Annotated in this window: 46 protein-coding genes and 1 tRNA gene (1 of these 47 only partly in view); 26 read left to right on the top strand and 21 right to left on the bottom strand. The window is 69.9% G+C overall.

What is annotated here, in order from left to right; genetic code table 11:
- The 4 genes in view from ABZ441_RS27040 to ABZ441_RS27025 are tightly spaced (at most 47 nt apart) and all read left to right on the top strand, a layout consistent with a single transcriptional unit that may run on beyond the window.
- On the top strand, positions 1-553 hold the 3' portion of the coding sequence (locus tag ABZ441_RS27040) for an ABC transporter ATP-binding protein (protein WP_358978781.1). The gene continues 374 nt to the left of window position 1, outside the view; only the last 553 of its 927 coding nucleotides appear in the window; the start codon falls outside the window, past its left edge; its stop codon occupies positions 551-553.
- The gene (locus tag ABZ441_RS27035; protein ID WP_358978778.1) at positions 550-1,362 is read left to right on the top strand and encodes an ABC transporter permease; all 813 of its coding nucleotides are present in this window, start codon (positions 550-552) and stop codon (positions 1,360-1,362) included. The genes ABZ441_RS27040 and ABZ441_RS27035 overlap by 4 nt, the downstream gene beginning before the upstream one ends.
- Before the next feature lie 47 nt (positions 1,363-1,409).
- Entirely contained in the window at positions 1,410-2,627 is a 1,218-nt protein-coding gene (locus ABZ441_RS27030; protein WP_358978776.1) for a histidine kinase, read from the top strand.
- Positions 2,624-3,229 carry a response regulator transcription factor gene (locus ABZ441_RS27025; protein ID WP_358978774.1) on the top strand — a complete coding sequence of 202 codons (606 nt, stop codon included), beginning with the start codon at positions 2,624-2,626 and terminating at the stop codon, positions 3,227-3,229. Before ABZ441_RS27030 ends, ABZ441_RS27025 begins: the two co-directional genes overlap by 4 nt.
- Before the next feature lie 82 nt (positions 3,230-3,311).
- Here the strand turns inward: ABZ441_RS27025 and ABZ441_RS27020 are convergent, their stop codons facing one another.
- From ABZ441_RS27020 to ABZ441_RS27005, 4 genes are all read right to left on the bottom strand, one after another.
- Positions 3,312-3,563: a hypothetical protein gene (locus ABZ441_RS27020; RefSeq protein ID WP_358978772.1), complete on the bottom strand. Its 252-nt coding sequence runs from the start codon at positions 3,561-3,563 to the stop codon at positions 3,312-3,314.
- Positions 3,563-3,736 (bottom strand): hypothetical protein, encoded by a 174-nt coding sequence (locus tag ABZ441_RS27015; protein WP_358978770.1) that lies wholly within the window; start codon positions 3,734-3,736, stop codon positions 3,563-3,565. Before ABZ441_RS27015 ends, ABZ441_RS27020 begins: the two co-directional genes overlap by 1 nt.
- A gap of 171 nt (positions 3,737-3,907) precedes the next feature.
- On the bottom strand, positions 3,908-4,771 hold the full coding sequence (locus ABZ441_RS27010) for a M55 family metallopeptidase (RefSeq protein ID WP_358978768.1): 864 nt from the start codon (positions 4,769-4,771) through the stop codon (positions 3,908-3,910).
- Between the two features lie 60 nt (positions 4,772-4,831).
- The gene (locus tag ABZ441_RS27005; protein ID WP_358978766.1) at positions 4,832-5,293 is read right to left on the bottom strand and encodes an ATP-binding protein; all 462 of its coding nucleotides are present in this window, start codon (positions 5,291-5,293) and stop codon (positions 4,832-4,834) included.
- Between the two features lie 198 nt (positions 5,294-5,491).
- Here ABZ441_RS27005 and ABZ441_RS27000 point away from each other — a divergent pair, with 198 nt between their 5' ends.
- Together ABZ441_RS27000 and ABZ441_RS26995 are read left to right on the top strand one after the other, a co-directional pair.
- Positions 5,492-6,349 (top strand): helix-turn-helix transcriptional regulator, encoded by an 858-nt coding sequence (locus tag ABZ441_RS27000; RefSeq protein WP_358978764.1) that lies wholly within the window; start codon positions 5,492-5,494, stop codon positions 6,347-6,349.
- On the top strand, positions 6,346-6,552 hold the full coding sequence (locus tag ABZ441_RS26995; RefSeq protein WP_358978762.1) for a DUF397 domain-containing protein: 207 nt from the start codon (positions 6,346-6,348) through the stop codon (positions 6,550-6,552). The genes ABZ441_RS27000 and ABZ441_RS26995 overlap by 4 nt, the downstream gene beginning before the upstream one ends.
- Positions 6,553-6,715: 163 nt before the next feature.
- On the opposite strand, the gene ABZ441_RS26990 is transcribed toward ABZ441_RS26995, so the two are convergent.
- Genes ABZ441_RS26990 through ABZ441_RS26975 form a run of 4 tightly spaced genes read right to left on the bottom strand, consistent with a single transcriptional unit; the run spans position 6,716 to position 18,184 of the window.
- Positions 6,716-8,581, bottom strand: coding sequence for a DUF1998 domain-containing protein (locus ABZ441_RS26990; protein WP_358978760.1), 1,866 nt, complete (start codon positions 8,579-8,581; stop codon positions 6,716-6,718).
- Positions 8,578-11,832, bottom strand: a complete 3,255-nt coding sequence (locus tag ABZ441_RS26985) for a helicase-related protein (protein WP_358978757.1) — start codon at positions 11,830-11,832, stop codon at positions 8,578-8,580. The genes ABZ441_RS26990 and ABZ441_RS26985 overlap by 4 nt, the downstream gene beginning before the upstream one ends.
- Positions 11,829-13,727, bottom strand: a complete 1,899-nt coding sequence (locus ABZ441_RS26980; protein ID WP_358978755.1) for a UvrD-helicase domain-containing protein — start codon at positions 13,725-13,727, stop codon at positions 11,829-11,831. The genes ABZ441_RS26985 and ABZ441_RS26980 overlap by 4 nt, the downstream gene beginning before the upstream one ends.
- On the bottom strand, positions 13,724-18,184 hold the full coding sequence (locus tag ABZ441_RS26975; protein ID WP_358978753.1) for a DEAD/DEAH box helicase: 4,461 nt from the start codon (positions 18,182-18,184) through the stop codon (positions 13,724-13,726). The genes ABZ441_RS26980 and ABZ441_RS26975 overlap by 4 nt, the downstream gene beginning before the upstream one ends.
- 81 nt (positions 18,185-18,265) lie before the next feature.
- Between ABZ441_RS26975 and ABZ441_RS26970 the strand changes: the two genes are divergently transcribed.
- Positions 18,266-18,460: a hypothetical protein gene (locus ABZ441_RS26970; RefSeq protein WP_358978751.1), complete on the top strand. Its 195-nt coding sequence runs from the start codon at positions 18,266-18,268 to the stop codon at positions 18,458-18,460.
- Between the two features lie 157 nt (positions 18,461-18,617).
- Here ABZ441_RS26970 and ABZ441_RS26965 read toward each other — a convergent pair whose 3' ends face one another.
- Complete coding sequence (locus ABZ441_RS26965) at positions 18,618-18,824, bottom strand: hypothetical protein (protein WP_358978749.1); 207 nt, start codon at positions 18,822-18,824, stop codon at positions 18,618-18,620.
- 426 nt (positions 18,825-19,250) lie between these two features.
- Here ABZ441_RS26965 and ABZ441_RS26960 point away from each other — a divergent pair, with 426 nt between their 5' ends.
- The 3 genes from ABZ441_RS26960 to ABZ441_RS26950 are packed head-to-tail and all read left to right on the top strand — an operon-like array spanning position 19,251 to position 23,263.
- Complete coding sequence (locus ABZ441_RS26960) at positions 19,251-21,389, top strand: helix-turn-helix transcriptional regulator (protein WP_358978827.1); 2,139 nt, start codon at positions 19,251-19,253, stop codon at positions 21,387-21,389.
- Positions 21,390-21,392: 3 nt separating this feature from the next.
- Entirely contained in the window at positions 21,393-22,388 is a 996-nt protein-coding gene (locus ABZ441_RS26955) for a hypothetical protein (RefSeq protein ID WP_358978747.1), read from the top strand.
- Complete coding sequence (locus tag ABZ441_RS26950; RefSeq protein ID WP_030875066.1) at positions 22,385-23,263, top strand: DUF6339 family protein; 879 nt, start codon at positions 22,385-22,387, stop codon at positions 23,261-23,263. The genes ABZ441_RS26955 and ABZ441_RS26950 overlap by 4 nt, the downstream gene beginning before the upstream one ends.
- Positions 23,264-23,275: 12 nt before the next feature.
- Here the strand turns inward: ABZ441_RS26950 and ABZ441_RS26945 are convergent, their stop codons facing one another.
- The 6 genes from ABZ441_RS26945 to ABZ441_RS26920 all read right to left on the bottom strand — a co-directional run bounded on the left by ABZ441_RS26945 (position 23,276) and on the right by ABZ441_RS26920 (position 31,904).
- Entirely contained in the window at positions 23,276-24,817 is a 1,542-nt protein-coding gene (locus ABZ441_RS26945; RefSeq protein WP_358978744.1) for a DNA cytosine methyltransferase, read from the bottom strand.
- Complete coding sequence (locus ABZ441_RS26940; protein ID WP_358978742.1) at positions 24,814-25,845, bottom strand: DNA cytosine methyltransferase; 1,032 nt, start codon at positions 25,843-25,845, stop codon at positions 24,814-24,816. Before ABZ441_RS26940 ends, ABZ441_RS26945 begins: the two co-directional genes overlap by 4 nt.
- Positions 25,838-26,332 (bottom strand): very short patch repair endonuclease, encoded by a 495-nt coding sequence (locus ABZ441_RS26935; RefSeq protein WP_358978740.1) that lies wholly within the window; start codon positions 26,330-26,332, stop codon positions 25,838-25,840. The genes ABZ441_RS26940 and ABZ441_RS26935 overlap by 8 nt, the downstream gene beginning before the upstream one ends.
- A 14-nt stretch (positions 26,333-26,346) precedes the next feature.
- Entirely contained in the window at positions 26,347-29,265 is a 2,919-nt protein-coding gene (locus ABZ441_RS26930; protein ID WP_358978739.1) for a Z1 domain-containing protein, read from the bottom strand.
- Positions 29,266-29,314: 49 nt separating this feature from the next.
- The gene (locus ABZ441_RS26925) at positions 29,315-30,844 is read right to left on the bottom strand and encodes an ATP-binding protein (RefSeq protein ID WP_358978736.1); all 1,530 of its coding nucleotides are present in this window, start codon (positions 30,842-30,844) and stop codon (positions 29,315-29,317) included.
- Between the two features lie 148 nt (positions 30,845-30,992).
- Positions 30,993-31,904 carry a TetR/AcrR family transcriptional regulator C-terminal domain-containing protein gene (locus tag ABZ441_RS26920; protein ID WP_358978734.1) on the bottom strand — a complete coding sequence of 304 codons (912 nt, stop codon included), beginning with the start codon at positions 31,902-31,904 and terminating at the stop codon, positions 30,993-30,995.
- 116 nt (positions 31,905-32,020) lie between these two features.
- Here ABZ441_RS26920 and ABZ441_RS26915 point away from each other — a divergent pair, with 116 nt between their 5' ends.
- The gene (locus ABZ441_RS26915) at positions 32,021-33,586 is read left to right on the top strand and encodes an MFS transporter (RefSeq protein ID WP_358978723.1); all 1,566 of its coding nucleotides are present in this window, start codon (positions 32,021-32,023) and stop codon (positions 33,584-33,586) included.
- 79 nt (positions 33,587-33,665) lie between these two features.
- Here the strand turns inward: ABZ441_RS26915 and ABZ441_RS26910 are convergent, their stop codons facing one another.
- Positions 33,666-34,226: an SMI1/KNR4 family protein gene (locus tag ABZ441_RS26910; RefSeq protein WP_358978722.1), complete on the bottom strand. Its 561-nt coding sequence runs from the start codon at positions 34,224-34,226 to the stop codon at positions 33,666-33,668.
- Between the two features lie 240 nt (positions 34,227-34,466).
- Between ABZ441_RS26910 and ABZ441_RS26905 the strand changes: the two genes are divergently transcribed.
- Positions 34,467-36,791, top strand: coding sequence for a SpoIIE family protein phosphatase (locus ABZ441_RS26905; RefSeq protein WP_358978718.1), 2,325 nt, complete (start codon positions 34,467-34,469; stop codon positions 36,789-36,791).
- Positions 36,792-36,800: 9 nt separating this feature from the next.
- Here ABZ441_RS26905 and ABZ441_RS26900 read toward each other — a convergent pair whose 3' ends face one another.
- Positions 36,801-37,025 (bottom strand): DUF4287 domain-containing protein, encoded by a 225-nt coding sequence (locus ABZ441_RS26900; RefSeq protein WP_358978716.1) that lies wholly within the window; start codon positions 37,023-37,025, stop codon positions 36,801-36,803.
- 238 nt (positions 37,026-37,263) lie between these two features.
- Here ABZ441_RS26900 and ABZ441_RS26895 point away from each other — a divergent pair, with 238 nt between their 5' ends.
- The 3 genes from ABZ441_RS26895 to ABZ441_RS26885 are packed head-to-tail and all read left to right on the top strand — an operon-like array spanning position 37,264 to position 41,938.
- On the top strand, positions 37,264-37,779 hold the full coding sequence (locus ABZ441_RS26895; RefSeq protein ID WP_358978714.1) for a hypothetical protein: 516 nt from the start codon (positions 37,264-37,266) through the stop codon (positions 37,777-37,779).
- A 5-nt stretch (positions 37,780-37,784) separates the two neighbouring features.
- Positions 37,785-40,514: a substrate-binding domain-containing protein gene (locus tag ABZ441_RS26890; RefSeq protein ID WP_358978712.1), complete on the top strand. Its 2,730-nt coding sequence runs from the start codon at positions 37,785-37,787 to the stop codon at positions 40,512-40,514.
- Positions 40,511-41,938: an extracellular solute-binding protein gene (locus tag ABZ441_RS26885; protein WP_358978710.1), complete on the top strand. Its 1,428-nt coding sequence runs from the start codon at positions 40,511-40,513 to the stop codon at positions 41,936-41,938. Before ABZ441_RS26890 ends, ABZ441_RS26885 begins: the two co-directional genes overlap by 4 nt.
- Before the next feature lie 17 nt (positions 41,939-41,955).
- Here the strand turns inward: ABZ441_RS26885 and ABZ441_RS26880 are convergent, their stop codons facing one another.
- Positions 41,956-42,963, bottom strand: a complete 1,008-nt coding sequence (locus ABZ441_RS26880) for an SEC-C domain-containing protein (RefSeq protein WP_205020135.1) — start codon at positions 42,961-42,963, stop codon at positions 41,956-41,958.
- 281 nt (positions 42,964-43,244) lie between these two features.
- Between ABZ441_RS26880 and ABZ441_RS26875 the strand changes: the two genes are divergently transcribed.
- From ABZ441_RS26875 to ABZ441_RS26865, 3 genes are all read left to right on the top strand, one after another.
- Positions 43,245-43,565: a DUF6412 domain-containing protein gene (locus ABZ441_RS26875; protein WP_358978825.1), complete on the top strand. Its 321-nt coding sequence runs from the start codon at positions 43,245-43,247 to the stop codon at positions 43,563-43,565.
- Between the two features lie 86 nt (positions 43,566-43,651).
- Positions 43,652-44,422 (top strand): YidC/Oxa1 family membrane protein insertase, encoded by a 771-nt coding sequence (locus tag ABZ441_RS26870; RefSeq protein ID WP_358978707.1) that lies wholly within the window; start codon positions 43,652-43,654, stop codon positions 44,420-44,422.
- Positions 44,423-44,569: 147 nt separating this feature from the next.
- Entirely contained in the window at positions 44,570-45,430 is an 861-nt protein-coding gene (locus ABZ441_RS26865; RefSeq protein WP_358978705.1) for a fumarylacetoacetate hydrolase family protein, read from the top strand.
- Positions 45,431-45,511: 81 nt separating this feature from the next.
- Here the strand turns inward: ABZ441_RS26865 and ABZ441_RS26860 are convergent, their stop codons facing one another.
- Entirely contained in the window at positions 45,512-45,991 is a 480-nt protein-coding gene (locus ABZ441_RS26860; protein WP_358978703.1) for a heme-degrading domain-containing protein, read from the bottom strand.
- Positions 45,988-47,094, bottom strand: coding sequence for a Gfo/Idh/MocA family oxidoreductase (locus ABZ441_RS26855; RefSeq protein ID WP_358978701.1), 1,107 nt, complete (start codon positions 47,092-47,094; stop codon positions 45,988-45,990). Before ABZ441_RS26855 ends, ABZ441_RS26860 begins: the two co-directional genes overlap by 4 nt.
- A 109-nt stretch (positions 47,095-47,203) precedes the next feature.
- On the opposite strand from ABZ441_RS26855, the gene ABZ441_RS26850 reads away from it, so the two are divergent.
- The 5 genes from ABZ441_RS26850 to ABZ441_RS26830 all read left to right on the top strand — a co-directional run bounded on the left by ABZ441_RS26850 (position 47,204) and on the right by ABZ441_RS26830 (position 51,654).
- Positions 47,204-48,349 carry an ROK family transcriptional regulator gene (locus ABZ441_RS26850; RefSeq protein ID WP_358978822.1) on the top strand — a complete coding sequence of 382 codons (1,146 nt, stop codon included), beginning with the start codon at positions 47,204-47,206 and terminating at the stop codon, positions 48,347-48,349.
- A gap of 189 nt (positions 48,350-48,538) precedes the next feature.
- Positions 48,539-49,414, top strand: a complete 876-nt coding sequence (locus ABZ441_RS26845; protein WP_358978699.1) for a hypothetical protein — start codon at positions 48,539-48,541, stop codon at positions 49,412-49,414.
- A gap of 142 nt (positions 49,415-49,556) precedes the next feature.
- Complete coding sequence (locus ABZ441_RS26840) at positions 49,557-50,351, top strand: HAD-IIA family hydrolase (protein ID WP_205020142.1); 795 nt, start codon at positions 49,557-49,559, stop codon at positions 50,349-50,351.
- Positions 50,352-50,417: 66 nt separating this feature from the next.
- Positions 50,418-50,981, top strand: coding sequence for a hypothetical protein (locus ABZ441_RS26835; protein ID WP_358978696.1), 564 nt, complete (start codon positions 50,418-50,420; stop codon positions 50,979-50,981).
- Between the two features lies 1 nt (position 50,982).
- Positions 50,983-51,654 carry a class F sortase gene (locus ABZ441_RS26830; RefSeq protein WP_358978694.1) on the top strand — a complete coding sequence of 224 codons (672 nt, stop codon included), beginning with the start codon at positions 50,983-50,985 and terminating at the stop codon, positions 51,652-51,654.
- Positions 51,655-52,089: 435 nt separating this feature from the next.
- Here the strand turns inward: ABZ441_RS26830 and ABZ441_RS26825 are convergent.
- Positions 52,090-52,163, bottom strand: a tRNA-Lys gene (locus ABZ441_RS26825).
- 169 nt (positions 52,164-52,332) lie between these two features.
- On the opposite strand from ABZ441_RS26825, the gene ABZ441_RS26820 reads away from it, so the two are divergent.
- The 3 genes from ABZ441_RS26820 (at position 52,333) to ABZ441_RS26810 (ending at position 56,568) form a co-directional block, all read left to right on the top strand.
- On the top strand, positions 52,333-53,619 hold the full coding sequence (locus ABZ441_RS26820; protein ID WP_358978692.1) for a peptidoglycan-binding protein: 1,287 nt from the start codon (positions 52,333-52,335) through the stop codon (positions 53,617-53,619).
- Positions 53,620-53,656: 37 nt separating this feature from the next.
- Positions 53,657-55,810 carry an SPFH domain-containing protein gene (locus tag ABZ441_RS26815; protein WP_358978689.1) on the top strand — a complete coding sequence of 718 codons (2,154 nt, stop codon included), beginning with the start codon at positions 53,657-53,659 and terminating at the stop codon, positions 55,808-55,810.
- 167 nt (positions 55,811-55,977) lie between these two features.
- The gene (locus ABZ441_RS26810) at positions 55,978-56,568 is read left to right on the top strand and encodes a lytic polysaccharide monooxygenase auxiliary activity family 9 protein (protein WP_358978687.1); all 591 of its coding nucleotides are present in this window, start codon (positions 55,978-55,980) and stop codon (positions 56,566-56,568) included.
- Positions 56,569-56,688: the final 120 nt, after the last annotated feature.

Genomic DNA, 56,688 nt, shown 5'->3' with positions numbered 1-56,688 from the left:
CGTGCGGGTCAAGCAGCTCTCCGGCGGCGAGCGCCGGCGCCTCGACCTCTCGCTGGCCCTGCTCGGACGCCCCGAGGTGCTGTTCCTCGACGAGCCGACGACAGGCCTGGACGCGCAGTCCCGCCGGGACACCTGGGAACTGATCCGCGAGCTGAAGCGCCAGGGCACGACCGTGCTCCTCACCACGCACTACCTGGAGGAGGCCGAACAGCTCGCCGACCGGCTGGCGATCATGCACCAGGGGCTGATCGCCACCACCGGGCGCGTGGCCGACGTGGTGGCCGAACGGCCCGCCCGGATCAGCTTCCGGCTGCCCCAGGACCACCTCCTCGGTGAGCTCCCCCCGCTTCCGGCCATGGGCGTGACCCGGCACGAGACCGTGGGCGGGACGGTCTGCCTGGAGACCAGGGACCTCCAGCGCACGGCCACCGAACTGCTCACCTGGGCCCACCGCACCGGCGTCACGCTGCACGGCCTCGACGCCCGGTCCGCATCACTGGAAGAGGCCTTCATGGAGATCGCCAAGGGCCTGGACCACGAGGAGACACGATGACGACGACCGCGCCCTCCCGCCCCGTGGACACCGCCCCGCCCGTGCGACGCGGTTCCGTGTCCCGCATGGTCTCCCTCGGCCGCGCCGAACTGACCCTGTTGCTGCGCAGCAGGGCGGCGCTGATCACCGCGCTCCTCGTACCGGCCATCACCACCTTCTCGATGCGCGGCCTGGTCAACGGCCTGGACCTGGACGGCACCGGCCTGTCGATCGCCACCGTCCTCCTGCCCGGCTCGCTCGGCCTGGCGCTGATCTTCTCCGTGTACACGAACCTCGTCGGCGTGTACGTCACCCGCCGCGAGAGCCTCGTGCTCAAGCGGCTGCGCACGGGCGAGGTGCGCGACTGGGAGATCTTCGCCGGCGGAGCACTCCCCGCCCTGCTGCTGGCATACGTACAGTGCGCGCTGCTGGTCATCGGCCTGACGGTCGTCCTGGACGCACCCGCGCCGGCGGCCCCGCACCTGATGGTCCTCGGACTCCTCACCGGCGGCGCGATGCTCGTGGCCGCGAGCGCGCTGACCGCCGCGGTCACCCGGACGGCGGAGAGCGCGCAGCTGACGTTCCTGCCGTTCTGGCTGCTGAGCATGGCCGGCTCCGGGATGTTCGTACCGCGCGAGGTACTGCCCGGCGTGGTGGGCGACATCAGTGCCTGGCTGCCCTTCTCACCGGTGATGGACCTCCTGCGGGGCGGCTGGACGGGCGATCTCGGCGCCGCGGACCAGAGCCGCGCACTGCTCCTCGCCCTGGCCTGGACGGGACTGGCCGCCCTCGGCATCCGGCGGTGGTTCCGCTGGGGTCCGCGCGGCTGACCCCGCCCACGTGGTGCGACGGCCGCCGGACGGGGAAGTCGGAGATCATGAGCGTGAGCGTGGAGGACTTGGTGGAACGGCTCGGCGGCCGTGACGGCCCCGAGCGGTACCGCCGGTACGCGGTGGGCAGCGTCGGATTTCTCGCCCTCACCGAGGTGGGCCTCTGGACGATCTGGATGTTCCAGTCGGACGGCGACGCCCCCGTACTGGCGACCGTGGGCGTGCTGGGCGCGGTGCACGCCGTCGTCCAGTTCATGCTGTGGCGCTCCGCCCTGCGCCACTACCTGACCGCCGGCCCACGGCCCACTCTGCTCGTCGCGGGGTACACGTCCCTGACCGTGATCATGGCCGCTGCGGGATGCGTACTGCTGTCGTCCGGACGCATCGACGACGGCGACCTGACGTCCTACATGGTGTGGCTGCTGATGTTCTGGGCCGGACCGCCCGCCCTCGCCCTGTCGCCCCGCCGGGGAGCGGCCCTGGTGGCGGTCGTCGCCGTCGCCGGCCTGGTGGGGGCAGGCGCTGCGGGGCTGCCCGGCCCGTCCCTGGTTCTCGCCGTCAGCGCCAGCGTCTTCATGGTGCCGTTCATGGCCGCCGCGTCCAGGGCGTCCGGCTGGAGCGTCCGACTGATCGAGCAACTGGCCGCCGCACGCGAGACGCAGTCCCGCCTGGCGGTCGCCGAGGAGCGCCTGCGCTTCGGCCGCGACCTGCACGACGTACTGGGCCGCAACCTCGCCGTCGTGGCGCTCAAGAGCGAACTCGCCGCACAACTGGCGCGGCGCGGACTGCCCGAGGCGGAGGAGCACATGGTGGAAGTGCAGCGCATCGCGCGGGAGTCCCAGCGCGAGATCCGGTCGGTGGTACGCGGCTACCGCACCGCCGACCTCCACACCGAACTCGTCGGAGCGCGCTCCGTCCTGGAGGCCGCGGGCATCGACTGCCGCATCGAGTACGGCCCTGCGGACCGCCTGCCCCCCGACGTGCAGTCCGCCCTCGGCTGGGTGGTGCGGGAGGGCACGACGAACGTCCTGCGCCACGCCCAGGCCGCGACCCGCTGCACGATGGCACTGCGTACCGCGGGCCCGACCACGGCCCTGCTGGTGATGGAGAACGACGGCGCGCCGGACACCCCGTCCGGCGGCGGCACGGGCCTGTCGGGGCTGCGGGAACGCCTGACAGGCCCGGGTGGCACGCTGACCACCGAACAACAGCCCGGCGGCATCTTCCGCCTCACCGCACGCATCCCCTGGGAAGAAGACGCATGATCACGGTCCTGCTCGCGGACGACGAGCACCTCATCCGCGGCGCGCTCGCCTCGCTCCTCACCCTGGAGGACGACATCACCGTCGTCGCGCAGGCCGGAACCGGAGACGAAGCACTGGCCATGGCCGTCGCGCACCGCCCCGACGTCGCCGTGCTCGACCTCCAGATGCCCGGCCTCGACGGCATCGCGGTCGCCACGCGACTGCGCGAATCCGTACCCGGCTGCGCCTCGATGATCGTCACCAGCCACGCCCGGGCAGGAGCCCTGAAACGCGCCCTGAGCGTGGGGGTGCGCGGCTTCGTGCCCAAGACGGTGTCGGCACACGAACTGGCGCAGATCATCCGCACGGTGCACACCGGCGGCCGCTACGTCGACCAGGAACTCGCTGCCGACGCCATCGCCGCCGGCGAATCACCCCTGACACCCCGGGAGGCGGAACTCCTCTCGTACGCCGAGGACGGCGCCCCGGTCGCGGACATCGCGGCCCGCGCCCTGCTGTCCAGCGGAACGGTCCGCAACTACCTCTCGTCCGCCGCGATGAAGCTGGGCGCGGAGAACCGGCATGTGGCGGCACGTATGGCGCGGGAGCGGGGGTGGCTGTGACGGGGCGTCCGGGTGCCGGGGAGATGCGGAACGGCGCGCTCTCCCTCGGTCGCCGAGGCGGGTGGACAAGGGAGCCGGCGGCTCAACGCGAGGGGTGAACCGGCAGGCCGGTGAGCCTGGGCCGGGCATCCGGACGCCCGTAGGTCAGTACCTTCGTCAGCACGTCGCACAGGTCACCGATGACCTCGGCCGACAGGTCGAGCCGCACCTCGATCTCCGCCTCGTCCAGCTCCAGTTCGTCCAGACAACCGGGATCCAGCGTGACCGTGAGCAGGCTGCCGGCCAGAGCCACCTCCCGGACGCAGCCATAGGCCGTGCACTGGTCCGGGGTCATCACGCAAAGGTGTCGAGCCCGAGCGCGACGTCCTGCGGGGAGGGCTCACCGACAGGGCGCGTGAACAGCAGGAAGAACCCTTCCTCGTCCTCGTACTCCGCCAGGCCCGCCTGCATTTCGCCATCGACGTCGACCTCGGCCGCCACCGCACGGGCCGTGAACCTGTATGTCATAGGCCGGTTCTACCAGGAGCCCCGGACGACGCCCCCACCGCCCGCCGGGCATCCGGCGGGCACCCGGCGGGCGGGCAACGCACACCGCGACAGGGCCGGGCCGGGCCGGGGCCACCCGGGCCGGCCCGGCAGGCTTCCTGCCCGGTTGCTCTCACGTTGCGGGAACCCGTGCTAGCCGGGCTTGATCGAGGCGAGCTGGACGAGCAGGAGCACCAGGCGGTGCGCCTCGGCGAAGTCGGCGGCGGCGAACACGACCGTCCGACCGCCCTCGGCGCGCGAGACGCCCGGCACGAGCAGCGCCAGGTCGACGGAGAAGGGGCTGAGCATGTCCACTTCGACAGTGAGAGGCCCGTCGAGAACCAGTGGCGGGATGTGAGCGCGACGCCCGACGGCCTCGGCCGCGGCGGCGCGGAGCCGTTCCCGGGCCTCCTCCGGGTGCAGGGTGACAGCGGCAGACCCCGCGATGGCCTCCTTGACGGCGACGCCGACCGCGGAGTGAACCAGCTCCTCGAACTCGGCACAGGCGACGTCGTCACCGCTGAGCATCACGACGGGCACGCCGAAGTGCCCGGCCAGGGCACCGTTGAGGCCGATCTCCCCGAGGGAACGCCCATCCACCCGCACATCGAGCACCTCACCGCTCATGGTGTGCGCGATCACGCCCGGCCCCGCACCGGCACGTGCGTGATAGCCGATCAACAGAACGGCGTCGATGTCACCGTCGAGCCCGGCGACCATGCCCAGCGGCCTCGGCTTCCCCCGCACCAGCCGCGCCCTCCGGTCCATCTGCTCCGACAGCAGATTGCGGAACGGCCCGTGCGCGTCGGCGACCAGGACGTCGGCCGCGGGCTCGGCATCCAGGACACCGGCGACGACGGCATTGGCCTCAGCGGTCATCAACGCCCGGCCGCGTTCGTAGTCGTAGCGGTCGGGATTGACCTCGGAGGTGTGGACGATCCCCGAGACGCCCTCCATGTCCACGGAGACGAGCACCTTCGGGGGCTTCGATTCCTTCGTTTTCTTCGGTGCCTTCATGGAAGGGGGAGCCTACGGGCAGAGGCCCCATGAGGGCGCGGCATGCGGCCGGCCGTCTGCCTACAGGCACGAGAGGCCCGGTGACGGCTCCGTCGACAGCACACACTCCGCCCAGACGGTCTTGCCAGGTCCGATGCGCCCGCTGACGCCCCAGCGGGTGGCGAGGGCATCGACGATGACCAGCCCGCGGCCGTGCTCCACGTCTGGGGCGGGCGTGACGAGGGCGGGCTCCGCGGGATGGGTGTCGGACACCTCGATACGGACCACGCTCCGGTGGGTTTCGTACGTCAGCAGCAGGGCGAAGTCCCGTCCAGGCACACATCCGTGCAACGCCGCATTGGCGGTGAGCTCGGCCACGACGATCGTTGCCCTGTCGTGGTCGTCCGTGCCGTGCGGATGGCCCCACTCGACGAGCTGAAGCGAGGCGAGCAGGCGCGCGAGGCGGGCTCCGCGGCGGGTGGCGGAGAAGCGCTGGTTGAACATCTGGACGCCGACGACGGGGCGGCTGTGAGGGGCTGGCATGGGGTCCAGCCTGGAGGGGGGCGCAGCCCGGCGGCAGACACGCAGGCCATACAGAACGGCTTGTACGGGTGACCGAACTGGACTGGGCTGCTCACCATGCGTAACCATTCGTCTGGTCGGGCGCGCGACGGACGGTTCGCTGCGCGCGACGTGGAACGGGGCGCGCGGGCGGACCCGGCACAGGAGAGGCGGCCATGAATGGCTTCGGGCAATGTCGGTGTGGGCGGCGGGGGACACTGCGGCGAGCCGGAGTCGTCGGACAGCCTCAAGACGTTCGGGGCCGTGCTCAAGGCGCTGCGCGACGAGGTCCACCTGACACAGGAGCAGTTCGCACCTCGGGTGCAGTACTCGGCGGCTTACATCGCCAAGATCGAACAGGGCAAACGATTCCCGCCGAGGGACCTGCTGGACCGCTCGGAGGAGGTGCTGGGGCCAGCGGCGGCGCGGGTGTTGGCGGCGGCGGCCAAGAGCCTGACACGGAAGGTCGGGCTGGCGTCGTGGTTCCTGCAGTGGGCGGCTGCCGAGGAGGACGCGACCTCGCTGTATGCCTACGAGTGCCGGGTCATTCCTGGCCTGCTGCAGCCCGAGCCGTACATCCACGCTCTCTTTGAACGGCACCTGCCGCCACTCACCGAGGAGCAGTCCGAACGGCAGGTGGCTGCGCGGCTGGCTCGACAGCAACTGCTCATCGACCGTCCGAACACCTCGTTCAGCTTCATCATCGAACAAGCGCTGCTGGAGCGGCGTTTGGGCGGCGCCGCGGTCATGACGGCCCTTCTTGACCACCTGCTCCTCGTGGGGCGGTACCGCAACGTGGAAATCCAGGTGATGCCCCTCGTCCAGGAGGACCACGCGGGATTCGAGGGGGAGATGTACCTCGCGGAAACCGCTGATCATCGCTGGGCCGGCTACGTCGAGGGGCACGGCACCAGCATGCTCATCAGCGATGCCAAAGCGGCAAGTCACATGCTTCAGCGCTATGGCAAGATGCGTTCACAAGCCCTGAGCCATCAGGACACGATGAGCCTGCTGGAACAGATGCGAGGAGAGCGATGAGCACCGTGGAACTGACCTGGTTCAAGAGCAGTTACAGCGGCGGTGGTGGTGACAACTGCGTCGAGATCGCTGTTTGCGCCGAGGCTGTATTGGTCCGGGACTCGAAGGACACACAGCGACAGGCGCTGACGATCTCACCTCGCGCATGGTCGGCCTTCACGGGGCTCGCTGCGCACTCGCGGGCCCAGGCAGCCTGCGGCTGACCGGCCGCGTCGCCCTCGTGGCTCGCTGCTGCGACTCGGACGACCTGCTGGACCGAGCATCGATGCACTGTGAGGCGAGGGCATCGTGTCCTGCCCCCGAAGTCGCGGCTCGGGTGGCCGGCGGCTCATCGAACGAATGCCGACCACCCCTCACGTCGTGCTGTCAGTGCCCCAGTGCCTCACCGAAGAATCCGACGGAAGGATCTTCCGGCGTCCCGATCAGAAGTGCGCGGTCCAGGAGAGAGTTGTTGTGCTCGCAACTCGTTTCGGGAAGCATCACGCATGCATGGCAGGCAGCGAGGTTGGCCCCGCCGGTGCCGGACACCCCCGTCTCCATGCAGAGCGGATCGGAGGAACACCACTCCGCGCGACGGATGGCCGAGCGCACCGTGCGTTCCAGGAGTGCCGGTTCTCCCTGTGCTACGACACCACCGAGGCTGCCCGCCGAATCACTTGTCGCTGTATAGATCAGTACCCCGGCCATGTTGTCGGCGGCATACAGACGCTCACGCAAGGACGCGGCCGGGTAGCCCGCCTCCAGACTCCATTCGTCGATGAGGACGTGTGCGAGAGTGTGCAGCAGCACCATGCGTGGAGTGACAGGGGAAGGAACTGCTTGGCTCCCCTCGCCGGCCCGCTGATCGAGCATCCTTTGGTGCGCGGTGCGCATCCACTCCACCCGGGCGGCCACTGCCGGGGCCTTCTCCCAGGCGCCGATTCGGTCTTCGTCCAGTCGCAGGAAGACTCCTTCGCCGCGCACTTCCATGGCCGGGAGCCATCGCACGGAAGACTCGAAAAGAGGCATCTCTTTCGATTCGATCGCGGAATCGGGATCGGCGAGTCTGGTGAATGCTTTCAGGGCACGCACCTCGCGGAGCTTTTTGACCAGCATCGGGCCTGTGACCCCGAGCGGGGCGAGCACGCTGTGATCACCTGACGGGGTCTCGCAGATGAACTGTTCGTCGTGGGAGTGTGCGCTCTCGTCGTTCCCCGAGCGAAGGCGTTCGTACTCCTTGTTGCGAAGGGCGCTGTAACGGCGGTCGAAGGTGGAGGGTGTTTCCTGGTCGGGATCCTCCTCACGTTCCGCGTCGAGCAGAGTCATGACCTCGTCCAGGGAGAGGGGCCACTTCTCGTCGAAGATCGCATCGAGGTAGCCCTCGACGGCCGCGCGACTCTTGTGCTTCCGAAGTTTTTCCCAGTGCTCAGCGAGCGGATCGGCACGGCCGTCGCTCCACGGTGGGATGGAGAGCGCCGACTTCAGCACTGGCTGCCACACGGCGGAGGAACCGCGCTGAAGCGTGCGCAGGGGGCGACCGCAGTCCTCGGCGGGGGCGGACGCCCCGAGCCACGGCCGGGTTCCTCGACACGTGAGGCCGAGATCCTTCAGCGCGTTCCTGCGGAAGGAGCCCTCCATCGAGACCTCGGTCGCCTTCCCGCAGGTGCACGAGATGATGATCGAGCGGAGCGAGGCCGTACGCCCGGACGAGCGCAGCCGGAGTTTCCCGCCGCATTGTCCGACGGCCGTCATCCCCCGCTCGGTCGAGCGGTGGACCCACTGCCAGTACGGAAACTCGCCGAGGTGTCCGGTTTCGCACGCGACGACGAAACGGGAGGGGACGAGGTCGACCTCGCACGTACTGCAAACGCTCCGTCCCTCAGGCGGGTTGAAGTCACGATGGCGTTGGAGTTCGGTGCACTCGGGACAGGAGTGCATCAAGGGGAAGCGTCGGACCCGCATACCGTCCTTGCTGTCGTCGTCGGACGCCGGCGGCAGTCGGAAATAGCCGACGTCCAGCAGGCGGGCCAGACGCCGTTCGTGAATTCGCGGGGCCTCGTCGGTTTTCCAACCGTTCTCCGCGCCGTCGAGGCCCGAGACTATGAAGGACTCGTGGTCGACGGCGATGAGCGATCCGACACCGTAGGTGGTGATGGCCTGAGCGCGGCGAACCGTACCTCGCCGGGGCAGGTTGTGGGCGGGCGTTCCGCCCTTCGCGGTAGTAGGGCGCCGACGGGCGGGGGGCGGGGTCATCGGGTTCCCTCCAGGAACAGGGCAGACTCGGCGTCGACGTCGCGCAGGCTCCACAGCGTGGACCACGCCTCGACGTCCTCGGACTCGTCGTCGTAAGACTTCAGGAGCGAGGGGGCACTCTTGCCCCGTCGAGGTTCGAAGAGCAGGCCGGTGTGATAGTCGGCCTCCTGGCACCACCAGCCGACGAACTCGTCGAAAGCTCGGGACACTGCGTCGGCCTCCTCCCGGGTGACCGCGCGGACGCGGCGCATGAGGATGTCCTTGACCTCACCCCGGAGAACGTCCTCGTACCGCTCTACCTGGGCGGCGCTGTCGTTCGGTCGTGCGGCCGGGATCAAGATGCGTGCGAGGGCGACGATCACGGCGTGCAGACCCCGCTCGCGAGCGCGTGCGGAGAAAGGGGTGACGGAGGTGGACTCGACCTCTCGGTAGAGAGCCGAGTGGAAATGCTGGAAACCCTCGTAGTGTGAACGGTCGCGAGCGCGGGTGGCATTGAGCATGACGGTGACCAGACCAGGGTGTGCCCGACCGACACGACTGGTCGCCTGGATGTACTCGGCCGTGGTCTGCGGCTGTCCCATCACGGCCATGAGCCCGAGACGATCCACGTCCACCCCCACCGCGATCATGTTGGTGGCCAGCAGGACGTCCACGGTGTCCTCGTCGGGCAACTTCTTCTCGATGCCCTTGAGTCGGGTCGGGATCTCGCTGGCGTCGACCCGACTCGTCAGTTCCGAGTAGTTGGTGACCGAGCGGAGCGGTGTCTGCTCACGATCGGCGAGCAGCTCCAGATAGGCCACCACGTCGTCGTGCACCTGGAGTTCAGCCGCGGAGAGCAATCGGAGACTGTTGAAGTATCCGACGAGGCTCCAGTACGCGTCGCGCACCTCGTCCTTGGTGTCCGCGTGCTTCGCCCGGTGCAACAGCGTGGCGTACGTGCGGATCAACAGAGTGGACTGACTGGTACCAGGGGCCAGGAGACCGACGTACCGACGGCTCGCCTTCTCCTCGCGGGGCGTCTCCACGGCGAACCAGGAGTCGCGGGCGTCCAGGCCGGCGGGTGGGAACTGCCGTACCACGCGGTCGAAGAGATGCCGACCCTGGTCGGCGGCGCGACGAATGGTCGCCGTGGAGGCGATCACCTTGGGGCGGTCGGCGAGAGCGTCCACGGCGGTCTCGTAGAGGCCGGTGAGTGTGCCGAGCGGTCCGGAGATCAGGTGGAGCTCGTCCTGGACGATCAGTTCCGGGGGTGGGGTGCGGTCACTCGGGTCGTCGAGATTGAAGAGGGCGGCGGTCTCCGGACGCCACGGCATCGAGGCGAACTTGTCGACTGTGGCGATCACCAACGTCGGCCGTGCGTCGTACACCGCATCGTCGATCAGGTGGACGGGCAGGCCATCAGCGAAGTCACAGTCCGCGCCGGGGCAGCGGACGTACATCCGCTTGGCGTCCTCGTCGACCTCGTAGTTCCGCGCGTCGAGACGAGTCCCGCACCAGGGGCAGGCGTGCAGCTGGACGGGATTCTCCTTGGCGAGACGCTTACCCAAAGACTTGCGAAGTTCGGTGAGCTTCTCGTCTGCCACGGCGAGTTTGTTCGGAGTGGCCGAACGTCCCACCCACATGCCGACGGAGAACTCCTCTTCGCCCAGCTCGGATGTGCGCAACCGCAGCCGCTCCATGGCACAGAGCAGGATCGCTGCGCGCTCGAACTGCTGAAGGGTGAGCAGTCGCAGTGTGTAGCGCATGAGGACGGTGACACCACCGCCGTCCTCGCCCTTACGGATGCGACGCAGGAACGACGTGAGGGCGATCAGACCGAGGTAGGCCTCCGTCTTGCCACCGCCGGTAGGGAACCACAGCAGGTCGGCGACCTCGCGGTCATTGTGCTCGCGGTCGTCGATGCCGGCCAGGCAGAGCAGCACGAACGCGATCTGGAAAGGGCGCCAACAGCCGGCCGCCAGGTCGGGGGCGCCGACGCGTCCGTTCTTGACCCAGGCACTGCGGGCACGCTGCTCCGCCATGGCGCGGTTGGCCAGCCGAAACGCCTTCATCAGATCGGGCTTGGTCCGCAACAGCTCGATCCCCTCGCGGATCCGTCCGAGTGCTTCACCGCAGGCTTTCACCTGAGCCTGTGCAGCCTGCTCGTGGTTGCTACCCGTCAATACCTCCGCCTCGCTCGCCTTGCGCATGATCCACCGCTCGTACCCTGCGGCGAGTTCTTTCAGCGCGGCCAGGATGTCGGCGTCGGACTTCTCCGCCAGTCCCAGCATGGACAGGGCCGAACTGTCGATCTCCGGGTTGGAGTCGGTGAGCAGCACCTCCACGGACGGCACGAACTCGCTGCGGATCTCGGTGACGGCTGCCTCTCCCGCGTCGGTCACGCCGATCGGCGACGGGGTCCAGTCCCACTCCGCGGAGCAGCCGTGGCCAACGGCGAAGGTCGGCGCGTGGCGGTGCAGCAGCCGGCTTGTGGCGATCTCCGGATCGTGGGCGGCCGACGAGGCTGAACGCTCGACGAATACTGTGGAGCCGTCGGCGGCCCTCACCTTTAGACCGCACTGGAACAGGGAGAAGGCGTCCTGGAGATCCCATTTGCCGATCCTGTGCTCGTTGACCAAGGTCACCGTGATCGTGACCTTGCCGGTGGCTGGGTCGAGGCGTCGGACGTTGACGCGCAGGTCGACCCCTCGGTGCAGGGTCTCCCGCTTGTCGCTGTCGGGCGTGGTGACATCGACCGAGTGGTCAGGAAGTTCGAGGTCCACGCGACGCCAGTGTTCATGCTGGTCCGAGGTGGTGCGAGCCTCGGCGCGACGTGGCTCGACCGGATTACCGTCCGCGTCGGTGGGCTGGTACACGGCGGCGCGTGTCGAGACCACGATCGTGTCGCTTATGGTCGGGTCCACCGCGAAGGTCAGACCCATCGAGGACGGCCGGCGGTCCCCGGCCCTGCCGAGATCCTGCTCGGTGACGGACTCCTCGGCGTCGTCGCGGGTCAGCAGCGGGGCGGCATCCAGGCCGTCCTGCTCGGCGGCCTCCTCCTTCTGCCGCTCCTCCGCGGCCTTGTCCGAAGCCCGCGGGTACAGCACCCCGGTCAGGTAACGGTCGATCGGCGCGTCCTGGGTGAGCACCTCGGCCCTGTCCTCCGGTGTGGCGTTCTCGGCTGGGCCGAGGAGCTCACGGCGGAGACCCATCAGGATTTCCTCGTCCCGCACCCGGTAGTGCTCGGAGTGTCGGCCTGCCACGTGCATCATGCTTCGAGCTCCTTGTCGTTGTCGGCCCGGTGGAACCTTCCGATGCCGGTAATCCTGGGGATGATCCAGACACCTCGGTCGCCCAGTCCGGCGTTGGATCCCGCAGCGGTGCTGCCCGTCACGCTCTCCAGAGTGTCGATTCGCGTGCCGTGTATCTCGTCGGGCCACCAGGGGTCCCACGTCCTGCTCACCTTCTGCACCTGGTACAACGCCTCCCGGAACTGCCGTGAGGCCTCACCGATCTCCCGTCCGTGGTGCAGCAGGGTGTACGGCGGGCTCTGCGCCTCACCCATCGGCATGTCGTGGTCCCTGCGCAGCACCACCGGTTGCCCGGGGCCGACCCGTTCCAACAGATAGGTCTGGGTGGCGGCGGCGTCCCCGAACTTGGAGGGCGGGTCGTCCCGGCACACATCACCCGCCTCGGCGATGACGCCGAATCGGGCGTAGGAGCGCCAGCCACCGATGTAGCGTCGGCCCGCACCCCGCTTGCCCGCCCGCCTGAACTGCGGCAGCTGGGGTGGCGCCATGTAGTACAGGTCGTGGCGGGTGCGCGTCATCGCCACGTAGAGTGCGCGAGCCTCGGCGGGAAGGTCCAGCTCGTCCTTGTGGCGCTTGTGCAGTTCCGCGACGGTCGGCGGAGTCAGCATGATCACCCTGTCGAACTCCAGGCCCTTGGCCCGGTGCACGGTGGAGACGACGATCCGAGCGGTCTCCGGGTCGGCCGCCTCGTCGGGGAACCGCCCGTCGGCGACCGCACGACGCAGCCGGCTCAGGTCGATCACGTTCCGTCCGGGGCCGCGAGCGACCCGACGCAAAGTGGTCCACAAGGCCGCGGTGTTCGGTTCGTACGGGAGGGGGATCTCCGCGAGCAGCGAGCGGAACCTGTCCTCGGTGAGGACAGCCACTTCCGTGCGTCGTAGCAACTCGGCGACCCAGTGGGGCACCGGCCGTTCCTCGAGTGGACGCCGCAACCGGTGCTCGACGTCGTGGGCATGCAGCAACTCGGAGACCATGAGGGCCTCTCGGTTGTCACGGGTGAGGATGGCGCAGGTATCGGTGGAGTCCCGCAGGCCGGCCAGGGTGAACTCGTTGTCGAGGCTGCCCATGGCGTTCACCGGGTCGAGGAGCAGCTCGCGCAGCTCCTCGTAGAGCGTGCCTGCTTCGTCCGGGTCGGTGAGCTGCTGGAGGCGCGGTCCGTATGCAAGGGCGACCCGAGCCTCCGGCGTGGTGGCGCGGAAGTTCTCGGTCAGCCGCAGCTGGACCAGGTCGTCGGGGTACGAGCAGCGCAGCCAGTCGAAGAACCGGTTCATCTCGTCGACGCGTTCGCGAGGGTCCGCGATCTGGAAGCCGTAGACGGACTGAGCGGCGTCCCCGACGACGGTGAAGCCGCAGCTGTCCTGGTAACGGTCGAGCAGAGCCTCCACGAGCTCACGGCGTGGGCCCAACAAGTCCTGCACTTCGTCGATCACGACATGGGCGGGCGGGTCGGCGTCACCGATCTCCAACGCCCCCTTCTCTATCGCCTCGGTCGCGGCCTTGATCCGCTCGTCGAAGCCGGCCCATTCGCCGTCCGGGTACGCCTGACGGAGCACTCCGTACGCCCACGCGTCGAAGGTCTGGGCCCGGACCCGGCGGGCCCGCTCACCGTGTCGGGCGATCCGCTCGCGCAGCTCGCGTGCGGCGGCCCTGGAGAAGGTGAGCACGAGGATCTCCGAGGCATCCAACGCCTCCTCCTGGTGGTCGTGATCGCACAACCGGTCGAGCCTCCGCACCAGTGTGTGAGTCTTCCCCGCCCCTGCTCCGGCGGTGACCAGGAGCCGCGTACTCCAAGGTTGCTCCACCACGGCCCGCTGCTCATCGGTGAGCGAAGGACTGTCCTGGTAGACGTCGGTCACTTGTGGCTCCAGAGGTGCTCGAACTGGACGAAGGCGAGTTTGTTGTCGAAGTTGTCGATGTTGTCGCTCACGTTGAGGATCAAGCAGGTGGGCTTGCCACCGTTCTTCGGTCCGCGCAGGCCACGACCGATCATCTGCTGGTAGACATTGGTGCTGTAGACCGGGCGCGCCACGACCACGACACGAGTGGCGGGCGCGTCGAAACCCTGTGTCAGGACGCCGTAATTGGTCAGGACACGGATCCTCCCCTCGCGGAAGTCCTCGATGCGGCGGCGTCGGTCCTGGGCGCTGGTTGTCGAGTCGACGGCAGCGGCGGTGATCCCTCGGTCGTTGAACAGGGCCGCCAGGTAGTTGGCGTGATCAACAGAGGTGGCGAAGAGCAGCGTGGGCCAGTCCTTCGGAAGGCCTGCGACCTCGTCGACGATGCGACGACTTCGCGCGTGGTCCTCAGCGAGCCGCTGCTCGGCGGAACGTGAGAGCGTGGCCATACGCTCGGCCTGTTCCCTCTCGTCCCGTGTCAGTGCGATGCTTCCGCCCTTCAGGACGCGGTGTTCCACCTGTGCGAGCATTTCCCACTTCTGAAGGTCCCCGTAAGGATCGCCGGAGGGGAAGACCCCTTCGTCGAGGCGCCTGCCGCCGAATCGGTTGACCAGGCGACGGGTCTCCTCCTCATTGGTGTTGCGGAACGGGGTTGCGGTCAGACCGAGCAGATGCCGCCGGGTCTCGTACTGGGTGAGCCCCAGCTTTCCCAGGATGCCGGTGTATCGAGGAGAGATCGCGGTGTGGGCTTCGTCCACGATCACCAGTGCTGCTTCCCGCAGCCACCGGTACTGGTCGGTGTCCAGGCACCGTTCCAGTTTGGCGTCCGTGGCGACGACCAGATGCGGGTGCTCTTCGACGTTCCCGACCTCATTGGCGCCCCACAGCCGACTGAGGGCGAGCGGACGTTCAGCGCCTACCTTGGCCCATACGAACTTCCAGCTCTGGATGGCTTGTTCGCACAGTTCCTCGGTCTGCGCGATCCAAAGCAGAGGTCCCTGTAGATCACCCACCCGCTTCACCCAGCGGATCGCGGCCTCCGCGGTGACGCGCGTCTTGCCGGCGCCGGTGGGCAGAGACAGCATGGCGCGCTGCGGAGCCAGCCGGTCGAGCAACGTGGTGATGTTGCGGACCAGGTCCTCCTGGTAGCTATGAAGCCGAGGGAAGTCCCGCGGGCCGTCGACCGTCTCGGAAGCGGGCGGTGACGGAGTCCGGGATCCGGCGAATGCCATGGGTAGTCCGAGACCTGACACAAAGGTCACAGCAGCGGATGAACCCGTATAGCCCAGCGGCGCGTTGGGGAATCTGGCCTGGATGTCCCGGGCGTGGTGGTGGAGCACCCTGTCGCCCCGCGCGTTGAAAGCCATCTGCGCCACCCGGTGCCCTGAGGGCTCCGTACCGCGGGTCGCCACCAGCTCAGCTTCCATCAACCCTTCCGGGAGACCGGACCGCAGTGCCTCCGGACCGATCAGCAGCTCGATCTTGGTGACCACGTCGTCCGCGTCATGCACGGTTTTCAGCGCCGCCTTGGTCTTGCTGTCCCGCGCCATCCGTTCCTGGGTCTCCAGCACCAGCCGGCAGCCCGTCGCGCCCAGTCCGAGTCTCAACTCGCGGTCGATCAGGCGGAGCATCTGCTCGGGTTCCAGAGGGACGCGAACTTTGACCGTGGTGCCTTGGTGCACCGCGTCCAACGGGCGGGTCCTGGCGGCGTTCGATGTCCGTGTCACCTCTTCGAGTTCCTTGCACCGTTGCACCAGGCTGTTCCGGTTGCCACTGTTCAGGCGCTGACGCAGGGCCGGATACAGCTCCACGAGCGGGACCGGGTCCCCATCCGGAACCTCGCGGGTCTCCCGGGTGATGGCGTCGGCATAGCGCTTCATGCCCCACTTCTCGATCATCAACTCGGCGTCCTGGGGAGACGTCACGAGTAGGGCGGGGAGCTGTTCCGCTCGCAGTGCCCGGTACTCGGTAGGTCCGACCGCGACAGTGATCTCCTCGTCGGGGCGGGTGTCCCAGGAGTCACCGACCCTGCAGCGGGTCAGGACTCCCTCGGGGAAGTCCGCACCGAATCGGGTGAGCATCACATAGGTGTTACCGACGAAGAGGTCGTCCTCGCTTCGCGTCACCTCGGAGAGGAGACTCTCCCAGCGCTCGGCGGGGACGTCGTCGACCGTGGTGGGAAGGTGCAGCTTACGAGCCTTCTCGGGGGAGATGTCGGCGACCGGCAGCACGTCGCGGTATGCGGCGAGCTGGGGCCCCACCGCTTCGCCCAGCGGCTTGATGCCCTGGGAGGTGGAGACGGTCCCGTACTTCCTGAGCATCCAGCGGATCGGAGACATCACGGCCTGCCGAGTGTTCGACTGCGCACCGATCTGACGCGTCCAGTTGTCCAGAATGGCGTCGTCCGGCAGCGCCTTCAGGAAGGCAGCACGGGACTCCTCCGAGAGTGATCGGAAGAGATGTAGCGGGCCACCGATCGCGGAGCCCTCCACTTTCATGCGGTTGAGGGCAGGACGGGGAGCCCGCTGATCCAGGCTTCGCAGATAGGACGCGTGGACCGCTTCCCGGTACTCCTCGAACCAGTCCTCGCCCTCCGGACGCACCGAGCTCGACGGACGCTCACGCAGGCCGATCTCTCGAAAGAAGACGAGGTCGTCGGAGTGATACCCCGCGTCGACGGCGATGCTCGGATCGCGTTCCCCGTCGACCACCGCACCGGGCAGCATGCAGTCGCGCACCGGGCGGAACCTACCGTCCGCCGTCCGCACACGAAGGGTCTCGCGGGCGTTCGGTACATGCTTGAGCACCGTGTGGGTCAGCCGTCGTCCACCGGCCTGGCGGAACAGGTCCCAGAAGCGCTCCCATTCGGCATTTCCGTAGCGCGCGAATCCCTGGTCGAGCACGCTGATGAACCGGCCCTCGACATCGGCCTCGCGGACGCCGAGGAGGTTGAGCGCGGAGGCGAGTTCAGGGTCCCGTGAGATCTCGGCGACCACGTATACCAGGGACTCGCGCAGCCCGTCCTCGTCGGCCCGGCGGAACACCCGACCGGGGACAGGAGGGACGAGGCCGTGATCCTCGGTGAGCACGATCCTCGCCTTGCGGGCCTCCTCGACGTAGGACGACCCGGCCTTGACCATGTCGGCGAGGATGCGGATGGCAGTCGCGGATGCCTCAGTGGTACCGCACTCGACCAGCGCCTCCAACCAGGAGCGCACGTCGGATCGCTCGTGACCGGCCGCGTTGAGAATGTGTTCGACCTTGCCGGAGCGCAGCGTGTCGACCTCGGCCTTCGGGTGCAGCCAATTCGACGGACGGCCGGGCGTCTTGTGCCACATCCGTGTCCAGTTCGCGTGCCGGTCCTTGTCGAGCCGCGGCGGGACGCGCAGCTCGGTCGGGACGCGCAACACGCCGTCCTGGTCCGGCAGCGAGGGACGGCGGGCTGCCCGTTGCCAGATCTCCCTGGTCAGGAACTCGTCGGCCCAGCTGATGGCTTCCTTGACACGGCCGGGCAGCAGCGGGAGGTATGCGGCAGGGTCCTCGGCGGGAGCCAGTCCAGGCAGGGAGTCGATCACCAACGTCGCGGAGACTCTGATCATCTCTTCGTTGAACGCGGAGGAGTCGAGCAGGTTCTGTCGGTCCTCATTGGTTTTCCACGCCCCGTTGAGGATGCCACTCAGGGACATCTCGTACTTGGTGGGGAAGAAGGACCAGAAGCGGCCCCGCCCGCGCGCCTGCGAACTGACGTGGAGTCCCGTCTTCGAGTCTTTCTCCAGCGCGGGTACAGCCCAGGCCAGGTCCAGGGTGAGACGGTCATGCAGTTCACCGGCGTCGGCCCGGGCGGCTGGACCTGGCTCGTGTGAGGCGGAGAACACCCGCCACCCGGTGCTGACCGCCCGTCTTCCTGTCCTCTCCTCCATCACCGAGTGCAGGTTCTCGGACCGCTCGGCGGTGAGCACGCGGCTGACGGCGGGCCGAGGCCGACGGTCTTCGAGGACGACTTTTGCCACGTGAGGGGACAGAAGCTGGAACCCCAGCGGAAACTCCTCACGAGCTGCTCCTGCGGCCGTCCGTCCGCCGTGCATGTCCAGTGCCAACTTGCCGCCGGCTCCTGGGAGCAGCGGTAGCCGGACGACGGTGGTGGCCCAGCCGAGCAACTCGTCGAGGACGGAGTCCTCTGCACGTTCGGCTGCGGAGTCGAGGGGGCGCGCCATGCGCAGCACCGGGGCCTCGAACTGCTCGCCCAGTCGCTCCCGCACGCCGGGGACTGATCGGATCTTCCGCAGCGACCATTCGCGGTCGAAACCGAATGAGCCGGTGTGGCTGAAGAATTGAGGGGCGTCGGTGACCACCAGGACGGACTTCACCCCCACTCCGAAACGACCGATCTGACCGCCGCGCTTGCGCGACGTGCTCATACGGAGAATGGTCTCGGCGCCCTCGGGAGTGACCGGGGAACCCTCGTTCGCGCAGTACAGGTGAGTATCGGTCAGAATCACATGAACGGTACCGCCCGGGTCATCTGCTATCTCGTCAGCCGCATTCTGCACGAGTTCGAAGAGCTGGCGGTCGCCGTATCCACCCTGGGTGATGCGACGTTCGCCGTTGGCGTGCTCGGGAATGAGACCGGGATCGACTTCATAGGTCTGCAGAACGCGAGAGGACTGTTCGAGGACGGCGCGAATGACCGGTGAAGAGAATTCTGACACTGCTTTCACCACTCCTGCGGTGGACGATTTGACGGGATACACATGGAAGAGGCGAGCAATACTCGACAATGCCTCTGAACTGCTGCTATGTGGCGTGGCATCCTTGCGTGCCTACCGACTCCGGAAGTTTTGCCGTGCAGGGTCACTTGTGTTCGGGATCGGCTACTGCTGTATCGGTGCCGGGGAACCCATGGAAATCATCGACCGTCATTCCTGCCGCGTGGAGAACCTGTTTTCTTTCTGTTTCGGTGCGCGCTAACGCCAGCAGGAGCTGGACGGAGTGAAGTTCGCGCTGAGAATGAGGTTGAAAGTTGTACGGTGATTCTGTCTCATCAGGAGGGGCTTTCATGAGGTGTTGCGTCCTCCGGTTCGCCTCAGAGTCCAAATACGGTCAGCTCGTAGGGTGGGTGCAAAAAGACATAGCTCACCTGCGATTACAAAGGAGTTCCCGAGTGAAGCGGGGGTCCCGCCGCCATGGACGCTATCAGGGTTCACTCGATCGGGCTACGTGTATTTCCCGCCGGATATCCGGAGTGGACTATTCCCCTTGCCTGTATTTTGCAAAAGAAATTTGCAGCCCTGGGGGGGGTGTCACGCGGTATCGCGCGAGGTCTACCTGTGTGTCATTTCGGACATATTTCACGAACATGGCCATCCTCTACCTGGGGGGCGCCCCGCAGGTGAGTCAAACGTTGGTTGACGAGTCTGTCGGCGTCAAATTAGCCTGTCCATGACCGCGGATACAACGGCAGGAAGGCAGGGCGTGGGAGACCGCATGGAGGCCGGCGAGGAGTTCGGGCCTTGGTTGGGCCGGCAACTCAAGATCGCAAACAAGAGTCAGGCGGAGCTGGCGCAGGAACTGAACCTGACGCGGGCGGCCGTCTCGGCTTGGATCACCAAACGTTCGGTGCCCCGTCCCACCGTCATGGCGCAGATCGCCAGGGCGCTCGGCACGGACCTGGGCACGGTGCACACCCGTACCACCGACACGCAGGCAGGTCTTCCCGTGACCTGGTATCACCGGCCTGGTTACCAGGACGGTGGACGCGACGGCGGTAACGCCGCGGCCTTCGCCTTCGACGCGGACGTACAGGTACTGGCTCGCGAAACCTGCCAGAACAGTCTCGACGAACGACTCCCCGAGAACGGTCGCCCGGTGCGGGTCCGATACACCATCCACGAACTCACCGGAGAGAAGTTGGAGGCGTTCCGAGCTGCCGTCCTCTGGGACGAACTGCGCCCTCACTACTCCGCGGTCTCCGAGTCCGCCGCCGATCAAAAAGTCGGCCGCGTCGTGGACGCCGGGGTTCGCGACATGTTCGAGAAGGGGCGTCTGATCCTTCTGCGGGTCGACGACTACAACGCCTCCGGCCTCACCGGCGACGACTACGACGACGGCAAGTTCGCGGCCGTGGTCCGCCGGCAGTTGGAAAGCCTCAAGTCGGGCCGGGGCGCGGGTGGCTCCTACGGACTCGGTAAAGCGACGCTCTGGGCGACCAGCGCGCTGGGCATGGTGCTGATCAACTCCACGCTCTCCGTCCCCCACGAGGGTCGCACCGAGCGTCGCGTCATCGGGCGGCTGGAACTGCCGTGGCGTTCCGTCGACGGTGTCGCTTGGGCCGGCCCCGCCTGGCTGGGACGCCCCGACCCCGAGACGCACAACGCGGAGGTGGTCCGCTCCTGGTGGGCGGACAAGGAGACGGTCGAGCGTCTCCATCTCACCCGTGACAGCGACGAGCCGGGCACGTCCTTCCTCATTGTCGGCGCACACGACGTGGCGAGCCTGGACCAGGGCAAGTCGGACGCCGACGAGGACGAGGACGACAACGACGGGACCCATGACATCCGTGTCATGCACCGACGTCTGGTCGAGGCGCTCAGCCGGGATTTCTGGGCGGCCATGACCGGAGGTGGAAGTAAACTCCCGCTCCTGGAGACCTCGGTGTGCACGATGCGCAACGGTGACGTCGTCATCGAGGAGGAGAAGGTCGACCCCACCGAGACCCAGCCTTCGAGAACCCGGGCGCTGCGCGCCTTCTACGAGGGCACGACTGTGGACCGGCTCACCGAGTCCGGGCAGGTGGCTCTGCGCACTGTTCCGCTCCGGCTCCCGCTTGCCGGAGGGCGTCGTGGCACGCTCGGCACGCACGAAGCAGTTCTTCTGGTCACAGAGGCCGAGGACAAGGACGGCCCGCCGAACCACGTCCACTCATTGCGTGGCAACCGGATGACCATCAAGAAGTCCGGGGTCTTCGGGCTGCCGTTGGGCGTCACCCAATTTCAAGGCGTGTTGCTGTTGGGTCAGGCCGCGGGGGAGTCGGCCCCGTTCGCCGAGGACGCCGAGGAGTTCCTACGGGCCGCCGAGCCTCCTGAGCACGACCGCTGGGGGCAGACGGAGGAGCTGACCCTCCGCTGGTCGCACAGCGCGCACCATCGCATCACCAGATTGACCACCGAGGTCAATGCCGCGGTGAAGGACCTGGTCGTCCGGCAGAAGCGCCCGGGGTCCCAGGAGAGCGCCAAACTGCGCAAGAAGCTCACCGTCCCCCGCAGGGGTGCCGTGCCCAAGCGCACACTCGGGGGGCCGGCCGTTCCTGTCCTGGACGAACTGGACGCCGAGATCGGTGAGAACCGTGAGTGGCGGGTCACTGCCGAGGTAAAACTGCCGCGCCACGACGAGCTGCCTGCGATGACACCGGTGGTGTTGGTCGACGTCCGTTCGGGCAGCGGTCCCAGGCTCGAGTGGGCCGAACTTGTAGCAGTGGAGGGCTGTGAAGTCATGGACGGCACGCTCCACTTCGTTCCGGGAGCCCGCAAAGCCGTTTTCCGGGGCTCCACCGATCCCACCAGTCATCCGGTCCGTACCGAACTCACGCGGCTGGTTCTCGAACTCCGTGCCGGCACAGGGGAGTGAGGCATGAAGTTCTATCCCTACAAGCGGCTCAACCGTCCGATCACTCTGCGGGTGACCTCGGCCTCCCTCAAACTGCCCGACGGCAGCCGTGATCGCCTAGACACTTCTGCGTTCTCGACTCCTCAGCGGACCGTGGCCCTGGGGGTGGCGCAACACGAGGACTGGGTGTCGGCCCGAATCGGCCTGTCCGCGACCCTGCCGCCCGGGGCCACCGACTCCGACGCGCCGTGGAGTGATCTTCTGGTCCTGGCAGTAGTCACCGACGGCGACACCAACGCGCGCACAACTTCCAGCCTGCGTCAGGAGGCGCCGGACAGCAAGGAATGGTTCGGTGAGATCGAGATTCTCCGCGACCACCATGTGGGACGGGCTGAGCTGGCCGTCCACGCAGTGGCCACGGTCGATGGCGTGCGAGGTAGAGCGATCACCGAGACGGACATCAACTGGACGGTTGATGTCACTGCCGAGGAGCCGCTCGGCGGCCTGCGTCTCGACGTCAAGCAGGCAAGTTTCTCCAAGAGCGCGCGGGAATGGCTGCGTCCCTACACCGAAGCGCCTTGGGTGGTCGACGCCTCGGGCCGGCTTCCCCTGGTGATGGTGAACACCGACGTGGAGGGGTTTGCAGATCTTCTCGGCGGCGAGACCGGGGGGATGGAGAACAAGGTCCACGAGTTGCTGGTCTCCCAGATGGCCACCGATGTGTGGACGGCCGTGTTCCACAGTGCCGTCGGCGACTTGGAGGTCGAGCCCGACGGCTCGCCCGTATTCCCGGTCGATTGGCGCGGGGAGGTGCTGCGGGAAATGCTTCCTGACGTGGTGCCGGGCCTGAGCGCCGAGGAGTCACTCCGTCAGGTCCACCGTCGTCGGACCAGCGACACGGGATGGGCGGAGCTTCAGACCCGCGTCCACTACGCCGCAGTGCGCCGTGCCGGTGCGCGTCAGGCGCTCGCCCATGTACTGCGCGCGCTCCAACAGAGCAACAGGGAGGACACTCCGTGATCGAGAAGCCGTACCACCTTCCTCAACGACTCGGACTGCTCTCCGCGACAGCTGCAGACCCCTTCCTCACCGAGGACCTCCTCAAAGGCATCCAAGGACACGGAGGCGTCGACCTCGCCAAGGTCGTCGAACCCCTTCCGGAGGACGACGTCCGCTGGCTCGCGGAGCCGGTCAGGGAACTCATCGACGACGCGCTGCACCAGTTCAAGGACAACCGTACGAACGCCGACGGCTGGCTGGCACCTCGTCTGCATGCCGCTCTGCGACTCACCCGGCGGGAAGCAGCCGACAGGAGGATCTGGAACCACCTCGCCCTCGCCGTCGCCCCGGACTACGTGGCGTGGCGACACGCTCCCTCGGTCGCGTCGGGGCGGTCCGAGGCCCGCATCAACCCGGCACGATTCAAGGGATCCCCGGACCGGCAGTGCTTTTCCCGGCTGTGGTGGGCAGCGGAAATGTTCCGTAACGGAGCCGATTACCGGCCGGTTGTCACAGCTTGCGCCAACCAGGACCTGATCCACTACGCACTGCGCGTGGAACTGGTCGACCACCGCCCCACCGCGCAGGCTCTGGTCAAGGTCATGGAACGAGGCATCGTAGGCACCGGTCGTGGGATCAACGGACTGATCACGGCGATCAACACTGCCGGTGCCACCTTGGTCTATGACGCGTTGGCCCCGGACGAGCCACGTGATCCCGAGGCGCTCCGCCAGTGGGTCGCGGAGGCCGAGTCGGCTTCCCCCGTGCCGCGGCACGACCTGCCGATCGGACCCGACGAGGAGCCCGTACCGGAGACATCGGTGACCGCGCTCACCGAGTACTTCACGGAGCTCTTCGAGACGGCTCCCGTCAGGGACCGCGTACCTCAGGCATGAACGGGAGAGGGGTCACCTGCCGGTGAGCGGGTGGCCCTCCCACTCTCCGTGTTTGCGCACCACCACCGGCTCGCCGGGCTGCCAGTTCTCCAGATCGACGATGGCCCGTTCCATTCTGGCGCGGGCCTCCTCGTCGCTCAGTTCCGGTTCGAGGACATGCCGCAGCACGTGCAGGGCGAGCCGAGGTGGTACTGCGTTGCCGATCTGCTGGGGCTGGTCCTTGCCGTTCCACGGGTATGCGACGGGGAAGGTCTGGAGTACTCCGGCCTCGGCGAAGGTGAAGCGGCCCGAGCCGCCAGGAAGGTCCGTGACCGTGCCCTTGTGGACCAGACGGTTCCGAGACACCTTTCCGGTGATCGTCGCGGATGGCGCATCGTGGTCGCGTGTGCCGCGCGCGCCGGGGTCGCCGCCTGTTCCGTAGTTCGAGACGACGGTGAAGGCGGGGCGATCAGGCAGATCGGGCGCGATGTTCCGCGCCTTCTTGAGAGCTGTCTCCATGGACACCCAAGCTTCTTTCGGCGCCCCGTCGAGGCTTTCGCCACCGATGTCCCAGGGAAGTGTGTCCCTCGGGTCCGTCACCGTCGTCGACCCGTCGGCAACGGTCCGAGGCCGGTAGCGCTCGTGGGTCTCGGCCACCTCGGGGATGTCGGTCTCGCCGATCCGGGCCATGAGCACGGCGCGCTTGCGGGTCTGCGGGACCCCGAACGCCTCTGTGTGCAACAGCTGCGTCCGGGTCCGGTAGCCCAGGGTGGCGAGCACCTCGGTGTACTTCTCCCATACCGGCATCACGGCGGGAACCTGCTCCAGTACGACGGCTTCGTAGGGCTCCAGCCCGGGGCGTCGGCTCCGCTCGATCACCCACCACAACGGTTGGAGCACCAGTCCGGTCCGTTCGTCGCCCAGCTCCTCGAGCCGGTCCCTGAGGCCGTTCAGTCGGGTGCCCAGGGCGCTGTAGTCCTCGAACAGGTGCTTGAGATTTGTATCCTCGAGATCAAGTTCTTTCGAAGCCCTGAGTGCCTTCAGGATGAGCTTGATCTCTTTGGTGGAGCTGCCGCGTTCCTGGAGGCTCTTCTTGATCGCCTTGCGTTCCACGGAACGCAAGGACTCGACCTCGCGCTTCTCGGCCTGAATCTTCTCCGCTCGGACAGCTTTCTCCGCCAGCTCATCGGAGATGTCCCGCCAGGTGCGAGCGATGTCCTCCCAGTCCGCTCCGTCTGCGCGCACGACAGTGTGCAGGCGCTCGATGTACCGCAGGACGTTGTCCAGCGCCCTGCGACCGGCGCCGTGCCCGGCCACGGTGAAGGTCTGACAAGGGGGTCCCCCCGTCAATACCTGAGCGTGCGGGAAGAGTGCCGCGCTGTACTCCCTCACGTCGCCGTGGAAGGTGTCCATTCCAGCGGCTGCGCGGGTCTCGCACGCGTCCTTGTCCCACTCGATACCGGTGATCCGGTATCCCAGGACGTCGGCCGCCACATCCAGTCCCCCGGGCCCCGCGAACAGGTCGAGGATGCGGATAACCGCAGGTGAGGCGGACGTGGTCTTGGCATGGCTCATGTACGTGAAGTGTAGCCGGCGATCTGGTGTGCCATGGTCGGCCTGCTGGGACCGGGTGACCGCAGCGCCGTCGCGATCGCCTCCCCCAGCGCCCTGCCGACCGGCGGAGGGGTTGCGTGGCCGATCTGCCGGTACCGAGCCGTCTTATGGCCCGTGATTGTCCACCCGGGCGGGAACGACTGAAGGACGGCAGCCTGATCCACTGTCATTTTCGGCATCTCGGCCATGTCGTTCGAGCGCGGCCAGACGTAGTCGGGCCCTGGTACCTCGTCGGCGAATGCGTTGCCGTTCAGCCCCATACGAGCGAAGGCCCTCTTCGTGCCTGTCGGTCCGACATCCGGCCCGCCCCGGTTGTCCGAGCCCCCGACCAGGGTCGGTGCCACGTCCGACGCCTGGTCCGCCCAGGCGCCGGCCTCCGGCCAGCCTCGCGCGCCCATCGAGCGGCGCAGCGCACTGCCGAGCGAGATGCGCTCGCTCGTCGTCGGCACGGGCGGGACGAAGGCGTTGAACCACGGCTCTTTGATCGCCACGAGGACACCCTGCATCCGATCCTGCGGCACCCCGAAATCCGCAGCGTTCATTACAAGCCAGCAGGACCGGTAGCCGAGGTGCGTCAGTTCCTCCTCGATGAACTCCCGTGTGTCCGCATAGGCGGGCGAGTCGCCGAGAGCGGGCAGGTTCTCCAGCAACAGGGCGCGCGGCTGGATCGCGTGCAGGAGAAGGACTGCCGCCTCGACCAGCCGCAGTTCCGGTTCACTGTCCGCACGTCCGGTCGCGGCAGCGGACTTCACGCGGGGCAGGCCCGCCGAGAGTAGATCGACGTCGAGGCTCTCCGGATGATCGTCAGGGAGGAAGTCGAGCAGGTCCTCGCACAGAACTTTCCAATGCGGCCGGTTGTGCCGGATCGTTTCGCACGCCTGAGCCTTGTTGTCCAGCAGGAGCACCGGTGAGAATCCCGCGCTCTCCAGTCCGGATGCCAATCCGCCCGCGCCGGAGCAAACATCCACGAACGCCAGTCGGTCAGTCAACCGTTCCCCCTTGGTCGATAGTCGGTTGTTCTCCGGCGCCTTCCGTCCGGGACGGGCGTTCCGGCTGCTCGCGTCCTGCCTGGTCCACCACGACGCGTACCGCCTCCGCGACCTCCTCGGCCGGGGTGTGCTCCCAGAACCTGAGTACGGTCCAGCCTTGCGAGGCGAGGTGCTCAGTGGTCTCCGTGTCACGCGTCATGTTCCGGTCCAGCTTCTGTCTCCACCACTCTGCGTTCGACTTCGGTTGCGTCGCGTGCTCAGGGCAGCCGTGCCAGAAGCATCCGTCGATCATCACTGCCACCTTGGCCCGGTTGAAGGCGATGTCGATGGTTCGCCGGGACATTCCCGGCACTCGCTCGTTGATCCGGTAGCGGTAGCCCGCGCCGTGCAGCAGCTTCCGCACCGCCACCTCGGGGGCGGTGTCGCGGCGTGCTTGGCGGCTCATGCGGGCCGATACGCCGGGTGAGGACGGTTTGGCGGTGCTCATCACTGCCAAGTTTCCTATGCTCCGGCCTCTTCGCGATCGATGACGGCGGAATTGCCCCTGCTTGAGTCGAAGGCGCGGAAGCGCACCAGACTTCGGCGTCCGGAGTCCGTTGAGGCCGGGGCGACCAGGCAGAAGGCCATGACCACCGTCGCAGGATCTATTGCACCGTCGGAGGAGAGCCGAGGTTCGCTCTCCACCAGTGGATAGAGGATCAGCACGCCCCGTCGGTCCCGTGCGAGCGATTCGACCAGAGGGTCTTGGGAATCCTTCAGGGCGCCGGCCACCCGGAGGGCGACTCCGCGGTGCTTGGGTTCGCTGATCGCGCCGAAGAGATCACCACGGCGTCGAGTACGGCTCGCCAGTGAGAGGGGACGTGAGCCGATAATGCTCGCCTCGATCCGGGCCGCCGATGTCTGCTGCGGGACGATCACCAGCCAGTCGTCGATGCTCTCGCCGGCACTGCCCTCCGAGGCGAGGGATTCCAGGTGCGGCGAGAACTGGGCGGGGGTGGACCACTTCAGATCGCACAGGATGCCGAGTAGCGCGGCGTGGTCGATCGTGCCGAGAACGGCCTCGTAACTGTCGTCCCGGCCGTGGGACGAGCACCGCAGCGTGACGGTAACAGGATCCAGCGCTTCGAGAACGGCACGCCATGCCTCCGCGTTGTGCCGCAATTCCGCCGCACCCGTCGGATACGCCGTAGGTTCCACCCACTGCCCCGGCGACCGGATCTCCACCAGCTCCGCGTTGAACATCTTGTTCCGGGCCGCCGGCTTGAGCCAGGACAGGTGCTGCGAGACCAGCGGCGGGATCTGGGCCGGGGTGACCTGCGGCTTGCCGTCCACCAGGGTGGCGTAGCGGGTGAGCTGGGCCCGGAAGGTCTCCTCGTCGCGGCAGATCGCCTCGAAGGCTTCGTAGAGGTCGACGGTCTTCTTCTTGCCCATCGGTACCTCGCGGCCGATGTAGAGGCGCACCAGGTCGCGGTAGCCGGGGCGGAAGCCGAACCAGCGGCCCATCTGCATCAAGGTGTCGGCCTGCTGGGCGAGGCGGCGGTAGTACGTGACCGTGAGGCCCTCGATGGTGAAGCCACGGGAGAGCTTCGTGCCCCCCACCAGGATCTTCCACACGTGCGGGGTCCGGTCGAAGTCGAGCTCGGCCTGTTCGTAGTCGCGTTCGGTGGCGCCGTTGACGATGATCACCGGTTCGCCGCCCGAGTTGATCAGCTGGCGCGCCCGGGAGACGTACGGCTTCAGATCGTCGTACGACGCGGGGGCCGGGAGACCGTCGTCCGCGAAGCGCTGGAAATCGGTGGCCAGCAGGGTGGCGAGGCGTGCGTGGCCCTCCTGGCCCGTGTATGCCGACCGGTGCCACATCGAGTTGATTCGCAGGGCGAGGGCCGCGTGTTCCCGCTGCTGCACGGATTCGTGGACCAGCATCGTGTGGTGGCGGAACGGCCCCTCGGGCACGTCGCGGTCAGCCCGGTACAGCTTCAGCGCTCCCGTGAGGACGAAGGCGTCCAGTGCTTCCTGGAGGCGGTCTCCGCTGTCGTCGTAGATGCCGCGTACGTACGTCTCCTCGGCCGTCCCGTCGGACTCCAGATCGTGGAAGTCCTGCACGCCCATGTAGCCGGTTGGCCTGGGGAGCGAGATCAGGAAGTCCCTGGGGAAGATGTCCTCCTCGTCGCCGGGGTCGACGAAGACGTTGGCGAAGGGCGTCGCCGTGTAGCCGACGTACTGGGCGCGCGGAAGCAGGCCGAGGAGCTGTGTGATCTGGCCGTTGATGGCCTTCCGGGCGACCTTGCCGTCCTCCCACTTCTTGGGGTCCGTCGTGTTCACCGACGCCTGGTCGGATTCGTCGTCGATAATCAGCGCCGGGACTTCAGAGAGCATCGGACCGATCTTCTTCAGGTCCTTGATGAGCTTGGCCAGGACCGAGGAGTTCTTCTTCACCACCATCACGCGTGCGGCTGCGCGATGCAGGTTGTCCGGGCAGTACAGAGGCTGGGTGTGGTCCTGCTTGTCGATTTCGAGGGCCCGGATGCCGGTTTCCAGGCTCTTGTAGTCGTTGTCCCGCGTCGTGAGGCGCTCGATGTCGAACGAGCCCAGCGTCGACGGGCGACCGCCATGGCTGACGAACTTCGCCGGCCAGTCCTCGTCGTCCTGGTAGTCGATGCCGATGAGCGCGTCCGTGTCCGCCGGGTCGGTGCCGCGCAGGATGTTCTCGCGGCCGATCAGTTCCATGTCGAGGCGACGCTGGGTCTGGCCCCGCAGGAGGTTCAAGGTGCCGCCGAGAATGATGACCAGGCGGTATCCCGCGTCGATGGCCTTCGCCGTTACACCCGTGAAGTTGGCCGTCTTGCCTGACTGCACGTATCCGACGACCAGGCCCCGGGACCCGTACGCCTCGGTGCGGGTCGGATCGGAAAGGCGCTCGACCACGGCGTGGCTGGCTTCGTCCAGGCTCGACACGGCCGCGTCCGACCAGCCCTTGCGGCGCAGAGTCTGCTCGTAGGAGTTCCAGTAGAAGGCGCGTGCCGCCGCGGTGTCCTTCGAGTACCAGGACGTGAACTCCTTGCTGATGACCGTGGCCCCGGGCTCCTTGAACACCGGGACAGCTTCGTCCAGGGCCTTGCGCAGGTCCTCACCGAAGCCGAGGCGGTCATAGGTGTCGGTGCGCCTGGCGTCCGTCCGCGGCGGGGCATCGGACCAGTTGGACTGCTCCGCCAGGTCCCAGGCGGTCAGAGTGCGGTGCCACAGCGTGACGAGTTCGTCCCCCGGCCCGGCCGCGACGATCCGGTCCCGGAAGTGCCCGAGGTCGATGTCGGCCGGTTCCTCCGACTCCGAGTGCGCGAGGGCCAGCCTCGCGAATGCCTTCGGTCCCCGACGCATGGCCGCGAGGACGTCCCCGTGCAGGTTGGACAGATGGTCGGTCATGGCGAGACGGCTTTCTCAGAGGTGTGACAGGAGCGGATCGCGGCAGGGCTCAGCGGGTCATTTCGCACCGTGCCGCTGTCACCAGGACGCTGTTCCACAGAGCGATCTTGTCGGCTCGCGTGGCGCGGACCCGGGATTTCTGGAAGATCTCCTCCACCATCAGATAGAGCATGCTCTTGACGACCGGAGCGTCGTTGAGCCCGCCTCTGCGGTCACCGTTGAACGCCGTCCGGTACAGCTTGTTGAGCCTGATCTCACGCACGTCGCGATCGAGTTCGAAGAACAGTTCAGGTGCCAGGGACGCCCAGCGGAAGGTGATCGGTTCTTCCCTCTCCAGTTCCGGCAGTTCGTCCCGCAGAGTCCGTCGCAGTTTCGGGTCGAGCCCCTTGCCGGCGGGGATGACCGCGTCGCGAGTCACTTCGGTGACGCGCTTGGCGGCCTCCCGGTACGTCGTCTGCGCCTCCTGGACGTACTCACCGAACGTGTGGCCCGTCGCGTCCGCCGCCTTCTCCAGCCCTCGGGCGAAGGCCGGGGTGACTGTCACGCCGTCCTTCTTGACCGTCAGGCTGAAGACGTCGTTCGCCTCGGCCGGGAGATCGATCGCGATACGGGCCAGCGCGAGATGCCCCTCCGGGCTGCGGGTGCTGTTCCAGCCGCCCGCCTGGACGAGACGGTCGTTGCGGTAGATGTAGAAGCCCTGCCGCTCGGCGAGCGGGCCGATTCCGCGGAAGCTGACCAGCGGAGACTTCGGCTGCCAGATGTGCGCGGTCAGTGCCACATCGCCGACGCCCTCGACGGGAGCGGTGTACGTACGCGGGTAGCCCGCCCGTCCGGGAAGGCGGTAGCCGAACGGGTCGATCGGTTCCACACCCCGGTGGTCCAGCTCCTCCTTGGTCGTGACGTCCTCGACCACGATGTCGACGTTGAACGCGTCATCGGACAGGAAGCGGTGCAGATGGAGTCCGAGATGGGTCTCCAGCTTCTCGATGGCGTCGTCGAGATAGCGGTCGGCCTGCCCGGCGGTGATCGTGTCGAAGGCCCGGACCTTGTCCCAGCGGACGATCGTGCCGTGCCATTCGATCAGGCCGTCGTACCGGTCGACGAGGTCCCGGCAGTAGCCGGGATCCACGATGTCGCAGGTGAAGTCGGCCTGGGCGCGTGCCGTCAGCCAGCGGCGGCCGGTGGACGGGCTGCGCTTGGTGCGGCTGATCACGGTCAGGGACTCGGCGTGCGAGAGAGAAGCTGCCTTCAGACCCGCGCCGAAGTGTCCCAGGGCATTGTCGCCGTACTTTTGCCGGCCGCCCACCGTCATCGCAGTGTCGAGCGCCTCGTCGTTCATGCCCTGTCCGTCGTCGACGACCAGGAGACTGACCAGCCGGTCCTCGTCCCGCAGGAAGCTGATGACGACGTTGCGCGCGCCCGCGTCGATGGAGTTGTCGACGAGGTCCGCGATCGCAGCCTCGAAGCCGTAGCCTTGGTGCGCCAGCGACTCGACGTAACGGGCGGCGGGAGGCAGCCGCTTGCTGCCGGTCGTCGGGATCTCGTACTGCCAGTCCGAGGACGGCTGGTAGGGCGGCATGGGTTTCCTCGCACAGACGGAACGGGACCTGTGGGGGATGGACGGCCCGTAGCTAGTTGTTGAATGTGATCGTATTGCAAAGGTGCGACATAGGGGAATCCCCGGTGAATTCGGCCAACGGCTGATATTGGACGCGCGATTCAGGGCCTCACGCCGGTTTCGCCCCCTCCACCAGCCCCTCCACCCCGTCCAGCACCCGCGCCAGTCCGAACTCGAACAGGGTGCCCAGCTCCAGCTCGAAGTCGTCGGTGCCGAAGAACGTGGACAGGACCGGGTAGGCCGCGGTCGCCTGGATCGCGTCCATGCGGGGTTCCATCGACGTCATCCACTCCTCCGCCGTCATTCCGCTGTCCTGTCGCGCCTGGGCCTCCAGTTCGGCGGCCATCGCGATGCCCTGGGCGTAGGCCAGCACCGTGAGGTGGACGTGCAGCATCTGCTCCGGGGTGAGGTCGAGGCCGGTCAGGGTGGCCAGGACCCGTTCCGTGTACTGCATCGCGTTCGGGGAGGCCATCGGGCGGGTGAGGCCGGCCATGGCCCGTGCCAGCCAGGGGTGTTGTGCGTACTGTCTCCACAGCCAGCGTGCCTCCCGTTCCAGCCGCGGGCGCCAGCCCGTGGGCCGGGGGCCGGTCGGGCCGCTGCCGAACACCGACTCCGACATCAGCCGGACGAGCTCGCCCTTGCTCGGAACGTGTCGGTAGAGCGCCATGGTGGACGTGCCGAACTCCGTCGCGATACGCCGCATCGAGAGCGCCGCGAGGCCCTCCGCGTCCACGAGTTCGATCGCCGTACGGATCACACGCTCGCGGCTCAGCTGCCGGCCGGGAGCCGGGGCGGGTTTCCGGCCGCTCTCCGCGACCACCGTGCCGATACCGGGCACCGCCTGCACCAGCCCTTCCTGGTTCAGCGCCCCGAGGGCCTTCGTCGCGGTGGCCATCGCGACGCCCCACTCCTGTGTGATGCGGCGGGTGGAGGGGACCGCGTCGCCCGGGCCGAGCTCACCCGAGGCGATGCGGCGGCGGATCTCCCCGGCGATGCGGAGGTAGGGCGGTTCGGTCGTCATGGCGATCACCGTACTAGTGCACCTGTCGTTGCCGCAGCCCTTTCGTCACGGGGTTCTCGCGGGTGCACTAGGTTGCTGTTTGCGGTGTACGTGTCCGGCCCGCTTCCGTGCTTCGTATGGAGAACACACCCGGTCCCCGTGCGGGCCGCAAGGAATGGACGGCCCTCGGCGTCCTGATGCTGCCGCTGCTCCTCGTCTCGATGGACGTGTCCATCCTCTACTTCGCGATCCCGTACATCAGTCAGGACCTGGAGCCCAGTGCCACACAGCAGTTGTGGATCCTGGACATGTACGGCTTCGTGCTCGCCGGCCTGCTCATCGTCATGGGCGCCCTCGGCGACCGCATCGGGCGGCGCACGCTGCTCCTGGCGGGAGCGGCCGTCTTCGGGGCGGCATCGGTGGCCGCCGCGTACGCGCACTCCGCCGAAGTGCTCATCGCCGTACGTGCGTTGCTCGGCCTGGGCGGTGCCGCGCTGATGCCCTCGACCCTCGCCCTGATCCGCAACCTCTTCCATGACGCGAAGCAGCGCGGAAAGGCGGTGACCATCTGGACGGGCGTCATGACGGCAGGTATCTCGCTGGGGCCCGTCGTCAGCGGGCTGCTGCTCGAACACTTCTGGTGGGGCTCGGTGTTCCTCGTCGCCCTGCCCGCCATGGTGCTGCTGCTCGTGCTGGTGCCGTTCCTGGTGCCGGAGACCGCGACCGTCGCCCGTGGCCGCTTCGACGTGCTCAGCGCCGTGCTCTCCCTCGGCTCCCTCCTCGCCGTCATCTACGGCATCAAGGAATGGGCCCGGCACGGTTACGAATCGCTGCCCGCGCTCTGCATCGGCGTAGGGCTTCTGCTCGGCGTGGTCTTCGTACGCCGTCAGAGGCGCCTCGCCCACCCGATGATCGACCTCGGCCTGATCGGCCGACGCGCCTTCGGCGGTCCGGTGCTCGCCGACCTGCTCGCCATGTTCGCCACGGTGGGCATGGCCGTCTTCTTCACCCAGTACCTGCAGTCCGTGCTCGGTCAGAGCCCGCTCACCGCCGCGCTGTGGAGCCTGGTGCCGGCGGCGGGCGTGGCCCTCATGGCACCGACCGGCGCCGCGCTCGCCCAGCGGATCGACCGTGCGTACGTCATGGGGGGCGGCTTCTTCGTCGCCGCCTGCGGATTCCTCTGGATGGCGCAGCTGCGCACCGACTCACCCCTGTGGGTCGCCCTCGTCGGCGCGGCGGTGTACGCGGGCGGGCTGGTCGCCGCCATGACCCTCGCCAACGAGACCGCGCTGGGCGCGGCACCTCCGGAGCGCGCCGGATCGGCGGCGGCCGTGCTGGAGTCGGGGCAGGAACTGGGCGGCGCCCTGGGCATGGCGATCCTGGGCTCCGTCGGCGCCGCCGTCTACAGCCGGGACATGGCGGACGCCCTGCCCCCGGGAACGCCGCATGCCGACGCGGTGCGCGAGACCCTGGGCGGCGCGTCCGCCGTCGCGGAAGGACTGCCGTCCGCGACCGCGGACGCCCTGCTGACGGCCGCGCGGGACGCCTTCACCCACGGGCTGGGCATCGCCGCGATCGGCGCGGCCGTGGTCATGGTCTGTGCCGGGGTCTTCTCGATCGCGCTCCTGCGGGGTGTGGCCGGGCGGGCGCCCTCCGCACCCCCGTCCCCGGACCCCCACCGGCCCCCGGCGCCGGTCGGCTGATCCACCGGCCCCCGGCGCCGGGGTGTCGAGCCGTCGGCCCGGCGCCGGCCGGCCGGTCCGCGCGCCTCCGCCCGCCGGCTCAGCGGGCCAGCGCCTCGATGCCTTCGTCGAACGCGGGGAACTCCGCCCGGGTCCCGGTGACGATCTCCTCCGCCGTCCGGCGCGGGGTCGTCGCGTGCCGTTCGGCGATGCCGGTCAGGCGCCGGTCGGGCCGGGACTCGAACGCGTCGGCCAGCGCGGCCTCCATCGGTCCGTAGCCGTCGGCCAGAACCCACAGGAAGTCGGAGAGGCTGCCCGCCACCACGCCGCACTCGCCCTCCGACCCCAGGAACACCACCGGCTGGTCGGCGAGGGGCGCGCCCGGCCGGGCGCGCCAGATCATGGCCCGGCCCCCCGCGCCGTCCTGGCCGAAGACGAGGTACGCGCCGCCGTCGACCTCGCCGTTGCCCGTCCAGGCGCGGAAGAGCTCGGTGGTCCACTCGGCGGACTCGAAGTCCGTGCACAGCTCGAAGTCGATGCGGTAGTCCCCCTCGTCACGGGCCTCACCCGTGACGTCGTGGCCGTAGTAGAAGTCCACCTCCGCCACCTCGGCCAGGGCTGCGGGAAAAGCGCGGTCGGCCGTCTCGGCTGTGTCGCTCACCGGCACAGGCTATGCGGCCCCTCCGACAGCCGGCCGCCGCTCCGGCGGCGGACCGGGAGGCGCCCCCTCGCCCCGGAGCTGCCGGCAGCCGCGCCCACGGCACACCGGCCCGCCACCCACGGCCCGACGCCCGCTCCGGTCGCGAGCGGCGGACGGGGGGCCGATGCTGGAATGCGTACGTGTCCGCGTGCGCGGAGGCTCGGTCGCGGGTCTCGTGAGGGGGGCGAAGGAGCTGGGCTCATGGCTGATGCGCCCCTGATGGTCGTGGACGGCGCCGGAGTGGTCACCGGGTGGAGCCGGGCGGCCGAGCGGCGCTTCGGGCCCGCCACCGCCGATGCGCTGGGCCTGCGGCTGATGGACGTACTGGCGAACGACAACCGGCGGGCGGGCCGGGGCGAGGGGATGCCTCCCGGGCTTCGCCTGGAGCCGCTCGCGGGAGACGGCTGGGCCGTCTGGTCGACCGAGGCGGGCGCCGGGCATGGCACGGACGGCGACGTCGTCGAGGCGGCGTTGCTGAACGTGATGTTCACGCAGGCGCGCGTACGGGTCCACGTGCTCGACCCCGAACTGCGCATCCTGCGGATCAACGACCCCCCGACGGACCCCCACACCGAGCCCGACCCGGCCGAGACCGAGCGGCTGCGCGGACGGCCCTTCCGCGAGGTGTGCGCGTTCGACGAACCGGACCGGGTGGAGTTGTTCATACGGGAGGTCCTGCGCACCGGCGCACCCGGCGTCGAGCGGCTCTTCCGCACCGCCGCCGGTGACGTGCCCGGCAGGCGTCGCGCCCTCTCCCTGACGGCGTTCCGGCTCCAGGAGGGGCACGGGGTGCGACAGAGCGACGACGGCAGGGTGCTGGGGGTCGCCGTCTCCATGGTGGACGTGAGCGCGGAGATCAGGCGCCGGGGCCGGGACGCGGCCCTCGCGGCGGTCCGCGACAACGTGGGCCGCACGCTGGACGTCGACGCGACCTGCCGTGACCTCGTGGATGCGCTGGTGCCCGGCTACGCCGACGTCGGCGTGGTCGAGGTCGTCGACGCGGTCCTGCGCGGTGAGACCCCCGAGCCAGGCCCGCTCGACCTGGACGTACCGCTGCGGCGCGCCGCGTACGGCGGCAGCAACCGGGCCGCCCACCCGGTCGGGGACATCCGGGCGGTGGTCCCCGGGACCCCCTACCAGCGGGCCCTCTCCGATCGGCGGATCCGCGTCCTCCCACTGGCGGACGCCGCGTGGGCGGACGCGGACGCGGCACGTGTGGGGGCCATCCGGCACGTCGGCGCGCACACCCTGCTGGTGGCCCCGCTGACGGTGCGCGGGGCCGTCCTCGGGCTGGTGAGCCTCTACCGGTGCGGTGACTCCGAGCCCTTCGACGAGGGGGACGTTCCCGTGGTCGCGGCGATGGCGTCCCGTGCCGCACTCGGCATCGACAACGCCCGCCGCTACGTCCACGAGTTCACCATCGCCAGTGCCCTCCAGCGGCGGCTGCTGCCGCAGCACACCGCGCCCCAGCCCGCCGTCGAGGCGGACCACCTGCTGCTGCCCGGCGGGGACGCCGGCCACTGGTTCGACACGATCGCCCTGTCCGGGGCACGCACGGCCTTCGCCATCGGGGAGGTGGCCGAGCGCGGCATCCACGCGGCCACCACCATGGGGCAGCTGCGGACCGTCGTCCACGCTCTGGCCGCCCTCGACCTGGAGCCCGACGAGCTCGTCGCGCGGCTGTACGACACGGCGGCACGACTGGCCGCTGAACGCGCCCAGCTGCCGCACAGCGACCCCCTGCACAAGGAACCACTGGCCGCTACCTGCGCCTACGCGGTGTACGACCCGTTCACCGAGACGTGCGTCATCGCATCGGCGGGCCATCCCGCCCCCCTCGTTGTCGAACCGGACGGCGCGGCCTTCGTGGTCGGCCTGCCCGTGGGGCCACCGCTGGGGACCGCGGACCGGGCTCCCGTCGCGGCGGTGTCCGTCCCGCTCATGGAGGGCAGCCTGATCGTGCTCCACAGCAACGCGCTGCGGGGCCACGCCCAGCCCACCTCGGGTGCCCTGCGCCAGGCGCTCATGCCGACGAACCGGCCGATGCGGGACCTGTGCGACGCGGTCGCCCACGCCCTGCCCGACAGCCCTGAACTCCGGGGTGCCGCCCTGCTGCTGGCCCGGACGCACGCCATGCCCCAGGACCGGTACGCCGCCTGGGAACTGCCCTACGACAAGACGGCCCCGGCCACCGCCCGCCGACTCACGTCCAAGACGCTGGCGGAATGGCACCTGGAGGGCGACACCGGTGACGCGACCGAGCTGATCGTCAGCGAGCTGGTGACCAACGCCGTGCGCTACGGCAGTCCGCCGCTGAAGCTGCGCCTCATCCTCGACCGGGGGCTGACCTGCGAGATCCGGGACGGCAGCACCACCGCCCCGTACATGAAGTACGCGGGAGTGGTCGACGAGGGTGGGCGGGGGCTCTTCATCATCTCCCAGCTGGCCTCGCTGTGGGGCACCCGGTTCGCCGCGGAGGGCAAGACCGTCTGGTCGGAGCAGGCGATCTCCGGGGAGAAGGCCTGAGCGCGGGTCCTACTCGCCCCCCTTCGTCTCCTTGTCCTCGGCGAGCGTGTGCGCGACCAGGGCGTTGGCGTGGCCGTGGCCCAGACCGTGTTCGGTCTTCAGCCAGGAGACGATCTCCATGTGCCCGGTCAGCGGTGAGGAGCGGATGAGGCCCTTCCACTCCGAGATCGGGCGGCCGTGCTTCTTCTCGATCGAGGGGAAGTAGCTCGCGGGGCCCTTCGCAGCTTCCGTCATGTCCGTATGTCCCGTCCGTCGGTGAGTCCGTCGTGGTGGGCCCACGGGTGGCCGTGGGGCTCTCGGACTGTATGACTCCCGGCAGCCGCAGAAGTGATCGGTGGGTGTGCGACAGCTCGCAGGGGAAGCGGTGTAAAGAGGTGACCGGCGTCAACTGGCGTGAAATACTTGCGCGTTCAGTGGCCCAGCCCGCTCCGGGGCGAGGGTGACGGTGTCTGCGTGGCTGATGGGGGCGGGTATGGCGGACGGGACGAACACGGGCGTGCGGGAGCAGGGGCAGGGGAAGACCGAGTTACGGATCAGCCTCGGCGGGACGCACACGCGGCGCGACGACCTCGAAGCCCTGCACACCTGGCTCGAGAACGCGTCGGTCCTCGAAGGCGCCCTGGAGCGGGGCGACCTCACGCTGGAGCGCGCGGACTCGTACACGCAGACCGAGACGATGAGCGGGGAGCTGATCCAGGACATCATCCTCGTCGTGTCCGTGGAGGTGGCGCGCTCCGTGTCGGAGAACGTGTGGCGGTCCGTGGAGACGTGGCTGCGCAACCGGCGCCGGTTCGCCGACCCGGAGGAGACGCCGCGCGTCACCCTCGACGGGCCGGCCCAGGGGCCGGGCTCCGACCTGAGCCGTGACACCGACACCGATCCCGGCGCCGGACCGGACACGGGCCGGGCCACGGGTCCCGACGCCGGGCCACCCGAGCCCGGTGGGCGCAATCCGACGCGTGGTGGCGACGAGCCCGGAGAGGTCTAGCAGCTGTGCCGCCGTACGACGCGCGCGGCGAGGGGAACAGGGCGAAGCGGCACAGAGCGGTGCTCATCGGGGTGGAGCGTTACAAAGGCGCTCGCAACGACCTTCCGGCTGTTGCCACGAACCTCCGCCTCATGCGCGATGCCCTGACAGCCCGACACAGCGGAGTGCTCGGCCCGGAGGATCTCGTCGTGATACCCGCGGACGGCGGCTCGGCGGCCGCCGTCGATCCGCTCCGGGTGCGTGAGGCGCTGACCGCCGCCCGTGACGAGGTGACGGGGCTGCTGGTCGTCTACTTCGCCGGACACGGCATCGTGCGCCCCGACGGCAGCGACCTCAACCTGATGTTCACCGACTCGCGGGTGACCACGGACCGGAACCACCCGTTCGTGGACACACTGTCCTGGCGCGACGACATCATGCCCGAGCTGCGCTACGCCCGCGCCGACTGGGTCGTCGTCATCCTGGACTGCTGCTTCGCCGGCAACGCCCTCGGTGCTTTCAACCCCCTCGGCGGACAGAACTTCGCCCTGCTCACCGCTGCGGCGCCGGGCGTGGAGATCCCGCCCGGCGATCCGGGCACCGGCACGGAGTTCACGGCCGCCCTGCACCGTCTGCTGACCGAGGGCGTGGGGGAGCCGGTCACCTTCACCCGGATCGTCACCGGGATACGCGTCGCGATGGCACCGCTCAAGGCCGTCGACGGGCATCCATGGTTCCCGGACGAGCGGCGCCATGGAGACGACGTGGTGCTCGCACTGGCGGCGGGCGAGGGCGAGGGCCACAAGCCGAACAAACTGCGGACGCTGATAGGGAAGTTGGTGGCGCGGCTGTCCGCCGCGGTGTCCCCGCGCCGTCTGCTCCACGCCTTGGCCCGCCGTATGACGCGTACGGCCGCCCTCGCCCTCGCCGGTGTCGTCGCGCTGGCCGGGCTCGGCGCGTGGTACCTCCTGGGCCCGCCCCCCGGCGGCTGCGGATCGCCCCTGGAGCTGCGCGTGCTCACGGACCCCGACCTGCGGCCCACCGTCCAGAAGGCCGCCGACGCCTACCCCAAGCGGGACGGCGACCGCTGCCGGACCGTCAGCATCAACGTGTACGACGCCAAGGCCACCGACGCCGTGGCGGCCTTCCGGTCCTCCTCGCTCTGGCAGGAGCCGCCGGCCTCCTGTCCGTCCTCGGGCGACTGCCTGCGGCCCCAGCGGAACGTGGGCGCCCAACCGGACATCTGGATCCCGGCTGCCGGCAGCGCGTGGCAGCGGGCCACGGCCGGCGGGTCGGGCGGCGGTACCGCCTCCGCCGCGGCCGGGTCGGAAAAGCCCGGCGCGGAGGAGCCCGGCGCGGAGGAGCCTGCCGCGGAGGAGTCCGCCGCGGAGGTGGGCAAGAGCGTCGTGGACCTCGACCGGCTGGGTTCCGTCGCCTACACGCCGATGGTCCTCGGCGTGCCGGACACCATGCGCCTGCCGCAGTCCCTGCAGACCGACGACCCGCTCGACACGATCGTGTCCGCCCTCAAGGACGCCCAGGAGGTCGTGATCCTGCGTCCCGACCCCGAGGGCACCGAAGGCGCCCTCCTGGCGACCGGTGCGCTCTACGCCGCCTCCGGCTCCGGGCGCGAGTCCGCGGTCGAACAGGACATCGCCAAGGCCCTGCGGCCCATGCCCTCCACCGCGCGGGAGCTGATGTGCGCGCTGGCCGACGGTCAGCCCGACGACGTGGAGGACCGGGCGGCGGTCCTCGTGCCGGAGCAGACCCTGGCGCTGTTCAACCTGTCGGCGGGGGTGGCCGGCCGCCCCGACTGCGCGACGGAGGCGCTGAAGCACCGTGTGGCCCACTACCCCTCCGACGTGCCGATGCTGGACCTTCCGTTCGTCCGGGTCACATGGGCCGGGGCGGACCGGGACGCCGACGTGCGCAAGGCGGCCGTCGAGGACTTCTACCAGTGGCTGGTCACGGACCCGGACGCGCAGAAGCGCTTCACGGACGACGGTTTCCGCGGGGTCGGCAAGGGTGCGCCGGCCCCGCCCGAGGACGACTCCGTGCTGCGGTCCGAGGACAACACGACGGCCGTGCGCGAGCAGATCCCGGCAACCGGCGAGGGCGCCGACACGGCCGCGTCGTTGAGTGACACCCTGAGCCGCTACCGGGGGGCGCTCGGCGCCGGCCGGGTCCTGTACCTCCTCGACAACTCGACCTCGACCGAGGCGAAGCGGGTCTGGGGCGGCACCGGTGGTGCCAAGGAACTGGTCGCCCGCTCGATGACCTCCCTGGGCGCGAAGGACTCGTTCGGGGTCCGGACCACGGCCGTCGACAACGGAGAATCGGCCGTGGATCTCGTGAAGTTCGGGCAGAGCAGCAGGGCAGCGGCGCAGAGGACGGTCGTCGGTGCGAAGACCGCCGCCTTCGACGCCCGCATCGCGGCGGGCCTGAGCGAGGGGCTCAAGACCCTGCGCGACGACCTCGGCCACACGGAACAGCCGCGGCTCCTCGTCCTGGTCACCGACGGCGAGGACCTCGAGGCCGTCACGGCTGAGGAGCAGAAGGAACTGGTCGAGGAGGCGGGCAGGGCGCCGCTCGTGAGGATCGTGACGGTCGCGCTGCGGAACGGCGCATGCACGCCCGGCCGGTTCGGCGACCGGCTCGCCGGGGCGAGCGGCGGACGCTGTCTGGACCCCGGCGACGACGTCGCGGCCGAACTGGCGGCGGAGGTCGCCAGGACCGGGACGGGGGACGCGGAATGACCCACTGCGCCCGTCACACCGGCCGCCGCCGGGCCGGTAGCGCCGTGACCCTCGGCTGCCTGCTCGCGCTCCTCTCCGCCGCCTGCACGGGAGGGCCCGAGGACACCCAGCAGTCCGGCCAGGAGAAGGCCCCGGGCCCCATCGTCGTCGCCAGCGGGCTCGACGTCACCGGCTCCGGAAGCGTGCGGCAGCAACTCATCGAGGAGTGGAACCGCCTGCACGCCGGGTCGAAGGCGCTGCAGGCCAAGCTCGTCGAGCTGCCCGGCGGCGCCGACCAGCAGCGCAGCCAGCTCCTCGGCGCCCTGCAGTCCGGCAGCGCCCGTTACGACGTGGTGAACCTCGACATCACCTGGATCCCCGAGTTCGCCGAGGCCGGACTCATCAGCCCGATGCCGGTCGCGGAGACCGGAGCCGCCGACGACGCCGACTTCATCCGCAGAGTCCACGACACCACCGTCTGGAAGAACCGGTCCTACGCCCGGCCGTTCAACACCGACGTCGGACTCCTCTACTACCGGCCCGACCTGCTGACGGGTGCCGACATCGAGGTGGACAGGCAGCCCAACGCCAACTGGACGTGGGACCAGCTCTACTCCTCCGTCAACACCCTCGGACTGAACCCCGTCCGGCGCGACGACCTGGCGGGCTGGACCACACAGCTGAAGCAGTACGAGGGGCTGACCGTCAACACCGTCGAGGCGTTCGCCGACGCGGGTGTCGAGCTCACCGACGGCGAAGGGAAGTACAGCTCCAGCGCCGGCGAGCTGAAGGAGGGGCTCGACGAGCTCCTGGACCGCGTCGACCAGGGCCGCGTCCAGCCCGCCGCGACCACCTCCGACGAGACGGCCTCCCTCGCCGACTTCGCCGAGGGCCGCGCCGTCTTCCTGCGGCACTGGCCCTACGCCTACGGAGCCCTGGACAGCCTGATGGGCTCGAAACCGTATGCGGTGAACCGGCTGCCGGGGAAGGCCGTGCTCGGCGGGCAGAACCTCGCCGTCACCGCCGGCTCCGCCCACGCCGACGGCGCACGCGCGCTCATCACCTTCCTGACCTCACGGGAGAGCGAGCGCTGCCTGCTCGACGCGGGCTTCGCGGCGACCCGGGCCTCCGTGTACGGCAGCACCGCGAAGCCGTGCTGGCCCCGTGTCGCCGCCGCGCTCCGGCCCGCCGGTGACGCGCCGAAGACGGCCAAGGGGGAGGACGCGGCGGAGGGACAGGGGCCGAAGGCTCGTGCCGTGTACATCCGCATCCTGGGCGCGGCGCTGACCGAAGCGGTGCAGCGGCCGCGCACCCCGTACTACGGCGCGTTCACCCAGGTGCTGCAGTCCCATGTGTACGCGCTGCTGACGGCGAAGCGGCCCGACACCGCAGAAGCCGCAGAGAAGCTCGACGCGGCGCTGCGGGAGGTGTTCGCGGGGCGGTGACCGGAGCGGGCCGCCCCTCAGGCCGCCCCGTGGCACTCGCGGTACGAACGCCCCGAGCCGCACCAGCACGCCGCGCTGCGCGCCGGGGGCCACGGGACGGCGCGGCCGCGGGCCGCCAGCGTCGTGGCGTACTGGGGGAGCAGGTCGGGGTCGGACGGGGACGCGGCCTCCGACGCGGCGAACGCCTCGTAGGAGGGGACCGTGCCCGTCACGATGCCGAGATTCGGCGTACCCGTGGCATGCAGATCCCGCAACGCCGCCTCGAGCCGCGCCAGGTGGTCCTCGTGCGAGACGTACTCCTGGGCCAGCTCCGGGTAGGCGCTGAGGAGCTCGCGCAGCTCGTCCCCGGGCCAGTGCAGCACCGCGACGGGGAACGGGCGGGACAACGCACTGCGGTAGGTGCCCAGCTCGGCGCGGAGCCGGTTGATCTCCGCCCGCAGCTCGCCCGGGTCCGAGGAGCCGAGGGCCCACAGGCGCTTGGGGTCGTGCAGCTCGTCGAGGGGGACGGCGGCCGTGTGCAGCGCGTCGGTCAGCTCGTCCCACGCGTCATGGGCGACACCCATCAGCCTGCGCACCCGGTGCCGCCCGACCAGCAGCGACTGGGTGGCGTACGGGACTTCCTCGCCCGGGGCGAGGAGCAGCGTCAGCGCGGTCGAGAAGAAGTCGTGGGCCGCCTCCAGCTCGTCGTGCGCTTCGAGCGTCTCCGCGGCGATCTCCCACGGGGCCGCGTCGAGCGGGCCGGCGGTACGGATGCCGTCGATGATCGCGCGGGCCTCCGCCTCGTGGCCGTACTCCCACAGGTTGGATGCCTTGAGTGCTTTGACCAGATGCGGATGCTCGATGGTGATGTCGGTGGAAACGAGCAGTTCGTCATAGAGGGTGGTCGCGCGGGCGCGCTCACCGGCGAGCTCCAGATGGGCCGCGGCCTGGAGGAACAGCGGCTCGCGGTCCTCGGGATACTGCGCCGCGGTGCGCAGCAGGCGCTCGGCTTCGGTGGTGTGGTCTGCAGGCGTGTCGGGGCGCATGGCCACACGGTACTGCGGGACGGGCGTGAGGTGAGAGGGTGCGTGCCGGAGCGCTGGTGAAGGCCGGAGGGCGGCGGGAAGAACACTCGGCGCTCCGGCCGGGACGGCTCCGCGGGAAGGCCCGCCGGGGAACGGCCCCGCAGGGGGAGGGGCCCGGCAGCCGTGAGCCGCCCGCCCCTCGGCTCCGCCGGTCGCCGGAGGCCGATCGTGTATAACGGCTGAAGGACACGACCGGGCGCGGAACGACTCGGAACGAAGGGGGAGGGCTGGTGAACGACGACATGAACCGTGTGCGCCGTGCGGTCGTCCGTCTCTTCCGCTCCACCGCCCTCGTCGTCCTGTTCCTCACCGAGGTCCTCCTCGCCGAGGACGGCAGCCTCTCGGCCGCCGTCGCCCTCGCGGCCACCGCGGCCGCCGGCTCGACGCTCCTCCTCTGCTCCGTGATCAGCGCCCGCTGCGCCGCCCCCGTACCCCGTACGAGAGTGCGCACCGCCATGCGCGACCGGGAGAAGCGCACCGCGTTCCTCCCGCAACGGGACCCCGACGCCCGGGGACGCACCAGGCCCCGAGCGCCCGGGACCGCCCTCCTGACGGCCGCGTAGAGGGCGCACCTTCCACGACCCTTCCGCGCGGGCCGTCCTGCCGAGTTCCACTCCCCGGCACGACGAGACCCCCGGAGGGCTCACCCATGTCCGCATTCATGTCCGCTTTCGCGAGCCTGGTCGGCGCATTCGCCGACCTGCTCCAGCCCCTCTTCCAGAACGCGTCCACCGCCGCCGCGATCGTCCTCTTCACCGCCCTCGTGCGCCTCGCCGTCCACCCCCTCTCACGCGCGGCGGCACGGGGGCAGAAGGCCCGCACCAAGCTCCAGCCGCAGATCGCCGAACTGCGCAGGAAGCACTCCAAGAACCCCGACCGGATGCAGAAGGCGCTCATGGAGCTCCACGCGAAGGAGAAGGTCTCACCCCTCTCCGGCTGCCTGCCGAGCCTGCTCCAGATGCCCGCCTTCTTCCTGCTCTACCACCTCTTCTCCAGCCAGAGGATCGGCGGCGACCCGAACTCGCTGCTCGGCCACGAGCTCTTCGGCGCCCCGCTCGGCGAGCGCTGGCACGACGCGCTGGCCGACGGCGGCCCCTTCGGCGGACAGGGGCTCGTCTACCTCGCGCTCTTCGTGATCGTCGCCGCCGTCGCCACCTTCAACTACGGCCGCACCAAGAGGCAGATGGCCGCGAACCCGGTCACGCCGGCCACCGGCCCGGACGGACAGCCCGTGCCGGGCATGGGCGCGATGACGAAGGTCATGCCGCTGATGTCCTTCCTCACGCTCTTCTCCGTGGCCTTCGTGCCGCTCGCAGCGGCCCTGTACATCGTCACGAGCACCACCTGGACGGCCGTCGAGCGCGCTTACCTCTACCGCGAGACCCCGGCGACCGAGGCGGCTGTCGCCCCCGCGGTCTGAGCGGCGCGACGCCGGCGGTGAACAGGTCCGGGTCCAGTGTGTGAACAGGGTCTTGCGGAGTGATCCGATGTCTTGGAGGATCGACCAAGCCTTTCGCTGGCCGCAACCCACCGACGGGCTCGATCTCGACCAAGGAGAGATGGACCGTTGAAGCTTCTTCGTGTGGGTACGGCGGGCTCGGAACGCCCCGCACTCCTTGACCGTAACGGGACCTTGCGTGACCTTTCGGGCCTCGTCACCGACATCGACGGCGATCTCCTCGCCGACGCCTCGGCCCTGGCCCGCGTGCGCGAGGCGGCCCAGACGCCCGACGTCCTGCCCCCGCTCGACGCGAACGGCCTCCGCATCGGGCCGCCCGTCGGGCGGATCGGCAAGATCGTGTGCATCGGGCTGAACTACCACGACCACGCCGCAGAGACCGGGGCCGCGATCCCGGACGAGCCGATCCTGTTCTTCAAGGCCCCCGACACCGTCGTGGGGCCCGAGGACACGGTCCTCGTGCCGCGCGGCAGCCGGAAGACCGACTGGGAGGTCGAGCTCGCGGTCGTGATCGGCCGTACCGCCCGCTACCTGGACTCCGCCGAGCAGGCGATCGGGCACGTCGCCGGATACGCGACCGCGCACGACGTCTCCGAGCGGGAGTTCCAGATCGAGCGCGGCGGTACCTGGGACAAGGGCAAGAACTGCGAGACGTTCAACCCGCTGGGGCCCTGGCTCGTCACGGCGGACGAGGTGCCCGACCCGCAGGCGCTGCCCCTGAGGCTGTGGGTCAACGGGGAACTGAAGCAGAACGGCACGACGGCCGACCAGATCTTCTCGGTCGGCGAGGTCGTGCGCTACCTGAGCCACTTCATGACGCTCTACCCGGGCGACATCGTCAACACGGGCACCCCCGCCGGGGTGGCCATGGGCCGGCCCGAGCCGAAGCCGTACCTCCGGGCCGGAGACGTGGTGGAACTGGAAGTGGAGGGGCTGGGACGGCAGCGCCAGGAACTCAAGGGCGCGTAGAGCACGCCCCCCGGGCGCCGCGGCGCGCCTGTGCGAACGGCCGCCGGGGCGCCCCGGCGGCCGTTCGCGGTACACCCGGACTCAGTCCCGGGGCCGCGCCGTGAACTGCTCCAGCGCCTCCACCACCAGCGCGTGGTCCTCGGCCTGCGGCAGCCCCGAGACCGTCACCGAGCCGATCACCCCGGCACCCTCCACGGCGATCGGGAACGAACCGCCGTGCGCGGCGTACGTGTCCGGGTCCAGCCGCGAGGACTGCTCGAACGTGGTGCCCTTCGCCCGGAAGCGCGTACCGACCAGGTAGGAGCTCTCCCCGTACCGCTCCACCACCTTCCGCTTGCGGTCGATCCAGGCGTCGTTGTCCGCGCTCGAACCCGGCAGTGCGGCGTGGAACAGCTGCTGGCCGCCCCGCCGGATGTCGATCGCGACCGGCGCGTGCCGTTCACGGGCCAGTGCGACCAGCAGGCCGCCCAGCGCGTAGGCCTCGTCGTAGCCGAAACGCGGCAGCGTCAGACGCCGCTCCTGCGCGATCAGCTCGGAGATGGTCGGAGCGTCGGGGCTCATGCGTGCTGCTCCTCGTCGTGGTGGGGAAGAAGGGTCACGGACACGCCCTCACGGGCCGAGCGCCGCGCCGCTTCCAGGACGTCCAGCGCGGCGGCGGCCTGCAGCGCCGTCACCGGGTTGCCGCCCCCGCCGCGCAGCGCGGCGGCCACGGCGGCGTAGTACGCGGGATAGTCGCCCGGGAGCGTGCGGACCGGATCGCCGCCGCCGGTCAGCGGGGACTCCCCGGAACCGATCCGGCCCCACAGCTCCTCCGGCTCCACGCCCCACGGCTCGCCCGCCGTCGGACGCGCCCCCTCACGCAGGGCGGCCTCCTGTGGGTCCAGGCCGTACTTCACGTAGCCCGCCTTCGAACCGAGCACCCTGAAGCGCGGGCCGAGCTGCGCCGTGGTGGCGCTCGCGTACAGGTGCGAGCGCACCCCGTTGGCGTGGGTGACCGCGATGAACGTGTCGTCGTCGGCCGCCGCACCCGGGCGGCGTACGTCGGACTCCGCGTACACCTGCACCGCCGGCCCGAACAGGGTGAGCGCCTGGTCGACGACATGGCTGCCCAGGTCGAACAGCAGCCCGCCGATCTCCTCCGGGTCACCCGACTCGCGCCAGCCGCCCTTCAGCTGCGGACGCCACCGCTCGAAGCGGGACTCGAAACGCTGCACCTCGCCGAGCTCACCGTCCTCGATCAGACCGGCCAGCGTGAGGAAGTCGTTGTCCCAGCGGCGGTTCTGGAACACGGAGAGCAGCAGCCCCCGCTCCGCGGCCAGCGCGGCCAGCTCACGGGCCTCGGCGGCCGTACCGGCGAGCGGCTTGTCCACCACCACCGGCAGCCCCGCCTCCAGGGCCGCCCTCGCGAGCGGGACATGGGTCTTGTTCGGCGAGGCGATCACGACGAGGTCCAGCTCGTCCGCGCGCGGCCACAGCTCTTCCGGCGAGGCCGCGAACCGCACGCCGGGGAACTCCGCGCGGGCCTGCGCCTGACGCTCCTCGTTCGACGTGACGACCGTGTCGAGGACAAGGCCCTCGGTCGCGGAGACCAGCGGGGCGTGGAAGACGGAACCCGCCAGGCCGTAGCCGACGAGCCCGACGCGGAGAGGAGCGTTGGCAGTCATGCCAACCACTTAAGCAACGCTGTTGCCAAAGTGCAAGCGATGGGGACAATGGAGCCGTGAACAGGAGCAGCAGGTGAACAGGAGCAGCAGCAGGAGCGGCGGGGCCAACATGCCGACCCTGCGCCACCACAACGCGTCGCTCGTCCTCGACCTGCTGCGCGTGGCCGGTGAGCAGGGCATCAGCCGGCTGGAGCTCGCCGAGCGCACGGGGCTCACCCCGCAGGCCGTCAGCAAGATCACCGCCAGGCTCCGCACGGAGGGCCTCGCCGCCGAAGCCGGCCGGCTCGCCTCCACCGGCGGCAAGCCCCGCACCGTCCTGCGGCTCGTCCCGGACGCCGGATACGCCGTCGGGCTCCACCTGGACCGTGACGAACTCACGGCCGTCCTCGCCGATCTCGCCGGCACCACCGTCGCGACCCGCACCTTCCCGCTCGACCTCGGAGCCCCGGCCGCCGAGGTCCTCGCCACGGCCGCCCACGCGGTGCGGACGGTACGGGCGGACGCACCCGATGCCCCCCGGACCGCAGCCCGGCGGGTATTCGGTGTGGGCGCGGCCCTGCCCGGCCCACTGGACCACCGCAGCGGAGTGCTGCACCGGGTCACCGGCTTCCCCCGCTGGGACGGCTACCCGCTGCGCGACGCCCTCGCCGAGCGCACCGGGCTGCCGGTCGTCGTGGACAAGGACACCAACGCCGCCGCCCTCGGCCTCGCACTGCGGGAACGCGCCGGGACCGACTTCGTCTACCTCCACCTGGGCACCGGCCTCGGCGCCGGGCTCGTCCTCGGTGGGGTCCTGCACCGCGGGGCCCGTACCGGCGCCGGAGAGTTCGGACACCAGACCCTCCAGCTCGACGGCCCCCCGTGCGACTGCGGAGGGCGCGGCTGCATCGAGGCGCTGTGCCTGACCGCCGTCGCCCGCGGCGACATCCCCGAGGCGGCCAGGGTCCTCGGTGCGGGTGCCGCCAACCTCGTCGGGCTGCTCGACATCGACCGGGTCGTCCTCGGCGGCCGTACCGTCGCCGCCCACGAGGGTGCCTACGTGAGCGGCGTCCGGGCCGTCATCGAGGAGCGCGCCCGCCGGGAGGGCGTCACCGCCTCCGTACCCGTCACCGTGGCCGGCGGAGGCGACCGCCCCGTCGCCGAGGGAGCGGCCCAACTGGTCCTCGCCCCGCTCTTCGGCCGGGCGGGCGAGGACGGCGGCGAACGGGACGGGGCACCGGCCGGCCCGCCGGACAAGGCCGTTCGGGCGGATTAGGACGCCCGAACGGCCGGTCCGGGCCGCCGACGGGTGGCGGCCCCCGGCGGGCGCGTGGCAGCGTCGCCGACCGAAACGTACTGCCACGGCCGTACGGCCGGCCGCGCGTGGCGGCGTCGCCGCTCCCGCCGACGCCACCGCGCCCCGGTCGTTCGCCCCGGCCGTTCGCGAGCAGCGAAGGGTGACCCCATGTCCGCCAGACCCCCCGCACGACTGCGCGACGGCCGCGCCCTGACCCGCCTCGGACTGGCCGCCGGACTGGTCGTCCCGGCCGGCCTCCTCGGCGCCCCGGCCGCCATCGCCATCCCGGTCACCGCCCCCGCCGTGACCGGCATCGCGGCAGCTGCCGCCGGCCCGGAGCTCCCCGCCTGCGGTGATCCGGACGGCGAGGACTTCCCCATCGAGACCCGGATCCACGGCGGCCCCGACACCTACGCCTCCGGCGGCGGCTACGGGACCTGGTACCTCGACCTCACCAACACCACCTCCGGGTCGTGCCGCTCCATCCACCCCGTCCTGGTCCTCGCCGACGAGGACCGGACGCTCACGGCCGAACAGATCCAACTGGAGTTCACCGAGCGGGCCCACCCCGACGAGGAACACCGGGTGAGCTGGGAGTCCACCGACCGCGACGAGCAGATCGGCGTCTTCGGCAGCGGGGAGCAGGGTGACGACTTCCCCGGCTTCACCGTCCCCGCGAAGAAGACGGTCACCGTCGAGGTCCGGATGGCGTTCACCTCCGACACCCGGCCGGGGAAGGTCACCGCCCACGCCGCCATCGTCCAGCGCCGCGCCGTCCAGGAGGGTGCCGGGCAGGCCGGCAGCGCCGCCGACGGCGACTGGGTCGGCGAATCCGCCGCCTACTCCTTCGCCGTCGTCGAGGGCGGCATCGAGGCACCCGAGGACACCGGGAGCGCGGCGGAGGCGGACGGCGGCCACACCTCCGAACTCGCCCGCACCGGCCGGGCCCGCGCACGCTGGGCGGGCCTGGCGTCCGGGGCGCTCGTCCTCGCCGGAGCCGCCGCCATGGTCCACGCCAGGCGGCTGCGCGGAGGCGGCCGCTGATCCGGTACGGCGGCTCCCCGTGATCAGCCGGTTCCGTCCGGCGGAGGGGGCGGCCTAATATCGGGGCGTCGGCGCTGCACAACGCGGTGCCGCCGGCGTCCAGCACCTCGAGTGCACAGTGCGTACGGCAGGAGCCCGTCACATGGCAGAGCGCAAGCCGATCGAATCCTGGCTGACCGACATGGACGGCGTCCTCATCCACGAGGGCACGCCGATCCCCGGGGCCGACGCCTTCATCAAGCGACTGCGGGATTCCGGACTGCCCTTCCTCGTCCTCACGAACAACTCCATCTACACCGCTCGTGACCTGCACGCGCGCCTCAAGCGCATGGGGCTGGACGTGCCCGTGGAGAACATCTGGACCTCCGCCCTGGCCACCGCCCAGTTCCTGGACGACCAGCGGCCGCGCGGCACGGCGTACGTGATCGGCGAGGCGGGGCTCACCACCGCGCTCCACGACATCGGCTACGTACTGACCGACCACGAGCCCGATTACGTAGTCCTGGGGGAAACCCGGACGTACAGCTTCGAGGCGCTCACCAAGGCGATCCGGCTGATCAACGGCGGCGCCCGCTTCATCTGCACCAACCCGGACGAGACCGGCCCGTCCGCCGAGGGCCCGCTCCCCGCGACCGGCTCGGTCGCCGCGCTGATCACCAAGGCCACCGGCAAGGCGCCGTACTTCGCGGGCAAGCCCAACCCGCTGATGATGCGGACCGGGCTCAACGCCATCGGCGCCCACTCCGAGACCTCCGCCATGATCGGTGACCGGATGGACACCGACGTGCTCGCCGGTCTGGAGGCGGGCATGCAGACCTTCCTGGTCCTCACCGGCCTGACCACGGAGGTCGACATGGACCGCTACCCCTTCCGGCCCTCCACGGTCGTCGACTCGATCGCGGACCTCGTCGACCTGGTCGACCTGCCCACCCCGTAACCCGACCGGGCTACAGCGGATGCGGGCCGCCGCCCGACGCGTGAACCTTCCCTCAGGAGGTTTACGATGCGTTCACTGCCCCTCACTTTCTGTGCCGCCCTGGTGGCCGGGACGATAGCCCTGCCCGCGTCCGCCGCACTGGCCGCCCCCGCGGCCGACGAACCCAGGGACGAGAAGCGTTCCGGAACGGTCTCGGTCAGTCCGTCCCGTGTCTCCCCCGGCGGGGAGGTGGAGCTCCGGGTCGACGTCTGCGGCAAGGGCAGGTCGGCCCGGGGGAACTCCGAGGCGTTCGTCTCCGAAGCGCGCTTCGAGCCGGGGGGCGGCAAGGAGCTCGTCGCCGAGGCCCGGATCCGCTCCGACGCCGCACCCGACGACTACGAGGTCTGGGTGACCTGCAAGGACGGCCACGGCAAGGCCACCGGCACGGTCACCGTCGTCCACCACGGCCGCCCCTCACCCGTCGCCCCCGTGCGGGCCGGCGGCGGTGGCACCGCGGTGCTCGCCCAGGAGACCGCGGCCGACGAGGGCCCCGGCACCCGGCACGCGGTGATCGGCCTCGGGCTGGGCGCCGTCGCGGCATTCGCCGTCGCGCTCCGCAGCGCACGCCGCCGCCGTCCGGCGCAGCACTGACATGTCCACCCCGGACCGTTCCGCCGGAACAGGGCGCCTGCTGACCGGCGTCGCCTGGGCCGTCCTCCTGCTGGGTCTCTGGCTGTGGGGCCGTGCCGCCACCGCCGGCAACTCCGCCCCGACGACCGGTGACGTAGCTGCGGTCGGCCGCCCCCTCGGCGTGCCGCTGCCCCCGGCCCACGATCCGCTCGACGGCGCCGCGCCGCAACGGGTCGAGCTCCCGTCCGCCGGGGTCGACGCGACCGTCGTACGACGCGGACTCGACGACGACGGGGCGATCGAGCCCCCGCCCTTCGAGACGCCGGGCGCCGTCGGCTGGTACGCCGAGGGCACCGAACCGGGCACGGAGGGAGCCGCGCTCTTCGTCGGCCATGTCGACACCGAGACGAAACCCGCCGTGTTCTACGGGCTCAGCGCCGCCAGGCCCGGCGAGAAGATCCGGGTGAGCCGGTCCGACGGCAAGGTCGCCGAATTCACCATCGACGACGTCCAGGTCTTCACCCGGGAACGCTTCGACGCACAGAAGGCGTACGGGCCGCGCGAGGACGGGCGGGCCGAGCTCCGGCTGATCACCTGCGGCGGCACGTACGACCAGGAGTCGCACGCGTACACGGCCAATGTCGTCGTGTCCGCGTACCTGACGGCGGAGAAGAGCGCCGACCGGAGCACATAGGGAACGGGATGCGCGGCGCCGTGAGGAACGGCGCGCGGATCCGCCGAAACGCCCTGGGCGGGACGACCCGGCCCGGTCGGCGCCGGCTCCTCCTCGGAGCCGCCGGCCGGGCCGGTCCTCCACCGCGGTGTCCGGGCCGCGGGAGTGGCCCGGACACGACGCGGGAGGCCGCGGGTGGTTCGTACCGACAGGACACTGTAGAGCGACGGCGCGTGGCGTCCGGAGGTTTTCCGGCAGGATGTCCGGATCCATGCGGAAGCGCCGTTGTTCTGCCGGTCGCCCGACGGCGTCGACGTCCTGGTCGTCCCTCCGCACGCAGGACTCTGAGTGAGTCATACCTGTGCCCGCGTCAGCGTGGTCCCCAGGGGTGCTTCCCGCATCCGGGGGACATGAGCGAGGCCCCCTCACCATGGGTGAGGGGGCCTCGCTGTTGCGTGCGCCGTCAGGGACTCGAACCCCGGACCCGCTGATTAAGAGTCAGCTGCTCTAACCAACTGAGCTAACGGCGCCTGCTGACCTGGAGAACTTTACCCGATGCGGCGGAGTGCTCCCGACCAATTCCTCTCCCGCCCGGCCTGTCGGATGGTCGTTTTTTCCCTTTAGTCCGTCACCATGAGATATGCCAGGAAAGAAGAAATATAGAAGATTTGGGCGATTGTCGAAAGGAAGAGGAGTCGCATGACTGTGCCGGTCTTCGAGGAGTACGAACCCACCGCCGACTGTGGCTGTCCTGGCTGCGCGCAACGCCGCCGTACGGCCGCCACGCTGCCCGTGCGTCTGGGCGGGCACCCCGCCGCGCACGGTGCGCGGCGGGCGCTGGTGCTGGTCACCGCGGCGGGGGTGGTCCTGTCCTGTGGTGCCGGCGGGGCCGCCGCCACCACCGTCGGACGCGAGGCCCGCGCCGGAGCCGAGGCCGACCCCCAGCCGGTCACCCCACAGGGCCCGGTGGGGCCCCTGAACAGCAGCGGAACCTCGGGTCCGCCCTCCGCACCGGGTACGGCGCAGCGCACGACGACCAGGACCGAGATCATCACCCGCGCGAAGAAGTGGGTGACGGCGAAGGTCCCTTACGACATGGGCGCCTACTGGTCGGACGGCTACCGGCAGGACTGCTCCGGATTCGTGTCGATGGCCTGGAACCTCGGCAGCAACGAGTGGACCGGCAGCCTCGCGGCCTTCGGGACGAAGATCGCCCGGGCCGATCTGGAGCCCGGCGACATCCTCCTCTTCCACAACCTGGCCGACCCCGCGGTGGGTTCGCACGTCACGGTGTTCGGCGGCTGGACCGACCACACGCACAGCCACTACCTGGCGTACGAGCAGACCCGCCCGAACGCGCGGCAGGCGACGACGCCGATGGCGTACTGGAGCAACTCCTCCAAGTACGTCGCTTACCGCTACAACGGCATCGTCAGCGGCGCGAGCGGCAGCGGCTCGGCCACCGCGTTCCCTGGGGCCGGGAAGTTCGGTCCCGGCGCGGACAACGCACACGTGACCCGGCTCGGGCAGCTGCTCATCGCCCAGGGCGGCAAACGGTTCTACGAGCAGGGCGCCGGACCGCGCTGGAGCGACGCCGACAAGCGCGCGACGCAGGCCTTCCAGCTCGCGCAGGGGTGGAAGGGCAAGGAGGCCGACGGTGTCCCCGGCCCGCACACCTGGCGGCTGCTGGTGGGCGGAACCGGCCGGAAGATCCCCGCCTCCGGGGCCGGCGGCTCCCCGAGCGGGGCCGCGGCATATCCGGGGAAGAGCTTCTTCGCTCCCGGGCAGTCCAACAGCCATGTCCAGAAGCTGGGCGCCCAACTGGTGAAGAGGGGATACGGCACGCACTACGCGACGGGCCCCGGCCCGCGCTGGACGGAGGCGGACCGCCGGAACGTCGAGGGATTCCAGCGCGCACAGGGCTGGCGGGGGAGCGCGGCCGACGGATACCCGGGGCCGGAGACATGGCGGCGGCTGTTCGCATGACGGCTGAAGCGACGGAACGGACATGACGGAGGCGGGAATGCGATCCACGGAGAACGTACGGGGCGAGTGGGACGAGCTGGGCGAGCGGGACACGCGGGTGATCCTGCCCGGGCCTGGTGCGGGGGACGGGCGGGGGCAGGCGTCCGGCGAAGTACCGCCGGTGACACAGACGTACGACGCCGGGGTGCCGGGGCCCGGCGCGGAGTCGGCGGGGGCGATGAGCACGGCGACGGAGCTGGAACCGGCTTCGGTCCTTTCTGCCACCGCTGCCCCTTGGGCCCCCTGGGCCCCTTCGGCCCCTTTGGTGGGGCAGCCCGCCGTGGCACCGGTGGAGCCGCCTGCCGTGATGCGGGCGGCTCCACCGGCTGGGGAGGACGAAACCGTGCCGGCTGATCCGGGGCAGCCTCCGGCCGCGGTGACCGCGGCGGACCGAGCCGTCCCGGCGCCAGGCGGAGGCCCGGCGGACCTGGACCTGGACCTGGACCTCGACCCGGCCCCGGACACCGGCGGTGCGCCGGGCGTTCGGCCCGGTCCGGACACGGGTGTGGGGTTGGGCGTTCGGCCGGCCCCGGACGCGGTCGTGGGGCTGGATCCGGCGCCCCGCCCGGAGACTCCGGCTCCGTGTCCGGACCGCGGTCCGGACGTGCACCGGGGTCCGGACCCGATGCCGGTGAGCACTTCGGAGCCGGTTGTCCTGGACCCGCTGCCTGTGATCGGTACCGAGCCGCCGAGTCTGGATCCGGCCTCCGGGCTGTGGTCGCCTCGGGATGCGGCCACGGACGCGTACACGCCCGTGTCCGCCCGTGCGGACACGGAGGTGGCCGACGGCGCGGACACCGAAGCGGCCGCCTGCGCGGGCACGATGCCGTTCGCCCCCGCAGAGGCGGATGCGCGGCCCGCCCCGGTGGACCGGCGGGGCGCGCGGGGGAGTGAGCCGGCGGGCGGGCAGCCGGAGTTCCGGCCCGGCGGAGCTCAGGCGCCGGACGGAGAGGACCGCGCCCCGGCGACGCCCGACGCCGAGACCGCGGACCCGGACGCCGTGTGGGGTGCCGGGCGACGGCGCCCCGTCATCAGCACGGAGACCACCGCGCCCATTCCCGTGCACCTGCTCTTCCGTGACGACGGGCAGGGCCGCGGACCGGCGGGCGCCGACATCACCGCCGCGGGGGCCGCCGGCACCGTCGCGGGGGCCGTGGCGGCGCCCGCCGCAGGGCGGACCGGTGTCCGCCGCCCACCCCCGCCGCGCTCCCCCCGGGCGCAGGCGCCCCGTCGGCCCGCGCCCCCCGCCGACATGCGGCTCACCGAGCGGCCCGGCCCCGTACTGCCCGGCTGGGTCGCGCTGTTCACCGCGGCTGTGGGAACGGCCGCCGGGGTCGCCGTGCTGTGGTGGCAGGGCGCGCTGCCCGCCACCGTGTACGCCCGCCTCGGACTGGTGGCCCGCCCGTACGACGGCATCGGCGTCGTGGCCTGGGCCCTGCTCGGGCTGACGGCGGCCGTGCTGCTGCTCGCACTCTGCGGTCTCGGCCGGGGCCGGGCCGGATACGCCTCGGTGCTGACGCTCTTCGGCGGCTACCGGGGCAGCGTCCATCGCACCGGTCTCCTCTGGGTCTCCCCGCTCCTGCGGCGCCGCCGTGTCGACGTACGCCTGCGGCACTGGCGCAGCGAGCCGCTGCGCGCCGTGGACGCGAGCGGCACCGCCCTGCGGGCCGTGGTCCTCGTCGTCTGGCGGGTGAAGGACACGGTGCGGGCCGCGCTCGGTGTCGCCGACCACGAGCGGTACCTGCGTGACCAGGTGGAGGCGGCGCTGGCGCGGGTGCTCTCGCAGCTGCCCGCGGACGCCTTCCACGAGGACACCCACACACTGCGCGACGCGGAGGCGGTGGGCGACGCGCTGACCCGGATGGTGAAGGCGGACTGCGAGCCCGTGGGCATCGAGGTGTACTCCGCGCAGCCGACCGGGATCGAGTACGCCCCCGAGGTCGCGGCGGCGATGCAGCGGTGCCGGGTTGCGGCGATCGACGCGAAGCACCGGGACGGCGTGCTCACGTCCCTGGTCGACGCGGTGGACGACACGGTCGGCCGGCTGACCGCGCGCGGCATCGTCGAGCTCGACGCCTATGAACACAAGGCCCTGGTCAGGGATCTGACGGTGGCTTTCTACACCGGACGGAGCGGATCGGAGGGTAGCTGATGCCTCCCGACCGCGCGGGAGTACTCGCCGAAACCCGAGGCACATTGGTCTGGACATGTTCATGACGCGTCAATAATCTGGACTTGGTCTAGACCGCACAGCGACGCGCGCAGTACAGCTCAGCAAATCCCCAGAACATCCCCCACGTTCTCGAGGAGCGACACAGCATGCGGAAAAGGGCAAGCGCGGCAGTCATCGGCCTGGCGATAGCGGGCGTCTCCATGTTCGCGACCGGCAGTGCCAGCAGCCACGGCTACACGGATTCCCCCATCAGCCGGCAGAAGCTCTGCGCCAACGGCACCGTCACGGGCTGCGGCAACATCCAGTGGGAGCCGCAGAGCGTCGAGGGCCCCAAGGGCTTCCCGGCGGCAGGGCCGGCGGACGGCAAGATCTGCGCCGGCGGAAACAGCGGGTTCGCCCAGCTCGACGACCCGCGCGGCGGCAACTGGCCCGCCACCCAGGTCACCGCGGGACAGGGCTACAGCTTCCGCTGGCAGTTCACCGCCCGGCACTCCACGAGTGACTTCCGCTACTACATCACCAAGAACGGCTGGGACTCCACCAAGCCGCTCACCAGGGCCGCCCTGGAATCCCAGCCCTTCATGACGGTGCCCTACGGAAACCAGCAGCCTCCGGCCACCCTCACCCACCAGGGCTCCATGCCGACCCAGAAGACCGGGAAGCACATCGTCCTGGCCGTCTGGAACGTCGCCGACACCGGCAACGCGTTCTACGCGTGCTCCGACGTGAAGTTCTGACAGGCGCAACACCCGGGCACGACGCACAGTGGGCGGTCTCCTGGAAGGAGACCGCCCACTGTGGTGTCTGTGCGCCGTCAGGGACTCGAACCCCGGACCCGCTGATTAAGAGTCAGCTGC

The sequence above is a fragment of the Streptomyces sp. NPDC005752 genome (genome assembly GCF_040630715.1).
Taxonomy (GTDB): Bacteria; Actinomycetota; Actinomycetes; order Streptomycetales; family Streptomycetaceae; genus Streptomyces.
This window is presented reverse-complemented; position numbering and strand designations above follow the sequence as displayed.

Excerpts from the sequence above, each read along its gene's own strand:
- ABZ441_RS27035 (WP_358978778.1), top strand. The coding sequence starts at position 550 with ATGACGACGACCGCGCCCTCCCGCCCCGTGGACACCGCCCCGCCCGTG.
- ABZ441_RS27030 (WP_358978776.1), top strand. The coding sequence starts at position 1,410 with ATGAGCGTGAGCGTGGAGGACTTGGTGGAACGGCTCGGCGGCCGTGAC.
- ABZ441_RS27025 (WP_358978774.1), top strand. The coding sequence starts at position 2,624 with ATGATCACGGTCCTGCTCGCGGACGACGAGCACCTCATCCGCGGCGCG.
- ABZ441_RS27020 (WP_358978772.1), bottom strand. The coding sequence starts at position 3,563 with ATGACCCCGGACCAGTGCACGGCCTATGGCTGCGTCCGGGAGGTGGCT.
- ABZ441_RS27015 (WP_358978770.1), bottom strand. The coding sequence starts at position 3,736 with ATGACATACAGGTTCACGGCCCGTGCGGTGGCGGCCGAGGTCGACGTC.
- ABZ441_RS27010 (WP_358978768.1), bottom strand. The coding sequence starts at position 4,771 with ATGAAGGCACCGAAGAAAACGAAGGAATCGAAGCCCCCGAAGGTGCTC.
- ABZ441_RS27005 (WP_358978766.1), bottom strand. The coding sequence starts at position 5,293 with ATGCCAGCCCCTCACAGCCGCCCCGTCGTCGGCGTCCAGATGTTCAAC.
- ABZ441_RS27000 (WP_358978764.1), top strand. The coding sequence starts at position 5,492 with ATGGCTTCGGGCAATGTCGGTGTGGGCGGCGGGGGACACTGCGGCGAG.
- ABZ441_RS26995 (WP_358978762.1), top strand. The coding sequence starts at position 6,346 with ATGAGCACCGTGGAACTGACCTGGTTCAAGAGCAGTTACAGCGGCGGT.
- ABZ441_RS26990 (WP_358978760.1), bottom strand. The coding sequence starts at position 8,581 with ATGACCCCGCCCCCCGCCCGTCGGCGCCCTACTACCGCGAAGGGCGGA.
- ABZ441_RS26985 (WP_358978757.1), bottom strand. The coding sequence starts at position 11,832 with ATGATGCACGTGGCAGGCCGACACTCCGAGCACTACCGGGTGCGGGAC.
- ABZ441_RS26975 (WP_358978753.1), bottom strand. The coding sequence starts at position 18,184 with ATGAGCACGTCGCGCAAGCGCGGCGGTCAGATCGGTCGTTTCGGAGTG.
- ABZ441_RS26970 (WP_358978751.1), top strand. The coding sequence starts at position 18,266 with ATGAACGGTACCGCCCGGGTCATCTGCTATCTCGTCAGCCGCATTCTG.
- ABZ441_RS26965 (WP_358978749.1), bottom strand. The coding sequence starts at position 18,824 with ATGAAAGCCCCTCCTGATGAGACAGAATCACCGTACAACTTTCAACCT.
- ABZ441_RS26960 (WP_358978827.1), top strand. The coding sequence starts at position 19,251 with ATGGAGGCCGGCGAGGAGTTCGGGCCTTGGTTGGGCCGGCAACTCAAG.
- ABZ441_RS26955 (WP_358978747.1), top strand. The coding sequence starts at position 21,393 with ATGAAGTTCTATCCCTACAAGCGGCTCAACCGTCCGATCACTCTGCGG.
- ABZ441_RS26945 (WP_358978744.1), bottom strand. The coding sequence starts at position 24,817 with ATGAGCCATGCCAAGACCACGTCCGCCTCACCTGCGGTTATCCGCATC.
- ABZ441_RS26935 (WP_358978740.1), bottom strand. The coding sequence starts at position 26,332 with ATGAGCACCGCCAAACCGTCCTCACCCGGCGTATCGGCCCGCATGAGC.
- ABZ441_RS26930 (WP_358978739.1), bottom strand. The coding sequence starts at position 29,265 with ATGACCGACCATCTGTCCAACCTGCACGGGGACGTCCTCGCGGCCATG.
- ABZ441_RS26925 (WP_358978736.1), bottom strand. The coding sequence starts at position 30,844 with ATGCCGCCCTACCAGCCGTCCTCGGACTGGCAGTACGAGATCCCGACG.
- ABZ441_RS26920 (WP_358978734.1), bottom strand. The coding sequence starts at position 31,904 with ATGACGACCGAACCGCCCTACCTCCGCATCGCCGGGGAGATCCGCCGC.
- ABZ441_RS26915 (WP_358978723.1), top strand. The coding sequence starts at position 32,021 with ATGGAGAACACACCCGGTCCCCGTGCGGGCCGCAAGGAATGGACGGCC.
- ABZ441_RS26905 (WP_358978718.1), top strand. The coding sequence starts at position 34,467 with ATGGCTGATGCGCCCCTGATGGTCGTGGACGGCGCCGGAGTGGTCACC.
- ABZ441_RS26900 (WP_358978716.1), bottom strand. The coding sequence starts at position 37,025 with ATGACGGAAGCTGCGAAGGGCCCCGCGAGCTACTTCCCCTCGATCGAG.
- ABZ441_RS26895 (WP_358978714.1), top strand. The coding sequence starts at position 37,264 with ATGGCGGACGGGACGAACACGGGCGTGCGGGAGCAGGGGCAGGGGAAG.
- ABZ441_RS26885 (WP_358978710.1), top strand. The coding sequence starts at position 40,511 with ATGACCCACTGCGCCCGTCACACCGGCCGCCGCCGGGCCGGTAGCGCC.
- ABZ441_RS26880 (WP_205020135.1), bottom strand. The coding sequence starts at position 42,963 with ATGCGCCCCGACACGCCTGCAGACCACACCACCGAAGCCGAGCGCCTG.
- ABZ441_RS26875 (WP_358978825.1), top strand. The coding sequence starts at position 43,245 with ATGAACCGTGTGCGCCGTGCGGTCGTCCGTCTCTTCCGCTCCACCGCC.
- ABZ441_RS26870 (WP_358978707.1), top strand. The coding sequence starts at position 43,652 with ATGTCCGCATTCATGTCCGCTTTCGCGAGCCTGGTCGGCGCATTCGCC.
- ABZ441_RS26860 (WP_358978703.1), bottom strand. The coding sequence starts at position 45,991 with ATGAGCCCCGACGCTCCGACCATCTCCGAGCTGATCGCGCAGGAGCGG.
- ABZ441_RS26855 (WP_358978701.1), bottom strand. The coding sequence starts at position 47,094 with ATGACTGCCAACGCTCCTCTCCGCGTCGGGCTCGTCGGCTACGGCCTG.
- ABZ441_RS26850 (WP_358978822.1), top strand. The coding sequence starts at position 47,204 with ATGCCGACCCTGCGCCACCACAACGCGTCGCTCGTCCTCGACCTGCTG.
- ABZ441_RS26845 (WP_358978699.1), top strand. The coding sequence starts at position 48,539 with ATGTCCGCCAGACCCCCCGCACGACTGCGCGACGGCCGCGCCCTGACC.
- ABZ441_RS26840 (WP_205020142.1), top strand. The coding sequence starts at position 49,557 with ATGGCAGAGCGCAAGCCGATCGAATCCTGGCTGACCGACATGGACGGC.
- ABZ441_RS26835 (WP_358978696.1), top strand. The coding sequence starts at position 50,418 with ATGCGTTCACTGCCCCTCACTTTCTGTGCCGCCCTGGTGGCCGGGACG.
- ABZ441_RS26830 (WP_358978694.1), top strand. The coding sequence starts at position 50,983 with ATGTCCACCCCGGACCGTTCCGCCGGAACAGGGCGCCTGCTGACCGGC.
- ABZ441_RS26820 (WP_358978692.1), top strand. The coding sequence starts at position 52,333 with ATGACTGTGCCGGTCTTCGAGGAGTACGAACCCACCGCCGACTGTGGC.
- ABZ441_RS26815 (WP_358978689.1), top strand. The coding sequence starts at position 53,657 with ATGCGATCCACGGAGAACGTACGGGGCGAGTGGGACGAGCTGGGCGAG.
- ABZ441_RS26810 (WP_358978687.1), top strand. The coding sequence starts at position 55,978 with ATGCGGAAAAGGGCAAGCGCGGCAGTCATCGGCCTGGCGATAGCGGGC.